Source organism: Enterocloster sp. 210928-DFI.2.20, assembly GCF_020554465.1.
Taxonomy (GTDB): domain Bacteria; phylum Bacillota; class Clostridia; order Lachnospirales; family Lachnospiraceae; genus Enterocloster; species Enterocloster bolteae.
Genome location: NZ_JAJCHK010000016.1, coordinates 1 through 57,671, shown reverse-complemented (window position 1 = coordinate 57,671; position 57,671 = coordinate 1). Strand labels below are relative to the sequence as shown.

At 49.8% G+C, this 57,671-nt stretch carries 54 protein-coding genes and 1 tRNA gene; 4 read left to right on the top strand and 51 right to left on the bottom strand.

Annotated elements, in window-relative coordinates; all coding sequences use genetic code 11:
• Positions 1 to 175 precede the first annotated feature (175 nt).
• The gene (locus tag LI015_RS15545) at positions 176 to 859 is read left to right on the top strand and encodes a YitT family protein (protein WP_002565807.1); all 684 of its coding nucleotides are present in this window, start codon (positions 176 to 178) and stop codon (positions 857 to 859) included.
• A 52-nt stretch (positions 860 to 911) separates the two neighbouring features.
• Here LI015_RS15545 and LI015_RS15540 read toward each other — a convergent pair whose 3' ends face one another.
• The 12 genes from LI015_RS15540 to LI015_RS15485 all read right to left on the bottom strand — a co-directional run bounded on the left by LI015_RS15540 (position 912) and on the right by LI015_RS15485 (position 12,699).
• Positions 912 to 1,748, bottom strand: coding sequence for a MerR family transcriptional regulator (locus tag LI015_RS15540; RefSeq protein ID WP_002565806.1), 837 nt, complete (start codon positions 1,746 to 1,748; stop codon positions 912 to 914).
• Positions 1,749 to 2,007: 259 nt separating this feature from the next.
• Positions 2,008 to 3,141, bottom strand: a complete 1,134-nt coding sequence (locus LI015_RS15535; protein WP_227125567.1) for an NAD(P)H-dependent flavin oxidoreductase — start codon at positions 3,139 to 3,141, stop codon at positions 2,008 to 2,010.
• Positions 3,141 to 4,865, bottom strand: coding sequence for an acetyl-CoA carboxylase carboxyltransferase subunit alpha (locus tag LI015_RS15530; RefSeq protein WP_227125565.1), 1,725 nt, complete (start codon positions 4,863 to 4,865; stop codon positions 3,141 to 3,143). The genes LI015_RS15535 and LI015_RS15530 overlap by 1 nt, the downstream gene beginning before the upstream one ends.
• 161 nt (positions 4,866 to 5,026) lie before the next feature.
• Positions 5,027 to 6,379: an acetyl-CoA carboxylase biotin carboxylase subunit gene (locus LI015_RS15525; RefSeq protein WP_002570804.1), complete on the bottom strand. Its 1,353-nt coding sequence runs from the start codon at positions 6,377 to 6,379 to the stop codon at positions 5,027 to 5,029.
• 20 nt (positions 6,380 to 6,399) lie between these two features.
• Positions 6,400 to 6,825, bottom strand: coding sequence for a 3-hydroxyacyl-ACP dehydratase FabZ (gene fabZ, locus LI015_RS15520; protein WP_002570805.1), 426 nt, complete (start codon positions 6,823 to 6,825; stop codon positions 6,400 to 6,402).
• A 27-nt stretch (positions 6,826 to 6,852) separates the two neighbouring features.
• Entirely contained in the window at positions 6,853 to 7,371 is a 519-nt protein-coding gene (gene accB, locus LI015_RS15515) for an acetyl-CoA carboxylase biotin carboxyl carrier protein (protein WP_002565801.1), read from the bottom strand.
• A gap of 16 nt (positions 7,372 to 7,387) precedes the next feature.
• Positions 7,388 to 8,626 carry a beta-ketoacyl-ACP synthase II gene (gene fabF / locus LI015_RS15510; RefSeq protein ID WP_002565800.1) on the bottom strand — a complete coding sequence of 413 codons (1,239 nt, stop codon included), beginning with the start codon at positions 8,624 to 8,626 and terminating at the stop codon, positions 7,388 to 7,390.
• A 48-nt stretch (positions 8,627 to 8,674) separates the two neighbouring features.
• Complete coding sequence (gene fabG / locus LI015_RS15505; RefSeq protein ID WP_002565799.1) at positions 8,675 to 9,415, bottom strand: 3-oxoacyl-[acyl-carrier-protein] reductase; 741 nt, start codon at positions 9,413 to 9,415, stop codon at positions 8,675 to 8,677.
• A 17-nt stretch (positions 9,416 to 9,432) separates the two neighbouring features.
• Positions 9,433 to 10,356, bottom strand: coding sequence for an ACP S-malonyltransferase (gene fabD / locus LI015_RS15500; protein WP_002592522.1), 924 nt, complete (start codon positions 10,354 to 10,356; stop codon positions 9,433 to 9,435).
• 71 nt (positions 10,357 to 10,427) lie between these two features.
• Positions 10,428 to 11,354 carry an enoyl-[acyl-carrier-protein] reductase FabK gene (gene fabK / locus LI015_RS15495; RefSeq protein ID WP_002565797.1) on the bottom strand — a complete coding sequence of 309 codons (927 nt, stop codon included), beginning with the start codon at positions 11,352 to 11,354 and terminating at the stop codon, positions 10,428 to 10,430.
• Positions 11,355 to 11,452: 98 nt separating this feature from the next.
• Complete coding sequence (gene acpP, locus LI015_RS15490; RefSeq protein WP_002565796.1) at positions 11,453 to 11,686, bottom strand: acyl carrier protein; 234 nt, start codon at positions 11,684 to 11,686, stop codon at positions 11,453 to 11,455.
• A 50-nt stretch (positions 11,687 to 11,736) separates the two neighbouring features.
• Positions 11,737 to 12,699, bottom strand: coding sequence for a beta-ketoacyl-ACP synthase III (locus LI015_RS15485; RefSeq protein WP_054354689.1), 963 nt, complete (start codon positions 12,697 to 12,699; stop codon positions 11,737 to 11,739).
• Between the two features lie 270 nt (positions 12,700 to 12,969).
• Between LI015_RS15485 and LI015_RS15480 the strand changes: the two genes are divergently transcribed.
• A complete protein-coding gene (locus LI015_RS15480; RefSeq protein WP_002565794.1) occupies positions 12,970 to 13,233 on the top strand; it encodes an AbrB/MazE/SpoVT family DNA-binding domain-containing protein in 264 nt (87 codons plus the stop codon).
• A 128-nt stretch (positions 13,234 to 13,361) separates the two neighbouring features.
• Here LI015_RS15480 and rsmI read toward each other — a convergent pair whose 3' ends face one another.
• From rsmI to LI015_RS15445, 7 genes are all read right to left on the bottom strand, one after another.
• Positions 13,362 to 14,207, bottom strand: coding sequence for a 16S rRNA (cytidine(1402)-2'-O)-methyltransferase (rsmI, locus tag LI015_RS15475; protein WP_002565793.1), 846 nt, complete (start codon positions 14,205 to 14,207; stop codon positions 13,362 to 13,364).
• 86 nt (positions 14,208 to 14,293) lie between these two features.
• Positions 14,294 to 15,076: a tRNA1(Val) (adenine(37)-N6)-methyltransferase gene (locus tag LI015_RS15470; RefSeq protein WP_002592518.1), complete on the bottom strand. Its 783-nt coding sequence runs from the start codon at positions 15,074 to 15,076 to the stop codon at positions 14,294 to 14,296.
• On the bottom strand, positions 15,066 to 15,998 hold the full coding sequence (locus LI015_RS15465; protein WP_002565791.1) for a PSP1 domain-containing protein: 933 nt from the start codon (positions 15,996 to 15,998) through the stop codon (positions 15,066 to 15,068). Before LI015_RS15465 ends, LI015_RS15470 begins: the two co-directional genes overlap by 11 nt.
• Positions 15,999 to 16,033: 35 nt before the next feature.
• The gene (holB, locus tag LI015_RS15460) at positions 16,034 to 17,023 is read right to left on the bottom strand and encodes a DNA polymerase III subunit delta' (RefSeq protein ID WP_227125563.1); all 990 of its coding nucleotides are present in this window, start codon (positions 17,021 to 17,023) and stop codon (positions 16,034 to 16,036) included.
• Between the two features lie 189 nt (positions 17,024 to 17,212).
• On the bottom strand, positions 17,213 to 17,974 hold the full coding sequence (locus tag LI015_RS15455; RefSeq protein WP_002570809.1) for a response regulator transcription factor: 762 nt from the start codon (positions 17,972 to 17,974) through the stop codon (positions 17,213 to 17,215).
• Entirely contained in the window at positions 17,967 to 19,685 is a 1,719-nt protein-coding gene (locus tag LI015_RS15450; protein WP_118019475.1) for a histidine kinase, read from the bottom strand. Before LI015_RS15450 ends, LI015_RS15455 begins: the two co-directional genes overlap by 8 nt.
• A gap of 1 nt (position 19,686) precedes the next feature.
• Complete coding sequence (locus LI015_RS15445) at positions 19,687 to 20,796, bottom strand: ABC transporter substrate-binding protein (protein ID WP_227125561.1); 1,110 nt, start codon at positions 20,794 to 20,796, stop codon at positions 19,687 to 19,689.
• A 169-nt stretch (positions 20,797 to 20,965) separates the two neighbouring features.
• Here LI015_RS15445 and LI015_RS15440 point away from each other — a divergent pair, with 169 nt between their 5' ends.
• Positions 20,966 to 21,820 (top strand): hypothetical protein, encoded by an 855-nt coding sequence (locus tag LI015_RS15440; protein WP_227125559.1) that lies wholly within the window; start codon positions 20,966 to 20,968, stop codon positions 21,818 to 21,820.
• A gap of 78 nt (positions 21,821 to 21,898) precedes the next feature.
• Here LI015_RS15440 and LI015_RS15435 read toward each other — a convergent pair whose 3' ends face one another.
• The 27 genes from LI015_RS15435 to LI015_RS15305 form a co-directional block, all read right to left on the bottom strand.
• Positions 21,899 to 23,032: a mandelate racemase/muconate lactonizing enzyme family protein gene (locus LI015_RS15435; protein ID WP_002570813.1), complete on the bottom strand. Its 1,134-nt coding sequence runs from the start codon at positions 23,030 to 23,032 to the stop codon at positions 21,899 to 21,901.
• Between the two features lie 74 nt (positions 23,033 to 23,106).
• Complete coding sequence (locus tag LI015_RS15430) at positions 23,107 to 24,342, bottom strand: MFS transporter (protein ID WP_002565784.1); 1,236 nt, start codon at positions 24,340 to 24,342, stop codon at positions 23,107 to 23,109.
• Positions 24,343 to 24,497: 155 nt separating this feature from the next.
• Positions 24,498 to 25,961, bottom strand: coding sequence for a sensor histidine kinase (locus LI015_RS15425; protein ID WP_227125557.1), 1,464 nt, complete (start codon positions 25,959 to 25,961; stop codon positions 24,498 to 24,500).
• A complete protein-coding gene (locus tag LI015_RS15420) occupies positions 25,958 to 26,623 on the bottom strand; it encodes a response regulator transcription factor (protein WP_002565782.1) in 666 nt (221 codons plus the stop codon). Before LI015_RS15420 ends, LI015_RS15425 begins: the two co-directional genes overlap by 4 nt.
• Complete coding sequence (locus LI015_RS15415; protein WP_002565781.1) at positions 26,595 to 28,217, bottom strand: BCCT family transporter; 1,623 nt, start codon at positions 28,215 to 28,217, stop codon at positions 26,595 to 26,597. The genes LI015_RS15420 and LI015_RS15415 overlap by 29 nt, the downstream gene beginning before the upstream one ends.
• A gap of 353 nt (positions 28,218 to 28,570) precedes the next feature.
• Positions 28,571 to 29,047, bottom strand: coding sequence for a DUF1284 domain-containing protein (locus tag LI015_RS15410; protein WP_227125555.1), 477 nt, complete (start codon positions 29,045 to 29,047; stop codon positions 28,571 to 28,573).
• A gap of 30 nt (positions 29,048 to 29,077) precedes the next feature.
• Complete coding sequence (locus LI015_RS15405; protein WP_195632479.1) at positions 29,078 to 30,517, bottom strand: phosphoglucomutase/phosphomannomutase family protein; 1,440 nt, start codon at positions 30,515 to 30,517, stop codon at positions 29,078 to 29,080.
• A gap of 69 nt (positions 30,518 to 30,586) precedes the next feature.
• Positions 30,587 to 32,239 carry an ABC transporter permease gene (locus LI015_RS15400; protein ID WP_002565778.1) on the bottom strand — a complete coding sequence of 551 codons (1,653 nt, stop codon included), beginning with the start codon at positions 32,237 to 32,239 and terminating at the stop codon, positions 30,587 to 30,589.
• Complete coding sequence (locus LI015_RS15395) at positions 32,233 to 33,312, bottom strand: ABC transporter ATP-binding protein (protein WP_021893583.1); 1,080 nt, start codon at positions 33,310 to 33,312, stop codon at positions 32,233 to 32,235. The genes LI015_RS15400 and LI015_RS15395 overlap by 7 nt, the downstream gene beginning before the upstream one ends.
• Positions 33,313 to 33,489: 177 nt before the next feature.
• Entirely contained in the window at positions 33,490 to 34,629 is a 1,140-nt protein-coding gene (locus LI015_RS15390; RefSeq protein ID WP_002565776.1) for an ABC transporter substrate-binding protein, read from the bottom strand.
• Positions 34,630 to 34,932: 303 nt separating this feature from the next.
• Positions 34,933 to 35,496 carry a 6-pyruvoyl trahydropterin synthase family protein gene (locus LI015_RS15385; protein WP_002565775.1) on the bottom strand — a complete coding sequence of 188 codons (564 nt, stop codon included), beginning with the start codon at positions 35,494 to 35,496 and terminating at the stop codon, positions 34,933 to 34,935.
• Between the two features lie 300 nt (positions 35,497 to 35,796).
• Positions 35,797 to 36,936, bottom strand: coding sequence for an aminotransferase class V-fold PLP-dependent enzyme (locus LI015_RS15380; RefSeq protein ID WP_118019470.1), 1,140 nt, complete (start codon positions 36,934 to 36,936; stop codon positions 35,797 to 35,799).
• A gap of 109 nt (positions 36,937 to 37,045) precedes the next feature.
• Positions 37,046 to 37,282, bottom strand: coding sequence for a DUF3343 domain-containing protein (locus LI015_RS15375; RefSeq protein ID WP_002565773.1), 237 nt, complete (start codon positions 37,280 to 37,282; stop codon positions 37,046 to 37,048).
• Positions 37,283 to 37,418: 136 nt separating this feature from the next.
• Entirely contained in the window at positions 37,419 to 37,625 is a 207-nt protein-coding gene (locus tag LI015_RS15370) for a sulfurtransferase TusA family protein (protein ID WP_002565772.1), read from the bottom strand.
• Between the two features lie 12 nt (positions 37,626 to 37,637).
• Positions 37,638 to 38,732, bottom strand: coding sequence for a YedE family putative selenium transporter (yedE, locus tag LI015_RS15365; RefSeq protein ID WP_119205842.1), 1,095 nt, complete (start codon positions 38,730 to 38,732; stop codon positions 37,638 to 37,640).
• Between the two features lie 181 nt (positions 38,733 to 38,913).
• Positions 38,914 to 39,846: a selenium metabolism-associated LysR family transcriptional regulator gene (locus LI015_RS15360; RefSeq protein WP_002565770.1), complete on the bottom strand. Its 933-nt coding sequence runs from the start codon at positions 39,844 to 39,846 to the stop codon at positions 38,914 to 38,916.
• A gap of 6 nt (positions 39,847 to 39,852) precedes the next feature.
• Positions 39,853 to 41,772, bottom strand: a complete 1,920-nt coding sequence (gene selB, locus LI015_RS15355) for a selenocysteine-specific translation elongation factor (RefSeq protein WP_002570816.1) — start codon at positions 41,770 to 41,772, stop codon at positions 39,853 to 39,855.
• Between the two features lie 4 nt (positions 41,773 to 41,776).
• A complete protein-coding gene (gene selA / locus LI015_RS15350; protein ID WP_002565768.1) occupies positions 41,777 to 43,189 on the bottom strand; it encodes an L-seryl-tRNA(Sec) selenium transferase in 1,413 nt (470 codons plus the stop codon).
• Between the two features lie 30 nt (positions 43,190 to 43,219).
• Positions 43,220 to 43,313 (bottom strand) — tRNA-Sec (locus tag LI015_RS15345).
• Positions 43,314 to 43,488: 175 nt separating this feature from the next.
• Complete coding sequence (grdD, locus tag LI015_RS15340; protein WP_002565767.1) at positions 43,489 to 44,610, bottom strand: glycine/sarcosine/betaine reductase complex component C subunit alpha; 1,122 nt, start codon at positions 44,608 to 44,610, stop codon at positions 43,489 to 43,491.
• Positions 44,611 to 44,637: 27 nt separating this feature from the next.
• Positions 44,638 to 46,194, bottom strand: a complete 1,557-nt coding sequence (grdC, locus tag LI015_RS15335; protein WP_002565766.1) for a glycine/sarcosine/betaine reductase complex component C subunit beta — start codon at positions 46,192 to 46,194, stop codon at positions 44,638 to 44,640.
• Between the two features lie 236 nt (positions 46,195 to 46,430).
• Positions 46,431 to 46,904, bottom strand: a complete 474-nt coding sequence (grdA, locus tag LI015_RS15330; RefSeq protein ID WP_080548683.1) for a glycine/sarcosine/betaine reductase complex selenoprotein A — start codon at positions 46,902 to 46,904, stop codon at positions 46,431 to 46,433.
• 128 nt (positions 46,905 to 47,032) lie between these two features.
• Entirely contained in the window at positions 47,033 to 47,350 is a 318-nt protein-coding gene (gene trxA, locus LI015_RS15325) for a thioredoxin TrxA (protein WP_002565763.1), read from the bottom strand.
• 33 nt (positions 47,351 to 47,383) lie between these two features.
• Complete coding sequence (gene trxB, locus LI015_RS15320) at positions 47,384 to 48,325, bottom strand: thioredoxin-disulfide reductase (RefSeq protein WP_002565762.1); 942 nt, start codon at positions 48,323 to 48,325, stop codon at positions 47,384 to 47,386.
• A 205-nt stretch (positions 48,326 to 48,530) separates the two neighbouring features.
• The gene (grdB, locus tag LI015_RS15315; protein WP_080548684.1) at positions 48,531 to 49,838 is read right to left on the bottom strand and encodes a glycine reductase complex selenoprotein B; all 1,308 of its coding nucleotides are present in this window, start codon (positions 49,836 to 49,838) and stop codon (positions 48,531 to 48,533) included.
• Positions 49,839 to 49,847: 9 nt separating this feature from the next.
• Positions 49,848 to 51,128: a glycine/sarcosine/betaine reductase component B subunit gene (locus tag LI015_RS15310; protein WP_002565760.1), complete on the bottom strand. Its 1,281-nt coding sequence runs from the start codon at positions 51,126 to 51,128 to the stop codon at positions 49,848 to 49,850.
• 4 nt (positions 51,129 to 51,132) lie between these two features.
• Complete coding sequence (locus LI015_RS15305) at positions 51,133 to 51,528, bottom strand: GrdX family protein (RefSeq protein ID WP_002565759.1); 396 nt, start codon at positions 51,526 to 51,528, stop codon at positions 51,133 to 51,135.
• 405 nt (positions 51,529 to 51,933) lie between these two features.
• On the opposite strand from LI015_RS15305, the gene LI015_RS15300 reads away from it, so the two are divergent.
• Positions 51,934 to 52,956 carry a sigma-54 interaction domain-containing protein gene (locus tag LI015_RS15300; RefSeq protein WP_002570817.1) on the top strand — a complete coding sequence of 341 codons (1,023 nt, stop codon included), beginning with the start codon at positions 51,934 to 51,936 and terminating at the stop codon, positions 52,954 to 52,956.
• Between the two features lie 110 nt (positions 52,957 to 53,066).
• Here LI015_RS15300 and LI015_RS15295 read toward each other — a convergent pair whose 3' ends face one another.
• The 5 genes from LI015_RS15295 to LI015_RS15275 all read right to left on the bottom strand — a co-directional run bounded on the left by LI015_RS15295 (position 53,067) and on the right by LI015_RS15275 (position 57,594).
• Complete coding sequence (locus LI015_RS15295) at positions 53,067 to 53,693, bottom strand: guanylate kinase (RefSeq protein WP_002565757.1); 627 nt, start codon at positions 53,691 to 53,693, stop codon at positions 53,067 to 53,069.
• A 55-nt stretch (positions 53,694 to 53,748) separates the two neighbouring features.
• Positions 53,749 to 55,266, bottom strand: coding sequence for an aminotransferase class I/II-fold pyridoxal phosphate-dependent enzyme (locus tag LI015_RS15290; RefSeq protein ID WP_117627188.1), 1,518 nt, complete (start codon positions 55,264 to 55,266; stop codon positions 53,749 to 53,751).
• Positions 55,263 to 55,799, bottom strand: coding sequence for a DNA topology modulation protein (locus tag LI015_RS15285; protein WP_002565755.1), 537 nt, complete (start codon positions 55,797 to 55,799; stop codon positions 55,263 to 55,265). The genes LI015_RS15290 and LI015_RS15285 overlap by 4 nt, the downstream gene beginning before the upstream one ends.
• 75 nt (positions 55,800 to 55,874) lie before the next feature.
• A complete protein-coding gene (locus LI015_RS15280) occupies positions 55,875 to 57,374 on the bottom strand; it encodes a DUF4153 domain-containing protein (protein ID WP_117627187.1) in 1,500 nt (499 codons plus the stop codon).
• Complete coding sequence (locus tag LI015_RS15275) at positions 57,364 to 57,594, bottom strand: helix-turn-helix domain-containing protein (RefSeq protein WP_002565753.1); 231 nt, start codon at positions 57,592 to 57,594, stop codon at positions 57,364 to 57,366. Before LI015_RS15275 ends, LI015_RS15280 begins: the two co-directional genes overlap by 11 nt.
• Positions 57,595 to 57,671: the final 77 nt, after the last annotated feature.

Sequence of the window (57,671 nt, the reverse complement as noted above, 5' to 3'; positions counted from 1 at the left end):
AAACATCCGTATAATGAAAATCAAACATCCGAATGGAGAAAATCCCCACTTGACATCCCCCGGGGTACATGAGGTATACTGGTAGTACAACATAACAGGGCGGCCCGGAATCCCTTGGATTCCCGGACCGCCCCTAACCGGTTTTATAACCTATTTACAGAAAGGACGTTTTATTATGAAGCAGCTGAAGAAGCTGGCTTGCCGCGCTGTACAGGAATTATCCATAACCTTTCCCCCAAAGACTGTGTTATCCATCATCCTTGGTACAGCCATTACCACCTTTGGCATCTACAATATCCACCAGCAGGCGGATATAACGGAGGGAGGTATTCTGGGATTGATTCTGCTCTTTCATTTCTGGTTCGGCATGTCATCTTCCATACTGTCACCTGTGCTGGACGCCTTAAGCTATGCCCTGGGCTTTCGTTTCCTGGGCAAGGAATTCCTTAAGACCTCCATCTTCGCAACCATATGTATGGCCGGATTCTTCCGGCTCTGGGAACTGTTTCCCCCGGTACTTCCAAGTCTGGCTGACTACCCCCTTCTGGCGGCTCTGGCAGGCGGATGCTTCATCGGTACCGGATGCGGCCTGGTGGTCCGCCAGGGAGCTTCCTGCGCCGGGGACGACGCCCTGGCCCTGGTCATCTCCAAGGTTACGGGCTGCCGCATATCCAGGGCATACCTGCTGACGGACGTATCCGTACTGGTACTGTCCCTGTCGTATATTCCCGCAGGACGTATCGTATATTCGCTTATAACAGTGACCGTATCCTCCTTTATGATTGACTTCATCCAGAACTTCGGCATTCCCAGAAAGGATGAGGACAACGGCAAGGAAACTGCGGCTGATAACGGGTAAGGATACACCGGCTGATAACGGATACGGATACGGGTAAGAACTCTTACCCGTATCATACCGGCGATGCAATCCTTTTAAAAGGCATATAGATTTCCAGACAATATGTAGTCCTGTCCTTTGCGAAAAAGGACGTCATATCATTGGCGTATACGCACTCCATGGGCTCCAGGCCATGTTTATGGGCCCATTGGACCATCCTGTGAATCATATCAAAATCCGGAAGGGTATATTCTGATTCAATAATGGTATAGATACATTCCGGCTCCTCCGTCATAGAGTACAGACTACGGTCAAATTCCTGGCCCAGCCCCTTCTCCAGTCCCTCATAGAGCAGGAGCTGGGTTCCTTTTTCCTCCAGGTCCTGTCCCGTGTATGTGAGTACATTATAAAAATAAGCCATATCCAGTCCCGGAATGGTAGAGGAGAGCTTAAACCACGTTCTTAACCCCTCCTGCAGGTCGGAACAGTTGGCCATGACAAATGCTTTGGGGAATTTTCTTATGGAATACCTGCCCATACACGCCTCTATGCGGCTTATATCCTTTTCCACCAGCTTAAGCCTCATGATTGCCTGGCTGTGCCGCCTGAGGGCTTCCTCCTCCTCGGCCATGCGCTGCCTGACATGCTGTCTCATAGCGGATGTGGAGTTCTGTCCGCTCATAAGACCTCCTATCTCTTCCAGGCTGGTATTCATTTTTCTGTGATAAAGTATGTACATCAATCTGTAGATATCATCCTCTGAATAATATCTGTACCCATTTTCCTTCTTATCTGCACGGATGATTCCTTTTTTCTCATAAAAACGCAGGGCATCCCTGCTCAGACCGACCATCTGGGCAACGTCACCTATGAGATACCCCCCTGTTTTCTCCGCCAACGCTTTTTCCATCTTCACACCCTCTGTTTCATTCAGTTTTTTCATAGCTATATTTTAAGACCTACCCTTTTGAGGGTCAATGGGCAGGCGGAAAATGAAAGAGAACCGTAATAAAAATGACAGATGGAAGGTCATGGGACAGCCCTGGATATCCGATGGTGGATAATGTGGATAACTTGTGGATATCTTTGTTAATTATCTGGGGATAAGGGTTGTCCCATTGTACCGGATAACATAAATTCCTTGTAAAATAAGGAAAAAAGAGCCGGCATTAAGCCAGCTCTCCTGTTAATTCCTTCATAACGTTATCCACAGTATCAATTTTTTCCGCACGGTAAGCATTGCTTCCGCAGAACAAAAGGCCATGGTCCGTGTCGCCCTCCGCCGCATATACCAGTGCCATGGTAATGCAGTAGGGAATGGTCCTGATGTCACAGTGCTCCAGGCACTGGAAGCAGGACTTGATGGCCGGCCTGGTGCCGCCCTTTATCTGACTTAAGAAAGGATTTAAGATTGCCCTTCCCGGCATGCCCACAGGACTCTGGGTGATGACAATATCTTCCTTTCCCGCATTTATATAAGCCTGCTTATAGGCGTCAGAGGAATCGCACTCCTGGGTCGTCACAAACCTGGTGGCAACCTGGACGCCGTCAGCCCCCAGCTCAAGCTGGTGCATCACATCTTCATGGGTGTATATGCCGCCGGCAGTGACCACAGGTATATGCCTGCCATACTTGGCTCCATATTCCTCCACTACCTTTATGACAGCCTTTACCTCCCGGTCATAGGCCTCCCGGTCATAGGTGGCCGGCACATCGGAAGTGTCGGCGCCATAGGCAGATAACTGGTCCAGTGAGAATCCCAGATGGCCTCCGGCCAGCGGTCCTTCCACCACAACCAGATCCGGGGCAATGTGGCATTTCCTGTCCCACATCTTGCAGATGACCATGGCTGATTTGGCAGATGATACAATGGGAGCCAGCTTGATCCTGCGGTCCGGCTTCTTCTCCATCTCGGCATAGGCAGCTTCCACGTATTCCGGCAGGGACACAGGAAGTCCGGCACCTGATATGATAATGTCAGCGCCTGCCTTCACAGCCTCCTTAACCCACATGTCATAGTGCTTGGTAGCCACCATGATATTGAAACCAATCGCGCCCTGGGGTGCGATTTCTCTGGCCAGTTTCATCTCCCTGCGGATGGACCTTAAGTTTGCTTCCACGAAATTGGTGGTGAAATCCGGCTCCCTGAAACCAATCTGGGCAGCTGAGATAATGCCCATGCCGCCGGCTTTTGCCACGGCACCGGCCAGCCTGTGCAGGCTGATGCCTACCCCCATTCCTCCCTGGATGATTGGTTTTTCAACTACTAAATCCCCGATTACCAATGGTTTTAACTCACTCATTACATTCTCCTAAATCTCTGGTACCTGTGCTCCCTAAGCTCCTCATCGCTCATGGCGAGATACGTTTTAAAGAACTCTGCCATGGCGCTGTCCATATATTCAGCGAGACGGTAGAGATTGTCCGTGCATGCTGGTTCTTCCTCAGGCACGATGCGTTCAATCAGCTCAAGCTGTAAAAGGTCCTTAGCCGTCACCTTCATGACTTTGGCGGCATCCGGCGCCTTCTTGCTGTCTTTATACAGAATGGAGGCAAATCCCTCCGGTGAAAGGATGGAGTAAATGGCATTTTCCAGCATCCACACCTCGTCGGCCACAGCCATGGCCAATGCTCCGCCGCTCCCTCCCTCTCCGATTACAATGGAGAGCACAGGCACCTTGAGGTCTGATATCTCGAACAGGTTTCTGGCAATGGCCTCGCCCTGTCCTCTTTCCTCTGCCTCCAGCCCGCAAAAGGCTCCCGGCGTATCCACAAAGCAGATAACCGGACGGTTGAAGGTCTCTGCCTGTTTCATCAGGCGCAGCGCCTTGCGGTAGCCGTCAGGGGACGGCATTCCAAAGTTGCGGATAATGTTGTCCTTGGTGTTCTTGCCCTTCTGCTGTCCGATGACCGTCACGGGCATACCGTGGAACATGGCAACGCCGCCCACAATGGCTCCATCATCCTTAAAATACCGGTCCCCGTGGAATTCAATGAATTCATCAAACAGGGCGTTGATATAATCCGTTGCAACGGGACGGTCGGACTTCCTGGAGAGAAGCACGGTATCCCAGGCAGTTTTTCCACTATCCGCCTGCAATTGGGATGGTTTATCCACAAATGTCCTGGTTGTCTCCACCGGACTCTTTAACCCTATGTTCATCTTGTGGCTGCGGTGCATATACAGAATCTGGCCAATGACCCTTTTCTGGTCCTTCCGCTCCACAATCTTATCCACAAATCCATGCTCCAGCAGAAATTCAGAACGCTGGAACCCTTCCGGCAGCTTCTGCCCAATGGTCTGCTCAATAACCCTGGGACCCGCAAAACCAATCAGCGCATGAGGCTCTGCCAGGATAATGTCGCCCAGCATGGCAAAGCTGGCCGTGACGCCTCCTGTGGTAGGGTCGGTAAGTACGCTGATAAACAGCTGGCCGGCCTCATGATGGCGCTTTAAGGCAGCCGAGGTCTTGGCCATCTGCATCAGGGATACAATGCCCTCCTGCATCCTGGCTCCGCCTGAGCAGGCAAAGAGGATAACCGGCAGTTTTTCCCTGGTGGCCCGCTCTACTGCGTCGGTGATTTTCTCACCCACCACATGGCCCATGCTGCTCATAATGAAACGGGCATCGCAGACGCCAACTACCGCAGGATTTCCGTCAACTTTGCATTTGCCGGTGACAATGGCCTCGTTGAGGCGGCTCTTTTCCCTGGCAGCTATGACCTTTTTCTCATATCCCGGAAAATTCAGAGGGTTGGAGAAAGGCATTTCCTTGTTCCACTCCTCAAAGGTTCCCTCATCAGCCAGCATCTCGATACGGCGGTATGCATGAACACGGAAATAGCCGTTGCACTTGGGACATACGTAGTAATTGTTCTTTACGTCTTCCACATAGATTGGCTGCCCGCACTTATTACATTTGCGCCATAATCCTTCCGGGATCACCGGCTCCTGGTCGGAACCGGTCTGGGGCTTATATTTCGTATCTATTTTCGTATACGTTTTTTTGAACATGTTCCGCAACATAGCAATTTCCTTTCTGCATCGCGCACTTGTACCGCGCATTTGCACTGCGCACGCCAGCTCCTGTCCTCCAGGCGCTAATGTGCGAAAGCACTTCGCCATACTTAGCGGGGTCTTTAACAATTTAGTATGGTCGATGTTTCCTTCCCGTCAGCGGCACAAAATCACCGCACATAGTCCGGGAAATGCTTCTCAATAAAGCTGGTGTCTGTATCTCCCTGCTGGAATGCGTCATTTTCCAGGATTTCATACTGGAAGTTGATATTTGTCTCTATTCCCTCTATGATTACCTCGCCCAGGGCGCTGCGCATCTTGGATATGGCCGCCTCCCGGTCCTTGTCATATACTATCAGCTTCATCAGCATGGAGTCATAGTTTGCAGGCACCTTATAATCATTGTAAATATGGGTGTCCACGCGGACTCCGTTGCCTCCGGGAATGTGAACATTGGTGATGCGTCCCGGACATGGCATGAAGTTCTTAGAGGGATTCTCGGCATTGATACGGCACTCAATGGCATGGCCTTCAATCCTCACATCCTCCTGGCTGACGCTTAAGGTTTCCCCTGCAGCCACCCGGATTTGCTCCTTAATCAGGTCCATTCCCGTAACCATCTCAGTAACAGGATGCTCCACCTGAATCCTGGTATTCATCTCCATGAAATAAAAGTTCTTATCCTTATCCAGAAGGAATTCTATGGTTCCCGCATTCTCATATCCCACTGCCTTGGCTGCCTTTACGGCGGTATCGCCCATGGCTTTTCGCAGGCCGGGTGAAATCACATCACAGGGAGCTTCCTCCAGCACCTTCTGGTGGCGTCTCTGGATGGAGCAGTCACGCTCTCCCAGATGGACCACATTGCCGTGCTTGTCGGCCATGATTTGGAACTCCACATGCCTTGGCTTTTCAATGTATTTCTCAATATACATGGTGTCGTCGGAAAATCCCTTCACCGACTCCATCTGGGCCGCGTTAAAGAGCTCGGTAAAGTCCTCCGGGCTTCTGGAAATCCTCATGCCCTTGCCGCCGCCGCCGGATGACGCCTTAATCATCACCGGGAAGCCGATTTCTTTTGCCATGGCCAGACCGTCCTCAGCCGCGTGGACCGGTTCCTTGCTGCCAGGCACCACAGGCACCCCTGCTTCCATCATGGTTTTTCGGGCTTCGGATTTATTGCCCATCTTATTGATAATTTCCGCGCTGGGCCCGATAAACGCAATATTGCACTCGGCGCACAGCTTGGCAAACCTGGCATTCTCAGACAGGAAGCCGAATCCCGGATGGATGGCGTCCGCCTTCATGGCCACTGTGGCTGCCAGAATCCTCTCAATATTCAGATAACTGTCCGTGGAGGCTGCGGGCCCGATACAGATAGCCTCGTCGGCCAGCATGGTGTGAAGACAGTCCCTGTCAGCCTCGGAATATACGGCCACGGTCTGAATTCCCATCTCACGGCAGGCCCGGATAACGCGGACCGCAATCTCACCTCTATTGGCAATCAAAATCTTGTTAAACATCGGCATTCTCCCTCGATTCCCTAACCTACCATGAATGTTAGCTCTGCGCTCACCGCCAGCTTTCCGTCAACCGTCGCAGTGGCCTTTCCCACGCCAACCGGTCCCTTCTGCTTGATGATTTCGCACTCCAGCTTTACTCTGTCGCCCGGCACTACCTTGCGTTTGAACTTAGCCTTTTCGATGCCTCCAAAGTAAGCCACCTTTCCCTTGAACCCTTCCTGGGACAGAATAGCCACTGCCCCTGTCTGGGCCAGGGCCTCAATCAGCAGCACGCCCGGCATAACCGGCTCCTGCGGAAAGTGTCCCTTAAAAAATGACTCATCATAGGTCACGCATTTATATCCCACGGCGCGCACGCCTGGTTCCAGCTCCTCAATACAATCCACCAGCAGGAAAGGATGCCTGTGCGGTATGATCTCCTGGATTTCTTTAACTCCCATCAACATATCCTTAAATCCCTCCGTCTTTTGGTATTATTTGATGCGGAACAATGGCTGGCCGTATTCCACCACTTCCTCGTTGTTCACAAGGACAGCTTCCACGATACCGTCGTATTCACTCTCAATCTCATTCATCAGCTTCATGGCCTCGATAATTCCCAGTACCTGGCCCTTTTTCACGGTATCTCCTGCCTGTACAAAAGGAGCAGCGTCCGGTGAAGAAGCATTGTAGAAGGTTCCCACCAAGGGGGAAGTAACTACCTTGTCTGAACCAATATCAGCGCGGCCAGCCGTGTCCTGGGCTGCCTGAGGCATCATCACACCCTGAGGCATCATGGCCGGGGACATCATGGATGGAGCTGCCAGGCCGTTCTGCATAGCTGCCATCTGCATGGACGGCGCGTCTGGGGACGGAGCGCTTACCGTTACAATCTGAGGCATCTCTTTTTCGCGCTTCAGTGAAAGCTTAAGCTCTCCTTCCTTTAACTCCAGGCTGGTCAGCCCGTTGTCTGAAACTGCCTGCATTAATTTTATGATTTCATCTACGTTCATAGCTCATGGCCTCCTATTATTCGCTGAACTTTTTCACAATCAGGCTGGCATTATGTCCGCCAAATCCAAGGGAATTGCTGATGGCCACATCCACGTTCATGGAAACGCCGTCGCCCATGGTGTAATCCAGATCGCAGCCCTCTCCCGGCTTCTCAAGTCCTACTGTGGCATGGACAAATCCATCCTGGATGGACTTCACACAGGTGATAAACTCCACGCCGCCTGCTGCTCCCAGAAGATGGCCAATCATGGATTTGGTGGAGTTAATCTTCACTTTTTCCGCATGGTCTCCCAAAGCCAGTCTGATGGCCTTTGTCTCAAACAAATCATTGTGATGGGTGCTGGTGCCGTGGGCATTGACATAGTCAATATCCTCCGCAGCCATGCCTGCATCCTTCATGGCGTTCTCCATGGCACGGGCTGCGCCGCTTCCGTCCTCTGCAGGGGAAGTGATGTGGAAGGCGTCACAGGTGGCGCCGTATCCAACTACCTCTGCCAGGATATTGGCTCCTCTGGCCTTTGCATGTTCCAGGGACTCCAGCACTACCACGCCGGCTCCCTCGCCCATAACAAAACCATTTCTGTCCTCGTCAAAGGGGATGGATGCCCTGGAAGCGTCCTCTGTGGTGTTCAGGGCTGTAAGGGAGGTAAATCCCGCAATGCCGATAGGGGTAATGCTGGCCTCTGCTCCGCCGGCCACCATCACGTCCGCCTCGCCGTACTGAATGGAACGGAACGCCTCACCGATGGAATGGGTTCCGGTTGCGCATGCAGTTACCACGTTGAAGCATTTTCCCTTAAGCCCGAACTGGATGGCAACATTGCCTGCGGCCATGTTGCTTATCATGAGTGGCACCAGAAGGGGGTTCACACGGCTGGGTCCCTTCTCGTTAAGCTTCTTTACATCCTTTTCCATGGCCTGGAGAGAGCCGATGCCGGATCCCACGCACACGCCTACTCGGTAGGGATCCTCCTTCTCCATATCAATGCCGGACTGCTCCAGGGCTTCCTTGGATGCTGCCACCGCAAACTGAGAAAATGCCTCCATACGGCGGGCTGCCTTGGCATCCATGTACTGTTTTGGATCAAATCCCTTTACCTCTGCTGCCAGCTTGCACTTATAATCGGTTGTATCAAAATAAGTAATGGGGCCGATTCCAACTGTCTTATCCTTAAGTCCCTGCCAGAAGCTCTCCACATCATTTCCAATGGGAGTAATGGCACCCATACCGGTTACTACTACTCTTGTTTTCATACTATCTCACTCCTGTTCTTTTCAGCCCGGAAAATATTCCAGGTCATCCTACATGGCCATTCCGCCGTCTACGCTTAAGACCTGGCCTGTGATATATCCTGCCTTATCAGAAGCCAGGAAAGCAACTGTCTCTGCAATGTCCTGGGTACTTCCGAAATGTTTCATTGGAATCTGCTCCGTGGCAGCTGCCTTTACGCTGTCGCTGAGAACATCGGTCATCTCCGTTGCAATGAAACCAGGAGCCACTGCATTTACCGTGATTCCCCTGCTGGCCAGCTCCCTGGCAGCTGATTTGGTGATGCCGATGACGCCGGCCTTGGCCGCGCAGTAATTGGCCTGGCCTGCATTGCCCAGAACCCCTGATACGGAGGAGATGTTGATGATTCTTCCTGCCTTCTGCTTTAACATCTGGCGGGAAATATGCTTGATGCAGTTAAATACGCCCTTCAGGTTCGTGCTTATGACAGCGTCAAAATCTTCTTCTGACATCTTCATAAGCAGGTTGTCCCTGGTGATTCCCGCATTGTTCACCAGGATATCCAGACGGCCATACCTGGAAACCACGTCCGCCATCATCCTGCCGCAGCTCTCAAAATCGGAAACATTGCACTGAACTGCCTCTGCCTTGCCTCCTGCTGCTTCGATTTCCTTCACTACTTCCTCTGCCTTTGCCGCAGAGCCATTATAATTCACGATTACGGATGCGCCTTCCCGGCCCAGTGTAAGGGCAATCTGACGGCCGATTCCGCGGCTTGCGCCTGTTACCAGTGCAATCTTTCCTTCCAGCATATGGTCTCTCCTCCTGCTTATGACTTAAGTGCTTCCGCTACTTTACTGATATCTTCTAATTTTTCCACATTGAGGGTTTTCACGTCCCTGCTTATTTTCCTCATAAAGCCGGCCAGGGTCTTACCTGGTCCAATCTCGATGAAGGTGTCCACGCCGTCCGCAATCATGGCTTCCACGCTCTGCTGCCATCTGACCGAGGATGAAACCTGCCTTGTGAGCAGCTCCTTTACCTCTGCGGCGCTCTTAACATACTGTGCCGTCACATTGGCCACATAAGGAATCTGCGGCTCATGAAGCTCCACCTGGGAAAGGACCTCTCCCAGCCTCTCGCCTGCATCTGCCAGCATACCGGAATGGAAGGGTCCGCTGACATTTAACATCACTGCCCTCTTTGCTCCGGCTGCCTTTAACTTCTCACAGGCGTCTTCCACAGCAGCCTTCTCACCGGAAATTACAATCTGTCCCGGACAGTTATAATTGGCAATCCACACGCCTTCCATGGCTCCTGTCACTTCTTCAATGGCAGAAGCGTCCAGGGCCAGGATAGCTGCCATGGCGCCCTCGCCCACAGGTACGGCCTCCTGCATAAGTATTCCCCTCTGGCGGACGGTACGGATGGCATCCTCATCACTCATGACTCCGGCAGCTGCCAGGGCGCAGTACTCTCCAAGGCTGAGTCCCGCGGCCACATCCGGCTTAATTCCATTTTCTTCCAGAACACGCATCATGGCGATACTGGCGGTTACCATGGCTGCCTGGGTGTATTCCGTGATATCCAGCCTGTCATTTTCCTCAAAGCACAGCTGGGGCATGGAAAATCCCATTAACTCTGTTGCCTTGTCAAAGATTCTTTTTCCGGTCTCAGTCTGCTCATAGAAATCCTGGCCCATTCCGCAGGCCTGGGCTCCCTGTCCAGGGAAAATAAATGCAATCTTGCTCATACCTGTTATCTCCTTATCCTAAATCCTGTCCCAATCAACTGGTTCCTGCTGGCAAAATACGCCGTGCGGTATTAGTTCCAGCCCATCAGCTTACCTGCCTGTGCCATGATTTCCTCAATCATCTCCTTACAGGTCTGCTCCTTGGATATCATGCCTGCAATCTGTCCGGCCATAACGGTTCCGCCGTTTACATCGCCTTCCATAACCGCTTTGCGCAGGGTTCCCAGAGTCAGGTACTCCAGCTCCTCAAAGGACTTGCCTTCCTGCTCCAGTTTGATGTATTCCCTGGTCATCTGGTTCCTGAGTCCTCTTACAGGATGGCCGTGGCTGCGTCCTGTGACCGTGGAATCAATATCCTTGGCCTTGATAATGCGCTGCTTATAATTCTCATGTACAATGGATTCTTTGGCAACCACGAACCTGGTTCCCATCTGGACTGCCTCTGCGCCCAGCATAAAGGCCGCGGCTATTCCTCTTCCGTCTCCGATACCGCCTGCCGCGATAACAGGAATGGAAACAGCGTCCGCTACCTGGGGAACCAGCGTCATGGTGGTCTGCTCTCCTATATGGCCGCCGGACTCCATGCCCTCAGCCACCACTGCGTCCGCCCCGTACTTCTCCATACGGCGGGCCAGGGCCACGCTTGCTACCACAGGAATCACCTTAATGCCTGCTGCCTTCCACATTTCCATATATTTTTCGGGGTTTCCGGCACCGGTGGTAACCACCTTGATGCCTTCCTCCACAACCACCTTTGCCACATCCTCCGCATGGGGGCTCAGCAGCATGACATTGACGCCAAAAGGCTTATCTGTCAGCTCCCTGGCCTTGCGGATCTCGTCGCGCACCACTTCCCCCGGTGCGTTGGCACCGCCAATCAGTCCGAAACCGCCTGCTTCGGATACGGCTGCTGCCAGGTTGTGTTCTGCTACCCAGGCCATGCCGCCCTGAATAATAGGATATTCAATTCCTAACATTTCTGTAATTCTTGTTTTCATTGTTCTACCTCCAGTTCTACATTTCCTGGGCTTTCCCCTATTAAAGTAACAGCGTGCTTCAATTCATCCACACGCCGTTGTCAAACCCTATCTGCTATTTATGCCTCTACGCCTTTGGCCTTTAAGTAGTTCATAACCTCTCCGACCGTGGTTAACTGCTCTAAATCCTCAGCAGGAATCTCTACAGAATACTCATCCTCCAGAGCCATAACCAGCTCAAACAGGTCTAAGGAGTCAGCGCCTAAATCTTCTTTGAAGGAGGAAGCCTCTGTAACGGTATCTGCCTCTACGCTTAACTGCTCTGCAATAATTTCTTTCATCTTCTCTAACATGGTTGTTGTTCTCCTTTTACATTTTCTTGATTTATATTATAATTTTATTTTTACCACTCTAACAGGGCCGCACCCCAGGTAAGGCCTGCGCCGAATCCGGACAGCACCACTTTGTCTCCTGCTGACAGCATTCCCTTACGGTTCATCTCATCTAAAAGGAGGGGAACTGATGCCCCTGATGTATTGCCGTAGTGTTCCATATTCACCGGGAAACGGTCCACATTTACCTTCAGGCGTTTTGCTATGGATTCAATGATCCGGTAATTGGCCTGATGGATTGCGAAATACCTGACATCCTCTGCCTTTACGCCTGTATCGTCCAGTACTTCCATTATGCACTGCGGTACTTTTTTTACTGCAAATTTAAATACTTCCTGGCCGTCCATGGTCATATATCCCAGCTCCGGCTTCTTGCCCATGAGGAAATTTCCATTGGTCCTGGAACCGCAGGTCAGCACTCCGCCTTTTGTTCCGTCTGAGTGCATGTTCATTCCCAGAATACCGTTTTCATCGGCTTTTACCACCACTGCGCCTGCGCCGTCTCCAAATAACACACAGGTTCCCCGGTCCGTCCAGTCAATCAGCTTGCTGAGCACGTCTGCGCCAATCACAAGAGCTGTCTTATAGATGCCGCTGCTTATAAATGCATGGGCTGTATTCAGCGCATAGACAAATCCGGTGCAGGCCACGCTCAGGTCAAAACAGGCTGCGTTTACCGCGCCTATGCGGCCCTGTACCTCGCATGCGCCATTGGGAAAACAGTAATCCGGCGATGAGGTGGCCAGCAGTATAAGGTCTATTTCCTCAGGCTTTACGCCTGCATTCTCCAGCGCTTTGATTGAGGCTTCAGCCGCCATATAGGAGGTGCTTTCGCTGGTGGCAATCCTTCTCGCCCCTATCCCCGTCCGGCTGCGGATCCACTCGTCGTTGGTCTCCACAATCTTTGCAAGGTCGTCATTGGTCACAATCTGCTCCGGTACATATGAACCGGTTCCTACGATTCTTGTTGTCATTCTTCTTACCCATCCCGAATCCATCAGCAATCAGCGGACTCATGCCTTCCTTCTTTTGCTTGCTCAGAGGAAATACTTTGAACATCAAAGTAATACTACAGGAAACGTAAGTATTTGTCAAGAAATATTTTTGTCGCTTTTTGTTAACTTTACTGTTCTCTTACATTTCTTACCAATTCTGACATTTACATATATTGACTTTGCTCCCTGAATTTGGTAAGTTAAACTTGTACAAATGGGGCGAATACATTTCACAAGGGGGTATTAACCATGAAAACTACAGGTGTTATCCGTAAATTGGATGAACTCGGCAGAATCACCCTTCCCATCGAATTAAGAAGAAGCCTTGATTTGGATGTGAAAGATGGTCTTGAAATCACGGTTCAGGATGACTGTATCATCCTGAAGAAGGCAGAATGTGCTGACATCTTCACTGGAAGCACTGACGATTTGCTGGAATATGAAGGCAAAAAAGTATCGCGTCAGTCCGTTGTCGCACTGGCTAAATTAGCCGGCCTTAATGTCACCGAGTAATCAAAGCACGTACATAGAGAGAACCTGCGGCTCCTTCTCAACATCAGAAGGCATATACGCCGCAGGTTCTCTCTATCTCTTTGCGTATCGTTCCAAATCATTCTCATCCCATATTGTCTGCGTCCCCATCACAGAAGCTGCTGGTACACATCCCGCTTTGTGATTCCCCGGTCCCTGGCCACTGCCTTCATGGCTTCCTTCCTATCCATGCCCTGGTCCGTATAGAAGGCCAGATGTTCCTGAATTTCCATCTCTTCCCAGCGGCTTATCTGCTCCTTTCGCAGCTCCTCCAGAGGCTTTCCTTCTATTACTATGACACACTCTCCTTTAGGCTCCTCCTCATGGTAGTGTTCCAGGGCATCCCGGAACGTGGTCCTGTAGGCTGTCTCATATTTTTTCGTAAGCTCCCTGCATATGGTTATGTTCCTGTCCCCAAGGACCTTATATAAATCTTCAAGTGTTCTCACCAGATGGTGGGGCGCCTCATATACGATAATGGTCCTGGTCTCCTGCCTCAGCTCCTCCAGAATTCTGGCCCGCTCCTTCTTATCCCCCTTCTCAGAGGGCAGAAACGCCTCAAAGCAGAATCTCCTGGTGGATAGCCCTGACATGGTAAGGGCCGTGATACATGCTGCCGGACCAGGAAGAGAGGTGACCTGGATTCCCGCCTCATAGCACTGCCTTACCAGTTCTTCTCCCGGATCCGATATGCCGGGGGTGCCCGCGTCCGTAATCAGGGCTATGTCCACCCCTTCTTCCAGCTGGCCCACCAGGTATCTGGCCTTGTCCACCTTGTTATACTCATGGTAGCTGGTCATGGGAGTCTTTATATCAAAATGATTCAGAAGCTTGATGCTGTGGCGCGTATCCTCTGCCGCAATCAAATCCACTTCCTTTAATGTCCTGAGTACCCTGAAGGTAATATCCTCCAGATTGCCGATTGGCGTTGCGCAGAGATATAGTGTTCCTGCCATGGCCCTCTCCCTTCTGTTCTTTGGATGCTTAAGCGTCTGTTCCCGGAACATTTAAGCGTCTGTTCTTTGGACGCTGCCATCATCCGTCAATATCCGTAGGTGGTCCGTATCTCCGGGGAATACTCCCCATTCTGGTCAAAGACAATGACCGGAGCTTCCATCTTAAGGAGAGGACCGCCTCCCCTCACAGCCTCTATGAGCACCATATTGGCCTCCCGGTCCGCATAAGGATGGACCATCTTCATGCGCTTGGGCTCCAGGCCATGGCGCTTCATGACAGTGATAATTTCAATCAGCCGTCTGGGCCTGTGGACCATGAAAAAACGGCCTCCCGGCTTCAGGACCCGGGTTCCCTCCCTCACCACATCCTCCAGCGTGCATTTAACCTCATGGCGTGCAATGGCTTTGGCATCCCCCGGATTCTTAAGCCCATGGGATTCATTCATATAGGGGGGATTCGTGGTTACCACATCAAAAGAAGCCAGTGCAAACAACTTGCTGGCCTCCACTATATCGCCGGTGACAATGTCCACCTTGCCTTCCAGATGATTATATGCCACGCTCCGTCTGGCCATGTCCGCGGACTCTTCCTGTATCTCCAGGCCGGTAAAGTGGCTTCCCTCTGTCTTGGCGGTAAGAAGAATAGGAATGATGCCTGTGCCTGTTCCCAGGTCCAGCACCTTTTCCCCCTTTTTCACAACGGCAAAGCCGGACAGAAGGACGGCATCCATGCCGAAGCAGAATGCGCCCTTCCTCTGGATGATTCCATAATGGTTGCGCTGCAAATCATCGATCCGCTCGTCGTCCCGCAGCATAATGGTTCCTTCCTGACGCCAAGTGTGTTTCACCGTAACTGTATCAGTTGTCATCCAGCTTCGACTTTCCTTCCTTCTTTTCAAGGGCTTCCAGCTGCTTAAGCTCTGCGTCCGGCGTGTCGCCTCCATGCTTTTCTCCGCCGCCCTTGCCCTTCTTTTTCCTGGGCTTGAACTTAAGCTGGTCCACCTTGTATTCCCTGATTTCTTTTTCGTCCCGCTCCACGGTCACTATGACCTTAACCTGCTGGCGCAGCACGTTGACGCTGTGCACCTCGCCCTTTAACCCGTCGCTTGTGGTCACATAGTCTCCGGGATTGGGCAGCTTGCTGTTTAATACCTCATATGTCTCCTCTTCATTCTTAAGGCAGCACATAAGGCGTCCGCACACGCCTGATATCTTGGTGGGATTTAAGGACAGGTTCTGTTCCTTTGCCATCTTGATGGAAACAGGAATGAATTCAGACAGATAGGAATGGCAGCACAGCGCCCTTCCGCAGATGCCGATGCCTCCCATAATTTTAGTCTCGTCCCTGACGCCTACCTGGCGCAGCTCAATCCTGGTCTTAAACACGCTGGCCAGATCCTTCACCAGCTCCCTGAAATCAATTCTGCCGTCGGCGGTAAAGTAAAACAGGACCTTATTATTATCAAATGTGTATTCGGCGTCAATGAGCTTCATATCCAGATGATGCTTTTTGATTTTTTCCTGGCAGATTTTAAAGGCATCCCTCTCCTTCTGCTTGTTCCTGGCCTCTGCCGTCTCATCCTCATCCGTGGCCATACGGATCACTGATTTTAAGGGCGGAACCACCTTGGATTCATCCACTTCCCGGTTGCCCAGAACCACATACCCGTACTCAATCCCCCTGGCCGTCTCCACGATAACATGGTCGCCTGTCTTAATCTGGCGGCCTGCGGGGTCGAAATAATATATCTTTCCTGCGGTGCGGAAGCGCACCCCGATTACTGTAATCATTCTGTGTTCTCCTTCTCTTGCAGCCCTGACACGTCCTAATTCTCCTTCATGGTAAGAAGCATCAGCTCCATGACCAGTTCGGTGTTCACGTTGGCGTCCAGCCTGATTCTGGCCTTGTCAATGGCTTCCAGAATTTTCTCCAGACCGTCATAGCCGCTTGTGGTGCTGACACTCTTAACAGCGGAGAATTCATCCCTAAATATCAGCAGGTTAATATCCTTTGTGGTTTTATACATCAGGATATCCCTGTACCACATCTGCATAAAGTCCAGGCATTCCCTGATATCCAGGTTCTCCTCCTTAACCTTGCGGATGTAGTCTAAAAGCTCGGATATATCCGTATCCTTGATGTGCTTCAGCAGATGAAGCATCTCCCGGTACATCACCCCAAACTCCTCCGACTGGGCCAGGTGGATGGCCTTGCCCAGATTGCCTCTGGCAAAAGCCGCGTATATATCAGCCTCGCTCTCATTTTCTCCCAGAGACTGAATCAGATATTCCTTTACCACGCTGTCCTTTAAAGGCTTCAGCTTAAGCTTTACACACCTTGACAGGATGGTGGGCAGAAACGCGTCCTGATTCGTGGTCAAAAGCAGGATAACCGCATAGGCCGGGGGCTCTTCAATGGTCTTAAGAAGGGCGTTCTGGGCCTGTACGGTCATCTTCTCCGCCTCATCCACTATATATATCTTATAATAACTGCTGTAGGGACGTACCTGGATGGTATCGTTAATCTGCTCCCTTATATCGTCCACGCCGATGCTGGCGGGCTTTTCATGTGTCACGTAAATAAGATCCGGGTGATTTCCGGAAAGTACCTGTTTGCAGGCATGGCACTGCATACAGGGCTCCTCCATCCCCTTTTCGCAAAGCAGGCTGAGGGCAAATGCATTGGCCAGGGATTTCCTTCCCATTCCAGCCTCGCCGCTCAGTATATAAGCATGGGAAACCTTCCCTGTCTGCACTGCGTTGCGGAAATGTTCCTTTATCTGTTCATGTCCTAATATATCGTTAAATCCCAACATAGTGATTGGTTCCCCCTTGCGCTGCCGGCCTGGTTTCCAAAACCCCGGAAATGCCTTAAACCGGTATATCCGGACCTCCATCCCGGCAGGGACAGACATCCTCAATAAGTATAGCATAAGAATTTTTCAATGTATAGTACTACATTTTTCCCTGTTTTTCCTATTTATAACCTCTGTGAACCCCCGCCGCTATCTGCACCTGTCCTGATACTCGGACGGCGACACCCCCAGTATCTTCTTAAACTGCGCACTGAAATACGCTGTGTCTGAATAGCCCACCTGGTCCGCCACCTCGTATACCTTTACCCGGCAGTCCTTTAGCAGGTTCATGGCCATCTGCATCCGGTAATAGGCCAGATAGTTGGTAAAGGTGTAGTCGGTTTCCTTCTTAAAGACCCGGCTCAGGTAGCCTTCGCTGATTTCCAGAAAAGAGGCCACGGTGCTGATGGTGATATCCTCCCGGTAATGCTCCCTGATATACCGGGTGGCTGCCTCCACATACTTATTCTTGGATTTTTTATCGGAATGAAAGCGCAGGACCGGAGCCGTGTCTGTCTCCTCCTCCTTTGCCGGATGTTCTTCCATCTGCTCTCTGATGTGCCTCACCGCCTGTTCCAAATCGCCGTCCCTCAAAGGCTTTAACAGATAGTCGCTGACTCCCAGCCTGAGAGCGCTCTGGGCGTATTTAAAATCGCTGTAGGCCGTCAAAATAATGAATTTGGCCCGGCAGCCCTGTTCCCGCAGTTTTGTTATCATCTCCACGCCGTCCATTCTGGGCATCTTCACATCCGTCACAATTATATCCGGGGACAGGCGGACCGCCAGCTCTGCCCCCTCCTCCCCGTTGGCAGCCTCCCCTGCAATCACACAGTCCAGTGCCGCCCAGTCAATGGTCAGGATAATCCCGCGCCTGACCATTGTCTCGTCTTCCACCACAATGACTTTATACATCCGGTACCTCCTTCTGAACCGGCAGCCTGAGGGTGATGGTGGTCCCATCCTCCGTGACAGCCGCCTTCACACCGTACTCCTGTCCGTAATATATTTTCAATATGTTGATAACATTGTACAATCCCAGATGGCCGTCCCTCTTTGCCGGAGCGTCGCTGTTAATCCAGTCCTCCATCTCCCGGCTCATGCCGCATCCGTTGTCTGTCACCGATATGTTAAGTATCCCCTCTTTCTGGAACGCGTAAATACAGATGTAGCCGTGTCCGCAGCCGTCCAGTCCATGGATGATGGCGTTTTCAACCAGGGGCTGCAGGATCATCTTGGGCACCATGCAGTCCTCCAGCTGGTCCGGTATCTCTGTCTCATACAGGAACCGCCCTGTAAAACGTATTTTCTGTATCTCCACATAGCTCTCGATGGTCTCAAGCTCCTCTCTGAGTGTGATAAAAGGCCGGCTGGATATGCTTTTTCTCAGAATGACAGCCAGGTTTTCCGCCAGCACTGCAATCTCCGGAACCTGGTTGATTCTGGCGTTCCACTTGATGGAATCCAGGGTATTATAGAGAAAATGAGGGTTCAGCTGGGTCTGGTACAGCTTAAGCGTGGTCTTATTTAAATCCTTCTGCTTCTGCACCGTATCATCCAGGTACTTCTGCAGGTCCCCGGTCATCTGGTTAAAACTCTCTGTCAGCCTGCCCAGTTCATCCTGCCGGTTGGTGCGGATGCGGATGGACAAATCCCCTTTTTTGACCTTTGCCATGGCCTTGTCCAACAGGCTCACCGGCTGGCCGATGCTCCGGGACAACGCGCCTGATATGAAAAGACAGAGCACCAGTCCCAGGCCGGACAGCGCAAGGCTCACCGTACCCATGGTGCGCACGGCCGGGGCGCTGATGGGAGCGGAGCAGCGCAGCAGGATGTAAAAGCCCTGGGAAGGTTCCCTGGTCCACAGATATCTGGTATATACCCCCTCTTTTTCCGTCCCGCCCTGGCCCGATATGGTATGCCCGATTATATCACTGATTTCACGTTCCCCGTATTCCGGCCTGGAACAGTAGAGGGGCTTCTGGTGGGAATCCAGTACCAGCAGTGTATCACCGGACGAATAAAAACCGTTCAGCAGGTTGTCAAAATTTTCCCTGGTAAAGTCCAGCACCACATACCCGGTCCTGGCCCCGTGGGTGCTCTCCAGTGAAAATGCACCCTGCATCAGCACGTCGCTGCCGGAGGACGGCAGGTAAGGATCTGTCCTGTAATAGGTGATTCCCTGCTCCCCCGACGCCTTGTTGAGCAGTCCCCAGTTCACAGGCAGACGGCTGCTCTTGGGCGCCGTATCCGTGGTAAAACGCAGTTTCCCGCCCGCATCATAGATACTGAACTGCGCATGGCTGTATATCTCCTGAACCGCCTGGTACATGGACAAATACAAATCCTTCTGGAACTCTATGGTCTTATTGTCAATCATGACCCATGCCGCAGAACCGTCCTCTGTCAGCGTTTCACAAGCTTTCTGGCAATTTTCCAACAGCTGGGTAAACCGTTCCCTGACTTCTTCCAGCTGCTGGTTTCCGTCCACGGTTATCTGGCGGTTGATTGAGGCAGTAAACAGACGCATCATCACAACACTTGAAAATGTAAGGGGCACCAAAGCCACCAGAAGGCAGCCCAGAAATACCCTGGTTTTAAAAGAGAGTCTCCGGTACCATATCATTTCATGCCCCCCCCCCCGCATTTTGCCGGGACAGAATGCTGTTCCACCTGGCCAGTACATCCTTCTTTTCCCTGGAAAGCTTCTCCAGGTCCATCTCAATCAGCGGCAGCCTGCCAATGGGCGACAATCCCGGCAGCGGCGGCACATCTCCTCTCACGGAGCGGCGGTTTAAATCCGACACCAGAATCCTCTGGGTATCCCTGCTCACCGTAAAATCCAGGAACTGCCTGGCAGCGTCAGGATTCGCGCATCCCTTTACAATGGCTGTGCCGTCCGGAAGGGCCGTGGTTCCCTCCTGGGGATAAATATAATCCACGTCAGCTCCCTCTGACAGCAGGGCCTGGGCGGACTCCTCCATGGTGACCCCAAGGGAATACCTTCCATCCAGGATACCGGCATTCACCTCCTGCATACTGTCCAGGGTGCCATATTCCAGATTTTCCATAAACCGTTCCAGGTAATCCCCCTTTTTCTCCCATGTATGGACAGCCGTCACAAGGGCAGCCGAATACACATCAGACCGGCGCGGGTCCACAAATGCAATCCTTCCCTTCCACCTGGGCTCCAGAAGGCTGTTCCACCCCACCGGCAGTTCGCGGTAGGTCACCACATTTGTATTGTACATGATGACCAGAGGCAGGGCGGAGAAGCTGGTCCACCGGTTATCCTCACATTGGAAGCTATCTGTTATAAATGCTGCCTCCGGGCTTTTATATTCCTGCCAATGTTCCTTGGTCTGTTCCAGGGTCTCTATCCCCACTCCAAACACCACATCCCAATCCGGTTTTTCCTCCTCATTCTCCAGTCTGCCTGTCATTTCCTCGGAGGACCCCCGTTCCACCTTCACCATCAGGTTGGTGCGCTCCTCAAACTCCTTGATGATGGGCTCATATATCTCTTCCTCCTGGGCCGTATAGAGAACCAGGTCCGGCACGGCGGGCATGGGAGCTGTCTGCGGACCTGACTGGCATGAGGAAAGAGCTGCCGTACACAAAAAGCATAGGGCACAGAACGCTATATCCCGTTTTCCCCAGGCAGTCCTATTTATCCCCTTCACACTCCCTCTTTTACCCTTCACAGCTGCCTTCATACCCATGACAGTCTTTTTCATACGCTTGTTTCCTTCCCGGCATTGGCGCCCCAATGTCAATCAGTCCCATTTGCTACATTATACCAAAGAAAAACCCATTTTTCCATTGACGAAGCCATTGAAATCATTCCTGCCCCGTGTTACCCTTAAGACAGAACGCGGAAATTACCGTTAAACGGAGGCAAACAATATGGGTGTCCAAATCATTGAACAATTTATCTGTTCCAAATACCCGGACCAGAAGAAATGCGAGGACGGTCTTTTTATCAGCAATGACTTTATCGCGGTCATAGACGGTGTCACCAGCAAGGGAGAGCTTACTTGGCCGGATGGGTCAGAAGGCGGATCCGTTTTTCTTTCTCCCATGACCAGCGGGCGCTATGCCAGGGAGATACTGGCCCAGGCTCTTAAAACCATGGAGCCCGGCATAGACGCTGCTTCTGCGATGGAATATTTAAACCAGGCCTTAGCAAAAGCCGGAAGCGGACGGCGTGAATTCCTGAGGGACCACCCGGAGGAGCGGCTTCAGGCAGTGGTCATCCTGTATAGCTGTCAGAAAAGGGAAGTGTGGGCCTTTGGGGACTGTCAGTGCCTTATCGGGGATACCCTTCACTCCCACGGCAAGGAAATCGACGGCCTCGTGGCAGCAATCCGCTGTCTCTATAACCAGGCTGAACTGATTTTAGGCGGATCCGAAGATGATTTTGCCCGGCATGACCCGGGCCGGGCCTGCATCCTTCCTCTGCTGCGCCGCCAATTCCTTCTGGCCAACCAGGACCGGCCCTATGGCTATGATGTACTTGACGGTTTTGCCATTCACTCTCACCATGTGTCCGTCTATCCGGTCCCGCCCCAAACCCAGGTCGTACTGGCCAGCGACGGTTACCCCGTATTAAAAGACACCCTGGCTGAAAGCGAGAAGTCCCTGGATGAGTTGTTGCAGAAAGACCCTCAGTGCCTCCGGGAAAACAGAGGAACAAAGGGGCTTGTAAAAGGAAACCAGAGTTTTGATGACCGGACCTATGTGAGGTTTGCGGTGTTTTAACCCTTTTCCAACCAGAGCCCCATACATGCCTGAGGGCGCCCCCTGCCTGAACAGGGAGCGCCCTTATGGTTTCTATACTTATTCACCTACATAGTAATCCTTAATCTCATATTCCTTCAGCGCTTCCTCATCCGGCTCAAATCCAAGTCCTGGTTTCTGGGGAACATGCATGTAACCGTCCTTGTCAACCAGGACTCTATCCTCCTCCTTAAGGATGTAATCCCTGCGGTCAACCGTCCATACAGGCGGATCAAATGGGTATTCCAGGTATTCCGCGTCGCTGACAGCACAGGCCATATGAAGGTTAGCCAGAAGGCCCACGCCATTGGACCATGTGTGGGGACAGAAAACAGCTCCCTTGGACTGCACATAGTCGGCAATCTTCTTGGTGCGGGTAAAGCCGCCGCACAGCACCGTATCTGGCTGGTACACGTCATAGCTTCCCTTATCTGCCAAATCCCTGAAATCATGCCATCTGCGGTTCATCTCACCGCCTGCAATCCGGATATCCGTCATCTCCCTTAAGCGGGCCAGATTGTCGTAATCCGCATGGTGAAGCGGCTCCTCCAGCCAGTATACTCCCAGCTTCTCCAATTCCCTGGCCACCTTCACTGCCTTCTTCAAATCCCAGATACGCTCCACATCCCATGGCATTTTCCATGCCTGGTTGCCGTCCACCATAATTTCCATCTTATCGCCAATGGCCCCACGGACAGCCTCTACCACCTTGATATCCTCTCTCACATCCTCATGGTGGAAACGGATTTTCATTGCCTTAAATCCCATCTCCACATATTCCCTGGCCTTCTCAGCTCTTTCCTCTGCCGGAATCCTGGCCCCGCAGGAGCAGTATGCCTTTATCTTATCCTGTTTCCCGCCCAGAAGTTTATATATGGGCTGTCCGCATTTCTTTCCAATGATATCCCATAGAGCAATGTCTAAAGGCCAGCACCTTCCATAATGGAAATCAATGTTATCAATAATCTTGTTATGGTTTTCCATCTCAAACGGATCCTTGCCGATAAAGAATTTCTCATGGCCCGCAAAGCCTGTCATCAGATCGCCGGATCCGATTCCTGTAATTCCCTCATCTGTGTATACATAAACAATGGTAGACGCGAATTTTACCCGTGGGTTGGGATCCCATGATGCCAGGAATGGCGGGTCCAATGGCTTTGCATACTGTTTGATTTCAATACCAGTGATTTTCATAAAATACCTCCATACATATATATAATTTTTTATTCATTTCCATTTCCAATTTAATGCTGTCCCTCTTCATTCACTTAACCCTTTGCAGGGATTTTCCTGATACTCTTAATCAGAATGACCGCCACTGCCGCGCCCACAATACAGGTTCCGATGCCATACAGGAACATGGAGCGGTAACCCTGTACGCCCTGGTCAATCCAGCGTCCAATCATGGTATACAGAAATACGTCAGGGAGATAACCGATACAGGATGCCATACCGGAAACCGCGCCTGTGACAGAACGGTCAATCTGCGCCTCGTCAATGACTGCAAAGTATATGCCTCTCACCGCGTACACGGTTACATTTAACAGGATGAAATCAAAGACACAGAGCATGGCCAGTGAAGGCTGCTGCGGTGTAAGCAGGAACACAATCAGAAATGCAATAATGGCCGTATACCCCAACAGAACTGTCTTTATCCTGGAACCAATCTTGTCAGCCAGGAAACCGCCTGTGATTCCCCCTGCAAACTGTATGATGTAACGGATGCCTCCAATCTGGACACTGAAATTCTTGGACATGCCATATACAGATACCATATAAGGCGGCAGGAAGCTGAGAATTGCATAGATGGAATAGGCTGTAAAAATAATGAGACATATCATCCACATCTTGGGCATCAGGAGCACGCTCTTAATCTGCTGCACCAGGCTTGTACCGCTTACCACATCCTCCTTCTTATCCTTAATCAGGAACCAAAGGGCAATGCCGACTATGATGGCCAGCAGGGCATAGGAGCGAATCACCCAGCTCAATCCGAACTTTCCGCCTCCCAGGCTGTTAAAAAGCCCCAGAAGCACAAACACGGCCGTTGCCGACACAACTCCTCTTCCGCCCTCCAGTATACCGAACAGGCGGCCCTGTTCATTGCTGTCCCCCAGACACCGCACTGCCTTGATAAGCGCTGACCAGTATGTAAGTACGGTGGTCACACCGAAGGCCGCAAATATCAGCCTCATGGTGCCATAGCTGGGGAAGGTGGAGAATAGAAGTCCCACCAGGCCCGTGGATATGAAGGAAATAGTCAGCAGCTTCCTTGGGGATACGCGATCCGCAATCCACCCGCCGAAGAAATAACATATCATGGAAATGGTTGCATAGGACGTGGACAGTGCTCCAAATTCCTCATTGCTTAGATTAAGGGCCTCCACCAGAGGAATATAAAATGTATTCCGGATATAGGGAAGCTGGAAAATAACACCTGTACCGCAGCAGAGCACCAACAGGGATGTCCACTTTTTCATATCAAATTTTTTATTACTGTTCACTATAAAACCCCCTTTTGTACCGTCTTCTCTTGGTTTTTGTTGATACGCGTCTCAACTTGTCTCTCATTATACCGTATAAAAATCAAACTGCCGTCTTCTTGTTCAAAAGACAACAGTTTGGTTACAGCTTTGATACAATCCGTCCCCATTTCCTGTCAGCGTATGATGTTGGACGCCTCATACACCCACAAAGAATCCTTTTTCACCTGGTCTGTCTGTTCCGGCGATTCCAGTCGCAGGTAATCAGCAGCGGGAAACCTCATCGTGACCGTGGTATACGCTCCCACTACACTCTCATATTTCAGCGAGCCATGATGGTGCAGCATCACCGACTTGCAAATGGCCAGTCCCATGCCAAAACCGTCTCCTCCCTGGCTGTGGGCCTTATCCCCCTTAAAAAACGGCTGGTCTATCTTATCCAGAATATCAGCCGGGATTCCGATTCCATGATCTGTTACCTGGATGTAAGCCAGTGCCCCCCCTTCGCCGGCTGCCCTGACTTCAATGACTCCGCCTTCATGGGAAGCCTTGATTGCATTGTCCAGGACATTTTCCATCATGGTAATGAGAAACTCTCTGTCACCATAGCAGAATATACCCTCCGGAATATCCGAAGTAAATTGAATCTGTTTCTGCCCGGCCTTCATCCTCACAGCCATCAGCGATGTCTCCAGCATCTTTTTTACGTCCTGCCGCTCTATGTTCAGCAGCCCCGGCTGTATACGCGACAGCTTAATCATTTTCCGGGTAATGGAATTCAGCCGTTTTCCCTCTTCCAGGATATAATCCAATGCCTGTTCCTGAAGCTCCCTGTCACACTCATGATTCTTAAGCAGCTCAGCGTAACCAATGATGGATGTGAGAGGGGTTTTTATTTCGTGGGTCAGATTGCCTACAATCTGTTTGTAATCATCAATGTTCCTGTTGATGGCCTCAGACATCAGATTAAAGTTATGGGACAGCTCACTGATTTCATCCTCCCCCTCAACGGCCAGCTTAAGGGGAATGGATTCCTGAGCCATAAGCTTTGCCGCTTCATTCAGCCGTTCAATGGGCGAGGTAATTCTCTTGGTAATCAGAAACATAATCATGGCTGTGATAAAAGCCTGTATCAGGCACAGAGCAAAGAAAATATTCAGCTGCATGTCGCAGGATTTATATATATCAGATAAATCCTTAATCATCACAACCTTATACATGGCATTGTCACAGGGAAATTCGGACTCCACGTACAGATACCTGGAATCCCCTATATCCTTCATATATGTAGGCGTATATGCTGCCTGTCCCTCCACGAAAGTATAGCGCGGTGCCGGAGGAAACTTCTCAAAACTGTCATATCGAAGCTCCTCCCCCTCCCAGACCTGAAGATACCTTCCCTCACCCGCCAGTTCTTCCCTGAAACCATCCATGAACCCTGACAGCCCGCTCTGCACATCTGGTTCCCGGAAAAAAGATTTTATTTTCCGGGCGTAGACAGACTGGTAATATTCCGTCCTTTTCATCTCACCTTCCAGCGTAAAATGCAGCCCGGTCACCACAATATAGAATCCGCAGAAAAAGAATATGGCCACGCTGGCTATAAATGCGCCCAGAAATATTTTCTGCCAAAGCTTCATCTGTCATCACTCCCTTTAAGCAGATACCCCACCTTGGTTATGGTCTGTATGGCGCCCTCCCAATCCAGCTTTTTTCTCAGCCTCTGGATATGGATATCCACAGTCCTGGTCTCCCCCACATAATTATATCCCCATACATCGGAGAGGATTTCCTTTCTGGTCAGTACCTTATCGCAGTTGGAACACAAGTAGTACAGCAGGTCAAATTCCTTGGGTGTCAGCTCTATCTCCTTTCCGTCCTTAAGCACACGGTGCTGGTCCGGGTCCACGCTGATATTCCTGACATTGAGGGACATGGGGCGGCGCCTGCACCGGCGCAGTACCGCTCCCACCCTGGCTAAAAGGTCCATGCTGTCAAATGGTTTTGTAATATAATCGTCTGCCCCCACCTGAAGACACTGGACCTTACTGCTCAAATCGTCCAGGGCCGTCACCACGATAATGGGCATCTGGCAATCCTTTACCCTGGCGAGAATATCCACTCCGCTTACCTTTGGCAGCATTAAGTCCAGAATCAGCAAATCAAAGGGTTCCGCCTCCAAAATTTCCAGTGCAAATTCCCCGTCATAAACCTGACTGGTATCATATCCGGCAAAAGACAAATGGGTTTTAATCAAATTGGAAATAGCCTTATTATCTTCCGCAATCAGTATCCTGTACATGTTTCCCCTCCCCTGTATCTTCCTTTCCGTTTCCTGTATCCTGCCGGCATTTATCATACTTTTCAGGATGGCGCATAATTTTAATCAACGCGGCGCAGGATGCAATCTGCAGAAACATGGATGGAAAACCGCCTATGCTGGCAAGAGTCTTGGCTCCCCCCACTCCTGTAAAAACAGCCATGACAGCTGCCATGACACCAATTATCATACCCCATAGTATCTTAAGGCCGGCCGGTGCCTCCATTTCCTCCTCGGACATTCCCGAGGTGCACACAGAAGCAATTGCGTTGGTATTGGAATCCGCAGCCGTAACAAAAGATATGAAGGTTGCCAGCACGAATATGGGAATACACAATTGTCTCAGGGGAAGCACCTCGAAAAGTTTATATACAATGGATTCTGCCCCTGAAGTCTCCAGCAGCGGAATCAGACTTTCCTGCATATGCATGTGGATAGCCGTACCTCCGAATATGGAAACCCAAATCATGGAAAAAACAGTGGGCACAAACAGATTTATGATAATACAGTCCCTGATTTTGTATCCCCTTGCCAGCTTTCCTAAAAACAGGGCTGTAACCGGAGCCCAGGCCAGATAACTGGCCCAGTATCCTACCTTCATGTTCCCAAGGCTGGACCAGGAGCTGTTGCCCAGGTTCATGGAATCCGTAAACAGGTTGCGCATAAAGAAGGAATCCATCAGCTCTCCCACTGATTCAACGCCAAAGTTCAATATGAATTTTGTGGGTCCAAACAGGAAAATGAACAGAATCAGGAATGAAAATATATATACATTAAAGCTGGAAAGCCACTTAATTCCCTTCATAATGCCCGAAGACGCCGATATGGTATATACCAGGATAATGGCCGCCATGACGATTATCAGCATAATGCCGTTGGTAGGTATTCCTGTTATGTTGGATATGCCTCCCGCCACAGAAAATGCCCCTGTGGACAGGGAACCCGACATACCGGCGCAGAGTATGAAAATACAGAGGGCGTCGATGATGTCTGCCAGCCTTCCCTTTGTTGCCCGTTCCCCCAGCAACGGCGAAATGCAGGCCCCCAATGAAAATGGTTTCTTCATATTGTAATAGGTAAACGCGAATACAGTTGCGGCCAGGGCATAAATTGCATAGGGTGTAATACCCCAGTGCAGATACATCTGGGCCATGGCAAAAACAGCAGCCTGAGGTGAGTTGGGCTCTATATCAAAAAACGGCGATGGATCACTCATAAGATACAGCGGCTCTGCTGCTGCCCAGAACATAAGACCGGCGGCTATGGTCGTACACAAACTGATTGCAAACCAGTTGAATTTGCCCAGTATCGGTTTGGCATCCTTTCCGCCAATCACTGTATTTCCAAATTTAGAAAAGCAGGCATAGAAGCATACCCCCACCGCTGCCAGTCCATAACCTGAGAACAGCCATTTAAAATTCCCCCAAATCCAATCCTTTACCCCATTGACCACCTTCAAAAAAGCATCCTGGGACACAAATCCCAAAATCAATACCATCAGCAGCACTAAAAACGGAGGCCAGAATACCCAGCCTCTTAATCTGCTTTTTCTCTTTTGCCCCGACACCTTCTCCATTACCAGTACCTCCTCATCTTTAGTCTGAGCCCCTTTTCTGCCCGAAGACTTATAACCGGTGATTGTATATATTGACCTGTAAAATAAAGTAATTAGGCTCATTATACCATTTGAACCTAGAGTCCAGAAACAATTTTACAACTTTGATACAAAAACCAGGCAAATAATCCGCCAATTTCACCCCCTTCCCTCTCTTTTTTATGGAAGCATCTGACTTACAGTCTGCCGGCGTTCCTTTTTCCACATCCGATACAAAACAGTTACATCTTCATCCACAAAAAAAGGCTGCAATTCCACCGGCACATGCCAACGAAACCGCAGCCTTCCTCACACATTACTGCTTAAATCACAATTCATATAACTTCATTACCCTGATCCAAATATTTTCTCACCCCTGCCTCAAACAGCTGCTGCCGTTTCCTTGCCGTTTCCCGGCAGGCTTCGGCTTCCTCCTTCCACACATCCGCCACCAGCCCCGGACAGTCTCCCATTATCCGGCACAATTCCTCAGCTGTATACACAGCGTCCTCACCCAGGCCAAGAATATCCATGATGCGGCAATCCAGCATCTTATTGTAGCTGTTCTTGGAACGGATTCCCTTTATATGTGAAATACAATCCGTACATGTTTTGTCACTGCCCAGGAACCTGCATGGCCCGCATATATCATCAGCCCCGGATGTGACTTTTATCTGTATCCGGTGATTCCCTATAATCTCATTTGCTGACCGGTAAAAATCATGGCCGTAATCCGTATCCGGTACAAAAACCTGGATTCCGCCTCCATACAGCTTGATAATGTCCATAAAATGATGGGGTTTGATTACCATTTTTATATCTCCTGTCTATCCGGCCTGTTCCTACAGTCCCAGATATTCTTCAAACAGATTGCACACCCTGACTGTATCCGGTTCATATTCCATCTCACAGAATATGCGAAGCAGCGGTTCCGTACCAGAGAATCTGGCAATAACCCAGCCGCCGTTCTTAAAATATACCTTGCATCCGTCCATATAAGAAACATGGTCTGTCTCAAAGGGCATTTCCGGCAGTTTCCGTTCCTCCATAAGGATGTTATGGATTCGTTCCTTTTCATCTGGCGTAAACCTGTAATCCCGCTCCGCCATATGGATGGCTCCATATTCCTTCCTGATATCCGCCGCTATCTCCGACAGCCTCTTCCCGCTGACAGCTATCATCTCCACCAGAAGGGCCGCCGCATAGATGCCGTCCTTTCCGTGTATATGGCCCTTTACCGTCAGTCCGCCTGAGGACTCGCCTCCTATAATGGCATCCGTTTCCTGCATTTTCGCGGATATATGCTTGAACCCCACCGGCACCTCGTAGCATTTCTGCCCAAAGCTCTCTGCCACCTTGTCCAGCACATGGGTGGTTGCCAGGTTGCGCACAGCAGGTCCCCGCCACCCCTTGTATCTCAGCAGATAGTAATAGAGCATGACCAGTATGTTGTTTGCGTGGAGATAATGCCCCTGGTCATCAATGACTCCCAGCCTGTCCGCATCTCCGTCCGTGGCAATGCCGATATCGCAATACCGGTCCAGCACATAATTCTGGAGATTCCGCAGAGTCCGCTCCGTGGGCGCCGGCATCTTTCCGCCGAACAGGGTGTCGTGCCTGGAATTAATGGTTTCTATGGTACACCTTGCAATGGAAAGAATGGTGCTCAGAGCCGTCAGGCTCACACCGTACATGGGATCAATGGCAATGCGCAAATCACGCTCCTTGATGGCGTCCATGTTAATCACGGATATGATGTTATCCAGATACTCATTCATGGGATTGATTTCCCTGACCATGCCCTTCCTTACAAGCTCCAGGTAGGATGGCGGCGGCATCTGTCCGTTTTCCTCCTCATTGGGAAGATAAAGTTCCTCTGCCTGTTCCAGGTAATACTCAATCTCTGCTGTCTGCTTCTCATCCGCGTCCCTTCCCCCGTATGTAAACACCTTGATACCGTTATAGATGGCCGGATTATGGCTGGCTGTCACCATCATGCCGTAGCTCAGCTCATGCTTCATCACATAGAACATTACCAGCGGAGTGGGCGAGCTGCGGTTTACAAACCACACCCGGATTCCCTGGTTTCCAAATATTTCGCAGGACCATATGATGGCCTCTTTTGAAAGGAACCGCCTGTCATACCCCATGACAACGCCCTGACCCTCCACACCCTCTGCCTTCATCTTAAGGCATATGGCCAGCGCCAGCTTTTGTATGTTTTCCTTTGTAAATTCTTCCCCAATGATGGCTCTCCAGCCGCCTGTCCCGAACTTTACCATATGTTTTCTCCTCATTTTCCTCATAAAAGCCTGAAGGTTTCCACAAAACGCTTCAGGCTTTTGCACATACTACACGATTGACACCTTTCCTTTGCTCACCTTCAGGAATATCAGCAGCATGACAACCGTACTCACAGTCAGAATAGAGGCCAGCGCTGCCGCCGTACCATAGCTGTTGCGGACCACCTCAGTATAAATTGCTACAGAGATGGTACTTGTCTTGCCCCCATAGAGCATGACGCTGGATGACAGCTCATTGATACAGGTAATCCAGCTGAGGATGGCTCCGGACAGCACACCGGGCGCCATGAGCCTTGCCGTTACCTTGCCGAAGGTTTTCATAGGTGACACGCCCAGACTGATGGACGCCTCCTCCACACTTGGGTCCATCTGCTGCAGGAAGGCGCTACCCGATCGCACCGTATAGGGCAATTTTCTGACCACAAAGGCGATAATGATGATCAGGGCCGTACCTGTAAGAACCACTGGTGGCTTATTAAACGCAACGATTAAGCTGATACCCAGAACAGCTCCCGGAATAACAAAGGGGAACATAATAATTAAATCCATCAGCTGCCCGGCCACGCCCTTCTGGCGGACCACAATATAGGAAATCAGCATACCCAGCGCTATAATGAACACAATGGCAACCGTGGAAAATACAAATGTATTCCTGATGTTGGTCCACAGACGGTTGAATATGGTGATATAGCTGCCCAGGCTGAATCCTTTCTGGAAGCCCGTGAAATCACATTTGATAAAGCTGGTGATAAGCACCACAATCTGCGGCAGGATTCCCACAAAGGTGACCAGCATCACAGGGAATGTGGCCAGGAAACGCTTGAATCCGTGAAGCACTTCTTCCTTGGGGGGACGCATGGCTGTCATGACGTAATTCTTTCTGGATACATAATACTTCTGCACCAGCAGCACTGTGGTGGAGCAGATCACGATAATAACAGACAATGCGCTGGCCAGATGGGCGTTGCCGCCAATCTCACTCATATATTCATTGTATACCAGAACCGGAAGCACCATATAGCCTTCGCCGATGAGCATGGGGGTTCCGAAATCAGCCAGGCTGGTCATGAATACCATAATGGCTCCTGCTGCAATGGATGGAAGCACCACGGGCAGGGTAATGGTCCACAGCCTGCGCAGCTTATTGCTTCCCAGATTCTCCGCAGCCTCCTCCAGGCTGGAATCAATGCTTCCCATGGCCCCTGACGTGTACAGGTACACATAGGGGAAGAGCTTAAAGGTAAATACAATAATAATACCCAATTTGCCGTAAATACTGGGCAGATGGATACCGATATTGGCAAACAGGCTGGTGATAAAACCGGAACGTCCAAACAGGGTAATCCAGCTGTAAGCCCCGATAAACGGCGGGCTCATCAGGCTCATGATGATAAAAATGTGGATAAACCTTTTTCCCACCACATTATACCTGGACATAACATAGGCAATGGGCACACCCACCACTAAGGTTGTGAGTGTGGTGACCACGGATACGAACAGGCTTCGCCCCAGGGCATTGTAATAGTATTTTTTTGTAAAGAACCGGATATAGTTCTCCAGGGTAAAACCAGCCGCATTTTTTGAAAAAAAGCTTCGTGTTATCAGGGTACAGAAGGGATAAAACAGGAAAATCAGCATAAATCCCACTACCAGTACCTTGACCCAGAACCAAAAGTCCAGCTTTTTGCGCGACTTTACCATGAAATCACCTCCTGGGTTCCGGCGTCGTAAACGCCTACCGCGTTGATATCAAAGTTGACCTTGACCCGCTGTCCGTCCGGGCGCAGCTCGCGGACATCCTTGGTGTACTCGTTAAGCTGTACGGTCTGTCCGTTATCCAGTTCAATCTCATATTCAATGAAATCACCCAGGAAGGTGGATATGACAATTTTTCCCGGCAAACCTTCCTTTTCATCAAAGAACAGCTGCTCCGGCCTGGCAGAAATGATTCCTTTTCCCTTAAAAGGTGCCTTGAGACTGCATGTAATCGTGCACTCTCCCTTAATATCAAGAACTGCCGCTGCCGGATTTTCGCCGTTCACATCACATTCCACGAAATTGGAAACCCCTATGAATCCTGCCACAAATGTATTCTGCGGTTTTTTGTATATATTCTCCGGGGAACCCACCTGCATCACCTCGCCCTCTTTGATAACCGCAATACGGTCAGAGATGGCCAGTGCCTCCTCCTGGTCATGGGTCACATAGATGGTGGTAATTCCCAGGCGGCGCTGCAGCTTTTTAATGACTGTCCTCATCTGTACCCTGAGCTTTGCGTCCAGGTTGGACAGGGGTTCATCCATTAACAGCACGCCCGGCTCTATGACAAATGCCCTTGCAAGGGCCACCCTCTGCTGCTGCCCGCCGGACAGCTCGTTGGGCTTTCTGTCTTTCAGATTCTTAATCTGAACCAGGTCAAGAGCCTCCTCCACCTTGCCGGGAATCTGGTCCTTGGGATACTTTTTTGCCTTTAAACCATAGGCCACATTCTCTGCCACAGTCAGATGGGGGAAAATGGCATAATTCTGGAACACCATGCCGATATCCCTTTTGTGGGCCTCCAGGTTATTGATAACCTTATCATCAAAGCAGATTTCTCCGCCGTCCACACTGTTAAAACCCGCTATCATTCTAAGCAGCGTGGTCTTGCCGCATCCGGAGGGCCCTAACAGTGTAAAAAATTCGCCCTGTTTTATCTCCAGATTCACTCCCTTTAACGCTGTAAAATCACCGTACCTCTTAACGGCGTCCTTTATGATAACTCCATGGCTCATACCAGTTTCCTCCTTATATGCTGACGCTGCCTTCTCCCGGCCCATCTTCCAATCCTGATTCAATCCTATCCTTTACGTGAAAGACTGTCCCGCCCTTCCGGGTCCGGACAGCCTTTTCACCGTGTTGCTCTGATTCTATATCTCTACTGCTTATCTATAAGCAATACTCCCACAGGTTTAATCTACCATGATATCATTGAAATGCTCAATGATGGCTTCCTTCTCATTGGCTGCCCAGTCAAAGTCATAATCAACCAGCGGAATATCTTCCAGTTTAGCCATGCCTTCGCCAACTTCCATGTCGCTTCTTACAGGACGGCGTCCCCAGTTTCCGCTCTGCTCGGTCTGGCACTCTTTGGATGTAACGAAATCAATAAACAGCTTGGCGTTCTCCTCATTCGGGCATCCCTTAACCAGGGCCACTCCATCCGGCACAGCGCTGGTTCCATCCTTAGGATATACAAATCCTACCGACGGGTCATCCTTGTACTGCACAGCAGCCTTCTCCAGGGTCAGTCCCACATAGAACTCACCGTCAGCCACCATCTTATGGCACTTGCCTGAAGAGTCAACAATCTTTCCATCCAGGTTGTCATATAATTTCTTGATGAAATCCCATCCGTCTTCCTTGCCGCCATGGCCCAGAATCATGGTGCACAGCTGTGTGTAAGCGGAACCGGATTTGGATGGCAGACAGTACGCAATCTTTCCCTTCCACTCAGGCTTTGTCAGGTCTTCCCATGTCTCAGGAATGGTCAGGCCGTCCTTCTCAATCAGGTCCTTGTTATAGAAGATAACCATTGGCAGCGGGCTCTCGCCAATCCACAGTCCGTCCGGATCCTTGTAAGCAGCGCCTATGAATTCGTCGTTAGCACATACATATGGCTCAAAATATTCCTTGAAAGCTGCCAGGGAGTCAGCGCCTCCGCCCCACAGTACATCTGCAATGGGATTGGCTGTCTCAGCTGCAATACGGTTGCACAGCTCGCCGGTACCTGCCGCCACTACCTCTACCTTAACATTGGGATACTTCTCCATAAACAGGTTAACACCTGCATTCAGAGGATCCGCGTCATGGGGCGAATATACAACCACGGTTCCCTTATAATCCTCAGGAGCCTTCTCGCCTGCTGCTTCCGCTTCTGCCTTTGTCTCCTCTGCCTTAGTTTCCTCTGCTTTGTCCTCCGCCTTGGTATCTGCCGGTGCCTCTGTTGCTGCCGGAGCTGTTGTTGTGTCGGCCGCCTTCCCGCCGCCGCATGCTGCCAGGCTTAAAACCATCATTGTTGCCAGTGAAGCTGTTAAAAACCGTTTCTTCATAATACACCTCTCCTTTTATATCATATTTTCAGTTCACGTATTCATTGGGAGTTTTTACCTCCGATAGTCATATTATATGACTTTACTGTGCGTTTTTCCATTTGTTATTCTTACATTTCTTTTGTTATTCTGAACTATTGCATATATTTTATGCTATTTTTAATATTTATATATACATATTATCCAACCAAACGTATTTTCTGCGGATATAAAAAATAGCCGCGGCAGTATACCTGCCGCAGCAATCTCTTAATTCCAACTATCAGCTTAAATCATTCCTGCTTCCCGTTTTCCGTACCAGTTCTATTTCCTGTAACCGCATTTCGGGCAGACACCATTTTCATCTAAAGCAATGCCGCATAACGGGCAGCGCTCCATTGTCCTCTGGGGCTTAAATTCCTCAGACGCAGCGTTTACACCGCTTGTGAAGGTTATTTTAACGATGTTTAATTTGTCTTTTAACAGATCATAGACAATTTTAATCATGCCCTCCACTGTCATGGTTTCTTTTGTTACAACCAGACGGCATTCCGGATACGCTGTTGCAAGATCTGTTTTGAAAGCAGGACCTTTCATAATATTGTTGGGAGCACCGTCCTTGATACCCTGAGCTTCATATACCCCAAGAAGAGCAGGAAGCAACGGATCATCCTCCCGTAAAATCGTGGCATGGTCAAAGTTCTTTAAAACCTCCCACGCTGTTTTCTGGATCTCGTTGCAGGGGAATACCATATTGACGCCTGCATTCACCGTGTCCTCCACCTCTAATGTTAATATGCCTGTGTGTCCGTGCAGATACTGTGCTTCACCTTTAAAACCATAAAACCTGTGTGCGTACTGTAAATCCAACGTTGTGATACTTCTCATGTAAAACCTCCTTCTCTTTTGTGTTTATAGGGGCGTTCTATGCTCCCCTAATTGGATACATCCGGTAAATTGCTGCATCGAATCAGGCTGATCATATACCTCTTATAAATAATAATAGTTCTTATTATCATTATAGTCACAGCATCATTAAAAGTCAAGGAAAATAAATATATTTTTTAATTGCCGCAGTTTGCCCGGCCTTTAGAGGACCAAAACCGAGATCCAAAAAATGGTGCAGAATCAGATGTTAAGCTGGCTTATAACACCGATTCTGCACCATTTTTATATCATATGTCCGGACTACTCCTCTGCCGCCAATTCCCTCACTGCCTGAATCCCGGCATCGATCTCTTCCTCCGTGTTAAAGTAAGAAAAGCTGAACCGCACCATGCCCTGTTCCACGGTCTTAAAGGATTCATGCATCAGAGGCGCGCAGTGGGCGCCGGGGCGGGTGGAGATTCCATAGGTGACAGCCAGTTCATCGCTGACCTCTGAGGAATCGTAATCCCCGATATTCAGGGCCACAATGGCAGCCCTTTCATCAGAGGTGAAATCACCGTACACCCGGACTCCCGGTATCTGTACCACACCGTCATAAAACCGGCGCATCAGTTCTGCCTCTCTGCGGTGAATGGTTTCCACCCCAGTCTCCTTTATAAAGCCAAGGGCGGCATGGAGGCCTGCTATTCCATGGCCGTTCAGCGTCCCCGCCTCCAGGGCCGTGGGCATGTCCCCTGGATGTTCCTTCAGATAGGTATGAACACCGCTTCCCCCTGCCTTAAGGGGTCTTATGCGTATACCGTCTCCCACGCAGATTCCGCCTGTTCCCTGGGGGCCCAGAAGCCCCTTATGGCCGGTAAAACACAGCACGTCTATATGCATCCTCTTCATGTCAATGGGAAGGACTCCCGCTGTCTGGGAGGCGTCTGCCACCAGCCGGATTCCGTGTCTGTGGCAGAGTTCGCCAACACGCTCCAAATCCATCCGGTTGCCGGTCAGGTTGGAGGCATGGGTACACACAACTGCCTTTGTCTCAGGCCGTATGCTTTCCTCCAGCTGGTCATAACACAGAACACCCTTTTCATCGCAGGGCAGAATCGTCAGGCTGACGCCCCGGTTTTCCATCAGATAAAGAGGCCGAAGCACGGAATTGTGCTCCAGTACCGTGGTAATCACATGGTCCCCTTTTGAAAACAGGCCCTGGATGGCCGTGTTCAGGCTTTCAGTGGAATTACTGGTAAATGCAACCTGCAGCGGATTTCCCAGGTTAAACAACTCCGAAATTCTCTCCCTGGTTTCATAAATCATCCTGGACGCATCCAGGGAAGCCTCATGGGCCCCTCTGCCGGAATTGCCGAAATTCCTCATGGCGTCCGACACTGCATCAATGACACAGTCCGGCTTCCTCATGGTAGTAGCTGCATTGTCAAAATAAATCATAATAGCGCCTCCCTTTCCCATCTAATCAATCGGGAAATTTCAATCACAATCCGGTGTCCGCCCAACATTCATACATAAGACAGGGCACCTGTTGGCATACACCTAAAAATCAGTACATGAGCCGGACCATTTCTTCATGTTCCATGCCCTTTTCCTTCATGAACTCAGACATCTCCTGTTCCATGTCAGGTTCGCAGCACCAGGCAAGGCCGCAGCCCGCGGATATTTCCCTGGGAACCGGTATCATCCTTCCTGTCTTTTGGTTTTCCTTACAAAGCTTCTCCATGGCAATGGCTTCTGCCGTGGTATGAAATGTAATGATTAATTTTGGTTCTTTTTTTCTCATCCCATAAATCCTTTCGTATCTAAAATATGCTGCAGCAGACTGTCACCAGGCGGTCAAACAGCCTGATTTCCTTCCACTGCAGCATCCGGTTTCAGAAGCCCTGGTTCAGACACGCTGTGAATCCGGGACATCTGTATTATTCAATCACAATCTCAAATTCAGACCCCTTTTTGGTTACTGTGGCCGTCTTACCCTGGCTCTTTGCATATTTCTCAACATTCATCCTGGTATGAGGTTCACTGACCAGCACCTTCACCGGCTCTCCCTTGTGCTTCTTAAGGGCTGCTGCCGTCAGCATCACAGGCTCAGGACAGGATAAACCTCTTGCATCTACTTCATACATATCTCTTACCTCCTATTTCCCTTCCTGCTGCTTTGGCATAAATCCGATAATAAACAGAATAACAATGCATCCAATGACCGCGGCTTTACCGGCCATGGCCAGACCGCCCGGAGCTGCGGGCGTATCCGCGGTAGCTGCAGCTGCTGCCGATGCTGCCAGCCCGAAGTTGTGGCAGAAAGCAGCTCCCACCAAAAGTCCAAGAAATGTCACAGCGGAATCAGAGGAACCCTGACCGGCTAAAACCAGCTGGCGAAGCGGGCATCCGCCTGCCAGGACAGCCGCGAAACCAACGGCGTAAAGTCCCAGAATATTCCAGATATGTTGTGAATGTGCAACCGGCTGTCCTGCAAAGGAAAGCTTGAATCCGCCTGTAGCCAGATTAAACACCAGCATGACTGCAAACAGTCCGCCGATCACAGTAATCAAATCAAAATTCCTCATTAAAATGACGTCACGGATACTGCCTGCGAAACAGGTCCTGCATTTCTGCGCTATGGCGCCAAACAGCAGGGCCACAGCCAGGGCAAGAAGCGCAGGGGCATGCATGCTGCCCGGACCCTTTTCACTGAATGCAAACAATGTGGTGGTCAGGCTCAGTACAAACAGCACCACCAGGACAACCGGAAGCACTGCCCCGTTTATCTTTCCGGTTTCGTGAGCCCGTCCCAGTGAAAATCCATGCTTTAAAGCGATAGTTCCGGTAAATACACCGGCTGCAAATCCGAGAAATCCCACATATGCGTTTAAATCACCGGCTGCCATACGGATTACCATGCGCAGCGGACATCCCAGAAATGCCAGGGAGCCAATCATCATGATAACACCCAGGATAAAGCGCAGCATGGGAGACGACCCTGCCGTGGAACGGTATTCCCTGGTAGCCAGGGCAATCAGGAAGGAACCGCAGACAAAACCCACGATTTCCGGCCTGAAATACTGCACCACCGCCGCGGTGTGAAGCTTCATGGCACCGGCGGAATCCCTGATAAAGCAGGCCACGCAGATTGCCATGTTCTTTGGATTGCCAAAGTAAGCGAGAATACATGCCAGTATTCCCAGTGCCACTCCGGATAAGAGCAGCGTCTTTTTAGAGCTTGTCAGATTCATAATCATATCCCCTTTTCTTTTGGTAAAACTACCTTCATCTTACCAAAGTGAAAGGGGCAAATCCAATTCAAAAAAACATAGCATGTTTTTTTACTATAGACATTTTCTATACAAAATTCCATGCAGGATAAGCCTGCATAAATCCTTACAGAAAACCTTGCATGTACCCTTACATAAACCCTTACATAAACCGCCCGATATCCTGCTGCCAGTTTCTGTCCCTGTAATCAATCACAAGATCCCGGAAGGCTTCCGCTATCGGGGAGAGGCGTATATTCTTGCTGTATACCATGTAAAAGGTCCGTTTCTTGTCCAGGCCGTCTATCTTCAGATACTTTATCCGGTGGGTTTCTTCCTTTTCCCCGGCAGCCATCCTGGACAGGATGGAAATTCCCAGGCCTCCGGCCACAGCCTGTTTGATGGTCTCGGTGCTGTTCATGCGGGCAATCACGTCCACATTTTTAAAGACCGGGACACCGTGGATTTCCGCCTTTTCCATCTCCTGCTTTGTACCTGAGCCTTCCTCCCGGAGGATAAAGGTCTCATGTTCAAAATCACGGAAGCTCACCGTGCTCCCCATCTTCCACCGGGCATACCTCTCCGTATCAGGCACAATGAGCACCAGCTCATCCATAAACACAGGCTCATACACCAGACTGTTATGCATCTTATAGCCTGTGAGTCCAATCTCGCCCTTCTGGCTCATGACATTTTCAATCACAGTCTTACTGTCCGACTGATCCACATAAAAACGGATTTTGGGGCATTTGGCATGAAACTCCCCTATGAGCCGGGGCAGATAGTACTGCCCCGGAATGCTGGATGCATATAAATCCAAAACACCGTCCATCGCCTCGCACTGGGCCTGTACCGTAGCCAGAGCCTGGGACCGGGTATGAAGCATATCAATGGCATAGGGGTAAAACAGCTCCCCCTGCTTTGTCAGGGTTATCTCCCTTCCTGTGCGGTTCACAAGGGTTGTCCCCATCTCATTCTCCAGATTATTGATGTGGGCACTGATTGTGGGCTGGGTCAGAAAGGTGGCATCTGCTGCCTTTGAAAAACTTTTGTACTTTACCGCATTTACAAATGCTTCTAATTGTCTGAATTCCATAGCCGCCTACCTTGACTTCTGGACAAGGATACGTACATCGTCCTGTTTCTTTGTTATCTTCTGCTGGTCGCAGTACTCCAGGAATAAAACAGCATACTTCCTGGACGTTCCCAGCAGATCCCTGTAATCTCCCAGGGAAATGTTCGGGTGGGAATCAAAGTATCCCTTAAGAAGTCCCATGGCCTTGTCCCAGTTGTCCTTGTGAATCAAGGCGCCTGGATTTATCTTTATCAATGTACCCTTTTTCACAAGATCATTTACAATCTGTTTGGCCATCTTCTTGTCCTTGAACTTACCGATCACATCGTCCGTGGCCGGTATCTCATATCCTGCCTTCAGATATGTGTCCTCTATGTCTTTTAACATCCCCTTAAGCTCATGGGAATATTCAGCATTAAATCCGGCTGCCGCTATGGCGCTTGCCATGGTGACCGTAATGCTGCGCTTAATCATCTCATTCAGGAGGACATCTGCTTTCTTGGACTCCCGGATTTTGAAATTATCCAATATACGGCTCTTAAATTCTTCCTTCTCCATGCCGTCGGAAATAGGATTCTCCTTGTGGAACTGATTCAGGAGTTCGGTGCCGTACTGCGTGATTTCATTCCAGTAATCCTTGTGGATAAAGCTTCCGTCGCTGAGGCGGACAGCCTTCTTCCCCTTGACCAGGACCTCCAGCTGTTCCTCTGTTTCCTGATTGGTCCAGTTGAGCTTGGCGGCCAGTATCTTAGGAACCGGGAAGTACCGGCTCTCCTCCTTAAGCTCCAGCTCCAGGACCTCTAAATCAGTGCCCAGCTCCTTTATATGAAGGCTGTCAATGACTTCCTCATGATTCCTCTTATGCTTTAACGCCTCAGCCTCCAGCACGATGCCTCCGCCAAAGGTAATGGTGGGAGAATAAAAACGGATAATAAACCGGTCATTCCTCCTCACAGCCACAGGCTCGTCAAACCGGAACTGCACGTAAGCCTCCTCACCGGCAGACAGCACATCCTTATCAAGGAGAACTGCCTTGCATATGGCCTGGGCTGAACCATAATTGATGTGGACCCTGTCTCCGTTTCTCAGTTCCCTGTCCGTGGAGGAAAATAACTGCACCTTGGCGTCTATGAACTGGCTTTTCAAAAGGGAATCCTGGGCAGCCAGAACATCTCCCCTGTTAATCTCGTCCTTCTTGATATTAACCAGGTTGAGGGCTGTTCTCTGGCCGGCATAGGCCATGTCCACCTTGTGGCCGTGGGTCTGTATCTCCCTTATTTTGACGGTTTTCTCAGTGGGATAGAGCTCCACCTCCTGGCCTACCTGGCAGCAGCCCTCCAAAAGGGTTCCTGTGACAACCGTGCCGAATCCTTCCATTGTAAATACACGGTCTATAGGCAGACGGAACAGCTCCTTCTCCTGGCGTCTGGCGCCTGCCGCCCTTACCTTATCCACTATCATCTGTTTCAGCACATCAATATTTTTTCCGGTATAGGCAGATACCTGGATGCGGTCAGCCTTTTCCATGAAGGTACCTTTAACCAGATTGTCCACATCATCATTAACAAGCTCAGCCCAGTCCTCATCCACCAGATCGGCCTTGGTAAACACCACAATGCCCTGCTTGATATGAAGCATCTTAAGAATCTCAAAATGCTCAACCGTCTGAGGCATAACACCCTCATCCAGGGCAACCACCAGAAGCACCAGGTCGATGCCGCCAATACCTGCCAGCATGTTCTTCACAAACTTCTCATGGCCCGGTACATCTATGATTCCAATATGGATTCCGGCGTCATTGGGCAGGTTGGCAAATCCCAGCTCAATGGTTATTCCCCTTTTCTGCTCTTCCTTCAGCCTGTCCGTATCCGTCCCTGTAAGAGCCTTTATGAGACATGTCTTGCCGTGGTCCACATGACCGGCTGTTCCCACTATTACATTTTGCATATCATCACCCCTCAACCTGTCTGCTGTCCATTGCGGTAAACGCTGCTACAATATATTCAAACTCATCTTCCCTGATGGTCCTCACATCCAGATAAACCTGGTTGTGGGTAATCCTTATAATAATTGGAATTTCCTCTTTGCGGAGAAGGCGCTCAATCTTCTCCGGCGCCAATGTCCTGCCCTGAACGGCCACCGCATATCCGTCCAACAGCACCGTGGGGGCGGAACCGCCGCCTACCTGATCCTTGCACGCCTCCACCTCCACGGTGAAGTGATGGGTTGTTCTGCGGATCTCCCCGGCCAGCCTCTCCGCCTTGTCCTTAAGCTCTGCGGCCGGTGTGGTTATCATGTTCAGCACCGGTATGGTCTTTCGGGCCTGGCGGATATCCGAATACTCAAAGAAGGTGGCCTCCATGGCCGCCAGCGTCATCTTGTCCACCCGGAACGCCCTTGCCAGGGGATGGGCCTTCATTTTATCAATGTACTCTTTCTTTCCTGCGATGATACCGCCCTGAGGCCCGCCTAACAGCTTGTCCCCGCTGAACAGAATCACGTCTATGCCGGTCTTTAAGGCGTCCAGAACCGTGGGCTCGTCCACCCCGCAGTCTGTCAGGTCAGCCATGAGACCGCTTCCCATATCGTAGATAACCGGAAGATTTAATTTCTTACCCAGCTCCACCATCTCAGGAAGTTCCACCTCCTGGGTGAAGCCCAGTATCCTGTAGTTGCTGGTATGGACCTTCATCAGTGCGCCGGTCTCACCTTCATGGTAGGCATTCAGATAATCCGAGGGCTTTGTCTTGTTTGTTGTTCCCACATCCATCAGCCTGGCACCGCTCTGTTCCATGATTTCCGGCACCCGGAAGGAACCTCCGATTTCCACCAGCTCCCCCCTGGAGACAATAACTTCCTTGTCCTTTGCCAGGGCGGAGAGGCAGAGCATGGTGGCCGCCGCGTTGTTATTGACCACCATGGCGGCTTCCGCTCCCGTAATCTTGGTGAGGATTTTTTCCACATGGTCATGGCGTGACCCTCTGGATCCCCGCTTCACATCGTATTCCAGATTAGTATAATTTCTGGCCACGTCCATGATGCTCTCGCAGGCCTTGTCCGACAGATTTGCCCTTCCCAGGTTGGTGTGCAGCACCACCCCGGTTGCATTGATAACCCGCCGCAGGCTCTTTTTCTTCTTGCCTGTAATGCGGGCCACAATTTCCGTCATCAGCGTTTCCTTGGTCCCCACCTGACTCCGCCTGCCTTCCAGGATGTCCTTTCTCAGCTCATCAATGACTTCCCTGACCGAGTCCACAATCACTGCTCTGGGCGTACTTTCCGTAAAAAAAAAGAGCCGCTCATCCTGCAGCACCTCGTCAATTTTCGGAATCTTTCGGAGTAACTCTCTTCTATCTTCCATCATATATTACCTCCACTACAGATATGGTTTAAACGGAGGAGGTGGGAATCGAACCCACCCAGAGGGCTCTTAACCCCCCACAACGGTTTTGAAGACCGCGAGGCACACCAGCAACCTATCTACCTCCATATCTTTTGGATAGCATTTAACTTTAATATACTATCATGTATTCAGTTGTATGTCAATCCGAAACTTTCAAAAAAGTTATCGCGAAAACTTAAATCTATTCTGATTTTCCGCCCCGCGAAAGCGATGTTTCGCGGGCACGGAAAATGTATAACTTATGAATGAATGGCTTTATCTTAGCTAACGTATCCGGCTGCCTTCAGAATCTCGTGTGCCTTATCCTTGTTGGCATCAGACATCAGTACGATGGGGCCTGTGCATCCCATGCCGCTCTCAGCATAGATACCGGCTTTCCACAGCGCCTTAACAGCGTCCTCCAGGTCCATTACCTCGATACCCGGAATCTGTGAAGTAACTACTTCCTTAGGAGGCATCTTCACTTCCTCGGCTGCTGCGCCTGCGTCCTTCTTGCCTGCGGACTTTAACTCGTTGATGATATCCTTAAGTCCGGCCTTATTTGCCTTCTCAAATTCTTCATCAGCAATCTTCTTCCAGTCATGGCGAATCAGGTTTGTGGCATACTCCATGGCTCCTGCAATTACAGGCGCGCCGGAAGCACGTGACACAATCATGATAAGACGGTCATATCCCTCGCCCACGCCGGGACCGTAACCGAATCCTAAGGACTCGTAATTACCGCCTGTGGTATAGGAAGAGAATACCTTCATCATCAGGTTGCCTGTCAGGGAATCCATAACCATGATGTCGGGTGTTCCTCCCAGCAGGTCATTTCCTCTCATGACAATACCGCCGTCAGCCCTTACGGACTCTGCGAAGTTAATATCATAGCCGTTCTCAGCCAGCTTGAGAAGTGCCTTCTCTGTCTGGCGTGCACCGTCAATGTTGGCAATGCCTACGGTTGGGTTCTCCACACCGTCTGCCTTTGCCGCAATGATTCCATAGATTGCGTTCTTAACCATGCCGCTGATACGGTCTGTGTCGGACGTACCTGTGGTGGTGGCAATATACATAGGCTTTCCCTTGCCTGGGGTGACAACCTTTCCTACTGTGGACACACCGATGGGGAATGGATAGTGCATGGTTACAGCGCCGTCAATCTCGCCGGAATCCAGCATTTCTTCCATCTTCTTATGAAGGTCTTCCCCCTCGATCAGGACAGCCTTAAGTCCCTTCATCTCGGCAATCTTCATGGCTTCTTCTATATTATCCTGGCCATGTTCGCTGCCTTCTGAGGCGAAGCCGATAACCGGCTTTTTGCCATATTGTCCTGTTTCAAGAGCATCGGCCACCTCAAGAAAAGTATTAGCAATCATAGCTTTTATTTTCTTATCAGACATAACATATTTCCTTTCTCTCGGTGAAAATTATTCCTCTTCGCCCATCAGACCCTCGGCAAACGCTCTCATGGCCTGGCCAATCATAGCCTTTACCTTGCTCTCATCTACGCCGCCGTTCTCCTCTGAAGCAGAACCATCGTTGGCCTGAACCACGAAGGATACGCCGTCGAACAGATTGGTCATTCTTCCAAGGAATAAGCTTCCCTTACCGATAATCATGGCGCGCTTTGTCTCGCCAGCCAGGATTTCGTCTCTCAGAAGTCCAAGGTAAGGAACGCCTGAAGGAATATGTCCCTGGGTTGGAGCCCAGCCGGTCATACCATGCTCCTTAACGAAATCTGCAATCTCATTACGCTGTAATTCGCCCCTCTTAACACCAAGAGCAGCAATCATCTTGTAGTTAGCCTCAGGAACATCGCCTGCGCCTGCGGGTTTGGTGATATCCGGATTCTGCATCTCAGGAGAGTACTTGTCGATATCCACAATCTTTAAACCAGCCTCATCCAGAGGATTGGTTACCAGGGAAGAGATAACGTTCTGAGGAGCGGATCCTGTTCCAACGGTGTGGCGTCCCACGATATCAGTTCTGATCTGTGGGCTTACGCCGTCATCAGCGCTTACTAATACGGAGAATCCTGCGATAGCGTCCTCCAGAATCGGAAGTCCCTTCTTTACATGGTCCTTGCCGTTCATACCTAATTTAGCGGTACAGCCGCCTGCTGTAACCACAACGTTCTTAAATGTTCCTGCCTTTACCAGGGCAGCTGCATGAAGCATTGCATGAGCTGGTCCTGCACAGAAACCTCTTACGTCTGAACCGGTTGCGTTGACAAATCCAGCAACCTCAGCAGCTGCCTTTGCAAAGTTGCCGCCGCCTCTCTGGTTCATATCGCCGCAGGCCTCCTCGCAGCAGTCAACAACATAATCTATGTCAGCGGGATTAACTCCTGCTTTTTTTACTAAGTTAAGTAAGGATAATACGTTAGAAGCCTTTGTTACCAGGTTCTCTAACATAACGTGTGCGGATAAGTTGACATCCACGTCATGAGCTCTCTTAACAGCGCCAACCAGTACATTGTTGAAGTACAGAGGCTCTGCATGCTCGTCATTTACCAGAGCAGCGATTTCTTCCTGTGTTGTCTCGCTGTTCTTATCAAGAATAGCTACATGCTCGTCTGTGAACATGTGATGGGCGTCCAGCTTAGCTTTAACGTCAGCTGCAAATCCCTTTTCCAGTTTAACCAGATCAAATACGTCGCAGATCTGAATCAGGCCGTAGAACTCATCCTCTGGCATGATCTCGCCGTACTTGCCGTCCTTGCTGGCTCCATCCATTAATTTATCATACCATGGGAATCCAACCTCAGCCATTTTCTGTGGCTTTTCATTGCCAATATATACCTGGTTCGGCATATAGTTAACGGCATCCTCAAAACTTCTCAAATGGCTTGGAAGTTCCTTCAAATATTCTGACTCAGGATTAACAATCATCTCTGTTGTCTGTGTTGTACCATTGTGAATAACCATATCAGGTGTAACCGCCAATGTATAGCTGGCACCCTTTAAAACTGCATAACCGTTCATTCCTTCACCTCACCATAATTTATGACATCTAGTACTGCGTTGCGCAAGTCTCAGTCCGCGGCCGCCTTCGCTCCGCCGCAAAGTACAGCTATGTATCATACTGGAACTTGCGCAATGCAGTACTAGCATAGTTGTGCAATAAAAACCCATTGATTGCACAAAACCCCCGGAGACCCCATGAAGAGCCTCCCGGGGAATTACATCTAATGTAACTGTTCTGGACCGTTACATTTTAATTATAAATATTTGCAATACTGCTCTCTGATGGAAGACATCTCCTTAGCGATGTCATCAACGTCCATAACCATCTCCATCATGCTGATCTGATCGTCATAAACGCTGCTGTCAACCTCATCTTTGATCTCGTTCTCACAAACATGGAATACACTTAGTCCCAACTGGACTCCTGCTAGAGGACCTGCAAAAGTAGGATCGCCTGCTGTAACGGTTTCTGCAGCTAAACCAGCTGCCTCACCCTCTGCTGCTCCAAGAACAACTACAATGTTCTCAGCGCCGTACTGCTCAGCGAAATCTTTAACTCTCTTCTGATTTTCCAGATCCATAGCACCAGCGGCCGTTCAGACGAAGCACTCAGTTGAAGAATATACAACTTCAGCGCCTGCGGTCTTTACGCATTCTTCTATGGCTGGTCCCGGAATACCGTCACGGTCTCCGATGATGATGACTTTTTTGTCTTTCAAAATTGCCATATCCGTTTTCCTCCTTATTTTATTTTTGGTATTTGATTTGGCTGCCGGGTATTGCCCCGGCGCCATAATATAGACAAACGTCAGTATTGACGGTTGCTAGTAAAATAATGCGGTTGTCTGAGGACAAATTATAAGTTAGCCTCAATCATAGCCTTGATGTTCTCAACAGTTGCGTCGTCCTTAACGCACTCAGCAACCTTCTCGCCGCCCTTGTAGATAGCGATAACAGGAAGACCAAGAATCTTCTGTCCGATTGCCAGACGGCGTGCCTTGGTGGTGTTTAAAGAGGTGAATTTGATCTTATCGCCGTAATCACCCTCCATAGCATGGATATGTGGCATAAGAGCCTGGCATGGTACACATCCGTCACCGTAGAAGTCAACCAGTACTGTGCCTTCAGCTTTCAATACTTCTTCTTCAAAATTGTCCTTGGTTAAATCTACCATTGGTATTACCTCCCTTTCTCAACTATGAATCACTTATTTCTGCTCTGCAAGCCATCTCTCAACCTGCATGGAAGCGATTGCTCCGTCTGCAGCAGCAGTAACAACCTGTCTTAAGCTCTTTACACGGATATCGCCAACTGCGTACACGCCTTCCACATTGGTGTGCATGTCTTCGTCGGTCTTGATGTATCCGCGGTCCATCTCCAACTTGCCTTCGAACAGTTCGCTTCTTGGGTTGTATCCGATGAAGCCGAATACGCCGAACAGGCCGTCGTCTTCGTCTGCATCAATTCTTGTAAGCTCGCCTGTCTTAACATTCTTAACAGTCATGCCGGAAAGGATGCCGTCTCCGTGAAGCTCTTCCACAACTGTATCCCACATAAAGAACAGCTTAGGATTCTTGAACGCGCGCTCCTGGATGGATTTTGCCGCACGCAGCTCATCACGGCGATGGATAACAGTAACTTTTCTTGCAAACTTTGTCAGGTACATGGCTTCCTCAACAGCAGAGTCGCCGCCGCCAACTACGAATACTTCCAGATCCTCGAAGAAGGAAGCATCGCAGGTTGCACAGTAGGAAACACCCTTGCCCATAAACTCGCCCTCGCCCTTGCAGCCGATTGGCCTTGGGAAAGCGCCGGTAGCAATGATCAGGGTACGTGCCTTATAAGTTCCGTTGCTTCCAACCAGTGTCTTTACCGGACCTTCGATATCAACGCTGACAATGGTATCGCTGACACGCTCAGCTCCAAACTTCTCTACCTGCTTGGTCATTCTTTCAATCAGGGAAGGACCGCTCTCGCCGTCTACCATCTGTCCGGGATAATTCTCAATCTCGTCTGTAATGGCAATCTGGCCGCCGTCTTTTCCTTTTTCAATGAGCAGCGTATCAAGACGCGCTCTTCCTGCATAGATTCCAGCTGCAAGTCCGCCAGGACCTGCACCCAGAATGATGACATCATAAATCTTGTCCATCAGAATATCTCCTTACACATCAATTGAATTTCAGGGTTCACAAAATGCCGCTTCAAATAACATTTTATCACTAAACAGGCAGTTTGCAAACTCTTTTTTGTGCAATTACACCATTTTCAGAACGTTGTTGAATCATACCATGGTAACTTTAGGCACCATTGGAAGGACCGGTCAATGTTCTTTTTACGGATTTCTAAATTACGGTTTACTCAAATACAGTCTGCTCTGTAACTGGAGTCTCCAGTGCTGTCAGAGCCTTGGTCAGTATATGTCTCCTGATTTCCTTCTCTTCTTCCATGGTCAATGCAGGATTGCCAAGAGGATGAGGAATAGCGATAGCAGGAACAATACGGTTAGCTCCTACTGTCAGTGAAATCGGAACTACAGTTGCAATATGAACTACAGGGATTCCTGCTCTTTCAATTTCTTTTACCATCGTTGCACCGCAACGTGTACAGGTACCTCAGGTAGAGGTCAGAATGACCGCATCTACCCCGTCATTCCTCAGCTCCTGTGCGAACTCTGCAGCGAATCTCTTGGAGTTAGCTACGGATGTACCGTTTCCAACTGTGGTATAGAAATATCTGTGCAGGCTGCCGATTTTTCCTTCTTTTTCAAATTCTCTTAAAACGTCAACAGGAAGGACTCTGTCTGCGTCTTCGTTTGCATATACTGGATCGTATCCGCCATGAGCAGTCTCATAGGTAGCTTCTGTCAGGTCCATGACACCGTCGATGTCATACTTGCCGTACTTGGAAGCACTGGAGGACTCGATGTGGTCCGGGTTGCCCTTTGGTACGATACCGCCGGAGGTAACCAGAGCGATTTTTGCATGAGCCATATCTTTAACAGCCGGATTCGGATCTACTCTGTCGAAGTCAGGCATTGGGAACTCGGTTGTGAATTCCTTGCCGGACAGCTTCTTAATCAGCATCTCTACTGCTCTCTGAGAGCCTCTCTTGTCCTCAAAGAAGTTGACACGGATGCCGTTTGGCATATAGCCCTCTTCCTTGGAAGAACCAAGCTTCTCACCCTTGGCAAGCTTAAGTGCCAGAGGAGCCATGGTGGCAACTGCACTTCTCATGCCGGCTGCGCTGTTCTTGGTCTCAACCACATATACTTTGGTCTTGTACATGTCAGCGCCTGGGTTCTCTTTGTACATACCAGTCAGAACCGGAAGGTTTAACTCTTCCTTAACTGCCAGTGCAACAGTACCGCAGGCAACGCCGTAACGTCCTGCATTGAATGCCGGTCCGCAGATAACTGCGTCTGGCTTCTGGCTGCTGATCATATCCAGAATGGTCTTTTTAGCAGCTTCAACGTTCTCGTTGAAATAGGAGTCACCGCAGATAACGGTAGCTACGATTTCTGCTTCTTCTCCAAATGCCTGGTTGAACGCCATACCAGGGCCTACAATGCCTTCTCTTAATTCTGGCTGGTAATCAGCCTTTTCCTCGCCGCCGATGTTAGCGAAGAACTGGTTAATATAATGAACAATTCTTAACTTTGACATCTTATCCTCCTATCTGGCACTTAATTTATTGAAGCCCATCTCATTTGTTGCTCCTGTGATTACCTGAAGCTCAGCAACAATGGAACCGTCTTTCTGTAAGCTTCCGTCGAATCCGCCTGCAATGATATCAGCAACCTCAGGATATCCGATTACTTTATCCATTGCCGGTAAGTTGATGACCATGTTTGCGTTTCCGCCTGTAACAACAGCATTAGCGCTTGCATCTGCATCTGCTAAGGACTGGGAAGCACCGTCGCGGCCTGCGTACTCATCTGTGATGATAACAGTCTTAACGCCTTTTGCTTCAATTTTCTTGCAGTTCATGATAAGGTCAGTATCTGGGTTACCGAAGCCCTCCTGGGAAACGATAGCGCCGTCAACGCCTAAGAACTCGCAAAGTTTGGATGTCCAGTCAGAAGAACGCATCTTGTCAGCAAGGTATACGTTCTCGTTGGTGATGATTACACCTACAAAGTTCAGGGTCTTTCCGTGCTGTTCAAATAAGTCTGCGATAACAGGATTGTTAAGGTGATGATAGGTTGTGTTCTTATCGCATGCAGATACGCAGTTACCGCTTAAGATAGCACCATCCATTAATTCGGTTGGGTTTAAGATGGTTGGCAGGGACTGCTTCATATCTACTCCGTATACATATGTATCATGCATCAGGCCCTGGCTCTGAAGCATAAGTACGTAAGCTACTCTTGGAAGCTCAGGATACTTTTCAATTCCTTCTTTAACGGAACAGGTCTCATATACCTTAACTTCATCAGGCTCTACGTCCTTAGCCAGCTTGCCGATATAATCAGCAGCCTTCAGGCCTGCGAATCTGACAGCCTTCTCATGAGCATGCTTTGCAAGTCCGTCAATTGGCTCGCATACAACAACCAGGTTGTTTAACTGGGAGAATGGTGTGTACTTAGCTCCCTCACCGCACATGTCGATGATACCTTCCTGGAAGCCAACAATCTTACCTGTGGTAACAACTGCGGAACCCTTTAATACGTTGGTCCTTCCGCTTCCCACTGTCTCCACCTTGGAAATAACGCCTGGGAATAAGTTTCCACCTCCGTTGACTTTTACACGTGGCTCGATCACGTCCTTTACTGGCATGATACGGACACTCTCTCCTGGTTTTGCAATCTCCAGCTCAACGGACTTCAGGTTTTCATCTTCCAACAAAAGTGCCTTCAACTCTTCTGCATTAACATAAATAGTTCCGTTTTCCACTTTTGATTCCGATGCAAACTGAATGTCGTTAATCTGAACGCACCCCAACTCAAGTTTCATCTAATCACTCCTCCTTGTATATTATTTTTTTTACAGCTCCTTCAATCAAGGATAAATCCACGTCCCTGAAGTCTTCCAGTATATTTTCCGGCCAATCAGGAGTCCGTCTGTCCTTCATGAATTTCTCACAGGACTGAATACTGTTCTCCATCACCATCTCAAACTGGTAAAATTCTTCTTTTTCAACCTCAGAGTCGGAAATTATGATTGTTTTGTAAGGAATCTGGTTAGGCTTCAGGCTCCCTGCCATAGGATGGGTTTCCAGGCGATAACCTTTATGTATATAGTTTCTCACCTTGATTAACACATCAATGTAGGAACCGTTTTCCAGGAAGTCCACTTTTAATTTGTCCTGATATCTGTCCCTGCACTTCACGTTGTTTGTCACTACGATGTACATGATGTTTCACCCTTTAGATCTTTCTTATTTATTAGGCATAGGATTCCATTCCACATAATATTAGAGCAATTATCGTGCCAACTTTTTCTAAAGCGGGATTTTTTTTATTTTTTTACCTTTTAACCAACGGAAATACATTTTTTCTATCGGGTTTCCGTCCTTTATAGGTTTTCTATATTGTCTATTTTGTCATTCTTTTAACTTCTGGCCATTTTAAATTTCCTTTTTTTCATGAACTATTTTTCTTGATAGTGAAATAAATTTCAGTTATAATAGGGGGTAGGGAGGGATTCTTTTTATTTTTTGCTTCCACATTTCCCTTCTTTTACAATTTTCATGTTAATTTTTTCTCAATTTTATGCATAATTAATAATTTTTTAAAAATCAAGTACAGGAGACACGCTTATGGACGAAAACGATATGAAAAAAAAGTTTTTTTTCAACACAAAATCCCCTGCCTACCGGAGGGCATTGGAAGACTGTGAACGTGTGGCAGCTTCCAATGTAAACGTCCTCCTTATCGGTGAATCCGGTTCCGGCAAGGATGTGGCTGCACAGTATATCCATGCCTGCAGCCGCCGTTCCGATATGCCGCTCATAGCGGTCAACTGTAATGCCTATACGGAATCCCTTCTGGAAGCAGAACTGTTCGGCCATGAACAGGGCGCGTTTACAGGCGCCATCAAGGGAAGGGCCGGAAAATTCGAGCTGGCTGATAAGAGCACCCTGTTCTTAGATGAAGTGGGCGACATCAACCTGACCACCCAGGTAAAGCTTCTGCGGGCCATTGAGACAAAGAGAATCGAGCGAATCGGCGGCAACAACAGCAAGCAGCTGGATTTCCGGCTGATAACCGCCACCAACCGCGACCTGGTGGCCAAGGTCCGCAACAGTACGTTCCGCGAAGATTTCTTTTACCGTATCAGTACCATTGTCATCCGCATCCCCGCCCTCAAGGAGAGGAAGGAGGACCTGGTGGACATGATTCACTTCTTCCTGGAGGAATCCCAGCGGGTAAACCAAATCAGAATCGACAGCATCGACGAGAAGGCCTGGGATTTTCTTATTAATTATGATTATCCGGGCAACATCAGGGAGCTGAGGAACCATGTGGACCGGATGGTGGTCCTCTCCAAGAACCATGTCATCACCACGGAAGGAATACCGATTCTCTATAATCTGAAGACAACAGATGACGACAGTCCTTCCACCGCCTTTACCCAGGCAGGAATCGTCCCCTGGCGGGAATTCAAGCGCCGCAGCGAGAGGGAGTACCTTCAGTGGGTACTTAACCAGATGGGGTGGAACATATCAGCCACCGCCTATAAGCTGGGCATCAGCGCCAGGCAGCTGTTTAATAAGATTAATGAATATAATCTGGAGAATCCGCAGACCGGAAGACCCCAGAAGCCGGTGCACAGTATCTGAGGCCAGGTGGCGCACTGATTCTTTACATAATAATTTTTCATACAAAAATAACGTGCTGCGAAAGCCGAATCCAGTTGGCTTTCACAGCACGTATTTTATAATATCCGGCTTCAGATGTCCTGAACTTCCGGCTGTCCTGCATTTGATTGCGTATGGCAAACTCTCCCAATCTCCTGCACAATTTCCCTGAGACAATCCTCCAGCACTACATTTTCATACTGCCTTGTTATATTGCTCTGTTCCAGATGGCTGGGGCTGAAATCCTCCTCATCTGCCAGAAAACGCCTGCACATTTCCTTATACTTAGGCACGGTCTGCTGCTGCTCCCGTTCCAAAGCCCGACGCAGCCTCAATCCATCCTCTACATGAATATAGATAGGAACAAGGGCTTCCTCTCCATAATAAGCACGCATCTTCCCGTAGGATTCCAGAGTTCCCATAATCAGATAATTGCCTGTTTTCAGATCGATCTGCCCATCGTCCGCTGTAAAATAACTCCACGGGCCGTATACCGTGTCATACGTCCGGCATTCAATTAAAATACCATCTTTCCTGCACTGGTCCAGATAGGAGGGGTCCACAAAAAAATACTCCACCCCATTGTGTTCCCCGTCCCGTATGGGTCTGGTGGTATACATGGTAACTGTCTTAAGTTCCGGCATTCTGCTGTGGAGCTTCTTATATATGGTATCTTTTCCCGAGGCACTCTTGCCCATGACATAAAATATCTTTCCCATGATTCTCTCTGCACTTTCTAATCTCAGTCAGTTCTCATTCCGTCTTAATATAAAATCAATCCTTCTGCACAACCCGGATGGTCCTTAGGGATTGGTCCGCAGGCCCCTGTACCGGAAGCCCCTTATCCCTGTATTCCAGGATTACTTCCAGAATGGGTCTGCTGATCCATTCCCCGGGAGCCACAATGGGGATACCCGGCGGATAAATATAGACAAACTCCCCGGAAATACACCCTGCGCTGTCCTCCAGACCGACAGACGCCATGTTCTCCTCCATGGCTTCTCCCATGGACATGGCCGTGTCGCACCGCATACTGTATACACTTTTCTGGTTCCCGCTGCGCCCGTCTGGTTTATAACCGGCATCCGTCAGTTGGCTGTCAATCCTGGTCAATGCATCCCCCAGCCGCTCCAGGCCTTCCCCGCTGTCCATAACCGTGGTAATGGCTGTCACGTAATCTGCCCCGCACATCTCCATCTCCAGGTGATATTCTCTGCGCAGAATGTCATCCAGCTGCGCGCCTGTAAATCCGGTCAATCCATCTTCTGCCGGATACAGGCAGGTTCCCCTGGTAGACACCACGATTTTGGAGATATCCAGGTCCCTGATTCCGGCCTGTCCTATAAGCCCTGTATCCGCAAGACGAAGATGCCTCATCTGACCCAGCCTCCGGCGCAGCTTGTGAAGCTGTTTCCCATAGGGCGCCATATCCGTCTGTTCCATCTGGTATATACTGTTCTCTATACTGGCCATTAGCACATAAGAAGGGCTGCTGCTCTGCACCATATGGATATACCGGTCAATCCGCTCCCTGTCTGCATAGCATCCTCCGTCCGGCCGGTTGCATTTAATATGGAGCAGGGCTGTCTGGGTCAGGCTGGGAAGGGTCTTGTGGACGCTCTGAATCACCACATCTGCTCCCAGGTCCAGGGCAGACACAGGAAACATGGCGTCATAGCGGAAATGGGCGCCGTGGGCCTCATCCACAATCAACGGAAGCCCGGCCCTGTGTACAATCCGGGCAATGGCCTCTATATCGGATACAATTCCGTCATAGGTCGGACATACGATAAGTACGGCCTGTGTATCCATATACCGGTTAAGCATCCTGTCCACATCTTCAGCCGTAATTCCTCCCTGTATCCCCAATCCTTCTATCTCCTGTGGATAAACATAAGAGGTTTTCAGCTGATTCAGACAGATTCCATGGTACACGGATTTATGGCAGTTCCTGCTCACCAGGATTCTCCCGCCTCTGGGAACGGATCCGCATACTGCTGCCAGTATCCCGCCGGTACTTCCATTAATCAGATAATAGGTCTGGTCCGCACCGTAGACATCTGCCGCCCATTTCATGGAGTCCTTTAAAATGCCCTCTGGATGGTGAAGATTATCAAACCCCTCAATCTCCGTTATATCCACTGCAAAGGGATTTGTAAAGGAGTCCACGCAGGAGTTCATAAAGGAATCCTCCGGCCCCGTCCTGCGCTTATGCCCTGGCATATGGAAGGGATACATGTCCGACCTGGCATATGCGGCCAGGCGGTTAATCAGAAGTTCTTCCTGTCTCATCCCAATGTCCTCTCACGGCTTCTCAATATCAGCCTTGTCATGCTGTCCTTCAGCTGTTTCCGGTTGCGGACCACCAGCGTCTTATGGGGATATCTGGCTTTAATGGACCGATAGCTGTGGTTCTCATCCCTCCCGTCACGGAGAATCCATTTCACAAAGTCCCAGTCAATCTTCTCCCGGCAGCCCTCTGCCATGCTCTCCCTGGTTTTATCCCTGTATTCCAGATACCGTTTCACCGCCTGCCACAGGCAGATTCTTCTGGTATAGTCCATAAATACAATGAGATCCGCTTCCTCCAGACGCCGTTCCTGGCAGAATTTAGCGTAGTTTCCGTCAATAATCCAGCCCGTGTCCTGATTCTCATTCAGAAATTCCTCTGCCATACGTTTTGCTTCTTCCCGGTTTCTCTCTTTCCATCCGGGCTCAAATTGTATCCTGTCCAAATACAGAACCGGGCAGTCGTAGAGCCTGCCCAGTTTCTTAGCCAGTGTGGATTTCCCCGCACCGCTGTATCCCATCACTGCTATTTTCATATTGTCAGCTCCATATCATCCGCGTTTTTCTTTTCATAGTATACATGAAAAACCATGGGATTCATAGAGAAATTCTCAGAGTTTATTTCTGGCTTTCAGTACTGAAAAATTAAAGGTCCTGAGTCCCATGGGGTTCCCATCATCCCAAACCTCGTATCTTTTGGCATACCAGGACAGAAGGCGCTCCTTTATTTCGGAATCCTCCATTCCCTCCAGGGCCGGTGCGGCATCTGTGGAAAGGCGCATAAAGTCGCTCTGCTCCACCCCGGCAATGCTGTCCCTGTGCGCCACATTATAGCGGGCTGTTATATAGTCCGGCCTCATCCAGGCAAATACCAGATAAAAGGAGGATACCACAGCCAGGCAGAACCGGAACAGAGGAAACTCATGATTGAAAATAAGAATTACCACCCCTGCCATGAGCACAAACAGCATGGCCAAAAACCATAGAACCAGAATTCTGAGAAATGTCAGCTGGTACTGCTGTACATATAGCACCATTCTATACACAGCGGATGCCAGCATCACATAGGTACAGAGGCTGACCAGAAGCAGAAATCCATTTAACAGCACATGTTCCCGAAAATACTTAAGACACATGAGTACCATCACAAGGTTCAGGACAGCCACAAAGAGAAGCTGGAAAAATCCCTGTCTGGCGTACTGGGAATAGGTCATCCCCTCCGGCAGGCTGCCCTTTCCCATAAAAAGATACACAATCTGGATGACACAGAATACCAGATAAACCAAACCCACCATGGCCATGAAGCTGACCGCTGCCACCGGCGAATGCCTGCGTACATTGACCATCCCGTCGCTGATGCTTCCTCCATAGGCACTGCAGACCAGACAGTACATGGCCAGTGACCAGAATACGGTCTGGATCACCACCATGAACAGGGTAACCGGATTGAGGAACTTTGAAATGACAACTGACAGCATGTTCCTGAATACCATATCAGCCCCAGACAAGAGCACACACAGGAATATGACAGCCGGTACAGCCGCACAGGCGCCTGCCAGCAGCCGGAACACATTACGGCTCCGTTTATCCTTAAGGGACAGTATATATTCCCCTAAATGACGGAAGGGGTAGAGAACCATTCCCACGGCCTGAGCCAGATACAGAACAATGGAAGCCATGTATTTTCCTATATTCCACTTATTATCCTGATGGCACTGGTGAAGGATGAAAATACAGAACAGCAAAATCAGAGCCAGACGGTTCATATAATAACCAACTGCCATATTACCCGTAAAACAGGCGGAAAGCCCAATCAAAAGGGATACGGCTGCCAGCAAATAAGAATCCTTCTTGATGGGCACCCCCATTTTTCTGAATATCAGAAATGCAGCCCCATAGGTCACCGCCACAAACAAAGGGACTGTAATCCCCAGAGGATTCCGAAACAGGCAGAAGCTGGCGCTTACACCATAAAAAATGCTGAGAACGCCGAAAAAACCAAACTCCTTTCCAATCCGCTGCAGACGTGCGCCTAATTTCTCCTCTGCCCGTCCCCCTGTGACCTTTACTTCCCCCTGGGCTGTTGCGGTCAAATACATCTTATCGTCCATTCTCATCCTCTCCTTCCTCTTGTTCATAACTTAATATATCTCCCGGCTGGCAGTCCAAAGCTTTACAGATCGCCTCCAGGGTGGAAAACCGGATTGCCTTTGCTTTATTATTTTTCAGGATGGACAGATTTGCCATGGTAATATCCACTTCCGCAGACAATTCCTTCAAGCCCTTTTTTCTCCTGGCCATCATTACATCCAGATTTATTACAATTCCCATGTCATTCCTCCCTGTCTATATGATAATCTCTCGGAATCTCTAAGCCAGTAAATATAAGGCTTTCAGATTCCTTTTTT

Excerpts from the sequence above, each read along its gene's own strand:
- LI015_RS15545 (WP_002565807.1), top strand. The coding sequence starts at position 176 with ATGAAGCAGCTGAAGAAGCTGGCTTGCCGCGCTGTACAGGAATTATCC.
- LI015_RS15540 (WP_002565806.1), bottom strand. The coding sequence starts at position 1,748 with ATGGAAAAAGCGTTGGCGGAGAAAACAGGGGGGTATCTCATAGGTGAC.
- LI015_RS15535 (WP_227125567.1), bottom strand. The coding sequence starts at position 3,141 with ATGAGTGAGTTAAAACCATTGGTAATCGGGGATTTAGTAGTTGAAAAA.
- LI015_RS15530 (WP_227125565.1), bottom strand. The coding sequence starts at position 4,865 with ATGTTGCGGAACATGTTCAAAAAAACGTATACGAAAATAGATACGAAA.
- LI015_RS15525 (WP_002570804.1), bottom strand. The coding sequence starts at position 6,379 with ATGTTTAACAAGATTTTGATTGCCAATAGAGGTGAGATTGCGGTCCGC.
- fabZ (WP_002570805.1), bottom strand. The coding sequence starts at position 6,825 with ATGTTGATGGGAGTTAAAGAAATCCAGGAGATCATACCGCACAGGCAT.
- accB (WP_002565801.1), bottom strand. The coding sequence starts at position 7,371 with ATGAACGTAGATGAAATCATAAAATTAATGCAGGCAGTTTCAGACAAC.
- fabF (WP_002565800.1), bottom strand. The coding sequence starts at position 8,626 with ATGAAAACAAGAGTAGTAGTAACCGGTATGGGTGCCATTACTCCCATT.
- fabG (WP_002565799.1), bottom strand. The coding sequence starts at position 9,415 with ATGCTGGAAGGAAAGATTGCACTGGTAACAGGCGCAAGCCGCGGAATC.
- fabD (WP_002592522.1), bottom strand. The coding sequence starts at position 10,356 with ATGAGCAAGATTGCATTTATTTTCCCTGGACAGGGAGCCCAGGCCTGC.
- fabK (WP_002565797.1), bottom strand. The coding sequence starts at position 11,354 with ATGAAAACAAGAATTACAGAAATGTTAGGAATTGAATATCCTATTATT.
- acpP (WP_002565796.1), bottom strand. The coding sequence starts at position 11,686 with ATGTTAGAGAAGATGAAAGAAATTATTGCAGAGCAGTTAAGCGTAGAG.
- LI015_RS15485 (WP_054354689.1), bottom strand. The coding sequence starts at position 12,699 with ATGACAACAAGAATCGTAGGAACCGGTTCATATGTACCGGAGCAGATT.
- LI015_RS15480 (WP_002565794.1), top strand. The coding sequence starts at position 12,970 with ATGAAAACTACAGGTGTTATCCGTAAATTGGATGAACTCGGCAGAATC.
- rsmI (WP_002565793.1), bottom strand. The coding sequence starts at position 14,207 with ATGGCAGGAACACTATATCTCTGCGCAACGCCAATCGGCAATCTGGAG.
- LI015_RS15470 (WP_002592518.1), bottom strand. The coding sequence starts at position 15,076 with ATGACAACTGATACAGTTACGGTGAAACACACTTGGCGTCAGGAAGGA.
- LI015_RS15465 (WP_002565791.1), bottom strand. The coding sequence starts at position 15,998 with ATGATTACAGTAATCGGGGTGCGCTTCCGCACCGCAGGAAAGATATAT.
- holB (WP_227125563.1), bottom strand. The coding sequence starts at position 17,023 with ATGTTGGGATTTAACGATATATTAGGACATGAACAGATAAAGGAACAT.
- LI015_RS15455 (WP_002570809.1), bottom strand. The coding sequence starts at position 17,974 with ATGTATAAAGTCATTGTGGTGGAAGACGAGACAATGGTCAGGCGCGGG.
- LI015_RS15450 (WP_118019475.1), bottom strand. The coding sequence starts at position 19,685 with ATGATATGGTACCGGAGACTCTCTTTTAAAACCAGGGTATTTCTGGGC.
- LI015_RS15445 (WP_227125561.1), bottom strand. The coding sequence starts at position 20,796 with ATGAAAAAGACTGTCATGGGTATGAAGGCAGCTGTGAAGGGTAAAAGA.
- LI015_RS15440 (WP_227125559.1), top strand. The coding sequence starts at position 20,966 with ATGGGTGTCCAAATCATTGAACAATTTATCTGTTCCAAATACCCGGAC.
- LI015_RS15435 (WP_002570813.1), bottom strand. The coding sequence starts at position 23,032 with ATGAAAATCACTGGTATTGAAATCAAACAGTATGCAAAGCCATTGGAC.
- LI015_RS15425 (WP_227125557.1), bottom strand. The coding sequence starts at position 25,961 with ATGAAGCTTTGGCAGAAAATATTTCTGGGCGCATTTATAGCCAGCGTG.
- LI015_RS15420 (WP_002565782.1), bottom strand. The coding sequence starts at position 26,623 with ATGTACAGGATACTGATTGCGGAAGATAATAAGGCTATTTCCAATTTG.
- LI015_RS15415 (WP_002565781.1), bottom strand. The coding sequence starts at position 28,217 with ATGGAGAAGGTGTCGGGGCAAAAGAGAAAAAGCAGATTAAGAGGCTGG.
- LI015_RS15410 (WP_227125555.1), bottom strand. The coding sequence starts at position 29,047 with ATGGTAATCAAACCCCATCATTTTATGGACATTATCAAGCTGTATGGA.
- LI015_RS15405 (WP_195632479.1), bottom strand. The coding sequence starts at position 30,517 with ATGGTAAAGTTCGGGACAGGCGGCTGGAGAGCCATCATTGGGGAAGAA.
- LI015_RS15400 (WP_002565778.1), bottom strand. The coding sequence starts at position 32,239 with ATGGTAAAGTCGCGCAAAAAGCTGGACTTTTGGTTCTGGGTCAAGGTA.
- LI015_RS15395 (WP_021893583.1), bottom strand. The coding sequence starts at position 33,312 with ATGAGCCATGGAGTTATCATAAAGGACGCCGTTAAGAGGTACGGTGAT.
- LI015_RS15390 (WP_002565776.1), bottom strand. The coding sequence starts at position 34,629 with ATGAAGAAACGGTTTTTAACAGCTTCACTGGCAACAATGATGGTTTTA.
- LI015_RS15385 (WP_002565775.1), bottom strand. The coding sequence starts at position 35,496 with ATGAGAAGTATCACAACGTTGGATTTACAGTACGCACACAGGTTTTAT.
- LI015_RS15380 (WP_118019470.1), bottom strand. The coding sequence starts at position 36,936 with ATGATTTATTTTGACAATGCAGCTACTACCATGAGGAAGCCGGACTGT.
- LI015_RS15375 (WP_002565773.1), bottom strand. The coding sequence starts at position 37,282 with ATGAGAAAAAAAGAACCAAAATTAATCATTACATTTCATACCACGGCA.
- LI015_RS15370 (WP_002565772.1), bottom strand. The coding sequence starts at position 37,625 with ATGTATGAAGTAGATGCAAGAGGTTTATCCTGTCCTGAGCCTGTGATG.
- yedE (WP_119205842.1), bottom strand. The coding sequence starts at position 38,732 with ATGAATCTGACAAGCTCTAAAAAGACGCTGCTCTTATCCGGAGTGGCA.
- LI015_RS15360 (WP_002565770.1), bottom strand. The coding sequence starts at position 39,846 with ATGGAATTCAGACAATTAGAAGCATTTGTAAATGCGGTAAAGTACAAA.
- selB (WP_002570816.1), bottom strand. The coding sequence starts at position 41,772 with ATGCAAAATGTAATAGTGGGAACAGCCGGTCATGTGGACCACGGCAAG.
- selA (WP_002565768.1), bottom strand. The coding sequence starts at position 43,189 with ATGATGGAAGATAGAAGAGAGTTACTCCGAAAGATTCCGAAAATTGAC.
- grdD (WP_002565767.1), bottom strand. The coding sequence starts at position 44,610 with ATGTCTGATAAGAAAATAAAAGCTATGATTGCTAATACTTTTCTTGAG.
- grdC (WP_002565766.1), bottom strand. The coding sequence starts at position 46,194 with ATGAACGGTTATGCAGTTTTAAAGGGTGCCAGCTATACATTGGCGGTT.
- trxA (WP_002565763.1), bottom strand. The coding sequence starts at position 47,350 with ATGGTAGATTTAACCAAGGACAATTTTGAAGAAGAAGTATTGAAAGCT.
- trxB (WP_002565762.1), bottom strand. The coding sequence starts at position 48,325 with ATGGACAAGATTTATGATGTCATCATTCTGGGTGCAGGTCCTGGCGGA.
- LI015_RS15310 (WP_002565760.1), bottom strand. The coding sequence starts at position 51,128 with ATGAAACTTGAGTTGGGGTGCGTTCAGATTAACGACATTCAGTTTGCA.
- LI015_RS15305 (WP_002565759.1), bottom strand. The coding sequence starts at position 51,528 with ATGTACATCGTAGTGACAAACAACGTGAAGTGCAGGGACAGATATCAG.
- LI015_RS15300 (WP_002570817.1), top strand. The coding sequence starts at position 51,934 with ATGGACGAAAACGATATGAAAAAAAAGTTTTTTTTCAACACAAAATCC.
- LI015_RS15295 (WP_002565757.1), bottom strand. The coding sequence starts at position 53,693 with ATGGGAAAGATATTTTATGTCATGGGCAAGAGTGCCTCGGGAAAAGAT.
- LI015_RS15290 (WP_117627188.1), bottom strand. The coding sequence starts at position 55,266 with ATGAGACAGGAAGAACTTCTGATTAACCGCCTGGCCGCATATGCCAGG.
- LI015_RS15285 (WP_002565755.1), bottom strand. The coding sequence starts at position 55,799 with ATGAAAATAGCAGTGATGGGATACAGCGGTGCGGGGAAATCCACACTG.
- LI015_RS15280 (WP_117627187.1), bottom strand. The coding sequence starts at position 57,374 with ATGGACGATAAGATGTATTTGACCGCAACAGCCCAGGGGGAAGTAAAG.
- LI015_RS15275 (WP_002565753.1), bottom strand. The coding sequence starts at position 57,594 with ATGGGAATTGTAATAAATCTGGATGTAATGATGGCCAGGAGAAAAAAG.